The organism is Microbacterium oleivorans NBRC 103075 (genome assembly GCF_001552475.1).
GTDB classification, from domain to species: domain Bacteria; phylum Actinomycetota; class Actinomycetes; order Actinomycetales; family Microbacteriaceae; genus Microbacterium; species Microbacterium oleivorans.
On the sequence record NZ_BCRG01000002.1, the window covers coordinates 280,039 to 337,709 of the forward strand.

Annotated in this window: 47 protein-coding genes, 1 tRNA gene and 1 other RNA gene (1 of these 49 running past the window's edge); 22 read left to right on the top strand and 27 right to left on the bottom strand. The window is 68.0% G+C overall.

Annotation, left to right across the window (positions count from 1 at the left end; all coding sequences use genetic code 11):
- Together MO1_RS03965 and MO1_RS03970 are read left to right on the top strand one after the other, a co-directional pair.
- Positions 1-656, top strand: partial view of a thiolase family protein gene (locus MO1_RS03965; protein ID WP_060915259.1) — the 3' portion only. Its footprint begins 550 nt before the window's first position; 656 of the gene's 1,206 nt are visible here — the last part of the coding sequence; its start codon lies off the left edge, out of view; it ends in the stop codon at positions 654-656.
- A gap of 11 nt (positions 657-667) precedes the next feature.
- A complete protein-coding gene (locus tag MO1_RS03970; protein ID WP_060915260.1) occupies positions 668-2,809 on the top strand; it encodes a 3-hydroxyacyl-CoA dehydrogenase NAD-binding domain-containing protein in 2,142 nt (713 codons plus the stop codon).
- A 56-nt stretch (positions 2,810-2,865) separates the two neighbouring features.
- Here MO1_RS03970 and pepN read toward each other — a convergent pair whose 3' ends face one another.
- From pepN to dut, 7 genes are all read right to left on the bottom strand, one after another.
- Positions 2,866-5,388, bottom strand: coding sequence for an aminopeptidase N (pepN, locus tag MO1_RS03975; RefSeq protein WP_060915261.1), 2,523 nt, complete (start codon positions 5,386-5,388; stop codon positions 2,866-2,868).
- A gap of 46 nt (positions 5,389-5,434) precedes the next feature.
- On the bottom strand, positions 5,435-7,402 hold the full coding sequence (dxs, locus tag MO1_RS03980; RefSeq protein ID WP_060915262.1) for a 1-deoxy-D-xylulose-5-phosphate synthase: 1,968 nt from the start codon (positions 7,400-7,402) through the stop codon (positions 5,435-5,437).
- A 74-nt stretch (positions 7,403-7,476) separates the two neighbouring features.
- Positions 7,477-10,341: an aconitate hydratase gene (locus MO1_RS03985; protein ID WP_036308880.1), complete on the bottom strand. Its 2,865-nt coding sequence runs from the start codon at positions 10,339-10,341 to the stop codon at positions 7,477-7,479.
- 149 nt (positions 10,342-10,490) lie between these two features.
- A complete protein-coding gene (locus MO1_RS03990; RefSeq protein WP_060915263.1) occupies positions 10,491-11,132 on the bottom strand; it encodes an LON peptidase substrate-binding domain-containing protein in 642 nt (213 codons plus the stop codon).
- Positions 11,133-11,175: 43 nt separating this feature from the next.
- Positions 11,176-11,952: a DUF3159 domain-containing protein gene (locus tag MO1_RS03995; RefSeq protein WP_052009367.1), complete on the bottom strand. Its 777-nt coding sequence runs from the start codon at positions 11,950-11,952 to the stop codon at positions 11,176-11,178.
- Entirely contained in the window at positions 11,949-12,533 is a 585-nt protein-coding gene (locus MO1_RS04000) for a DUF3710 domain-containing protein (protein WP_036308876.1), read from the bottom strand. Before MO1_RS04000 ends, MO1_RS03995 begins: the two co-directional genes overlap by 4 nt.
- Positions 12,530-12,979 carry a dUTP diphosphatase gene (dut, locus tag MO1_RS04005; RefSeq protein WP_036308875.1) on the bottom strand — a complete coding sequence of 150 codons (450 nt, stop codon included), beginning with the start codon at positions 12,977-12,979 and terminating at the stop codon, positions 12,530-12,532. Before dut ends, MO1_RS04000 begins: the two co-directional genes overlap by 4 nt.
- A 12-nt stretch (positions 12,980-12,991) precedes the next feature.
- Between dut and MO1_RS04010 the strand changes: the two genes are divergently transcribed.
- Positions 12,992-13,465 carry a DUF3093 domain-containing protein gene (locus MO1_RS04010; RefSeq protein WP_036308874.1) on the top strand — a complete coding sequence of 158 codons (474 nt, stop codon included), beginning with the start codon at positions 12,992-12,994 and terminating at the stop codon, positions 13,463-13,465.
- Between the two features lie 31 nt (positions 13,466-13,496).
- On the opposite strand, the gene MO1_RS04015 is transcribed toward MO1_RS04010, so the two are convergent.
- Complete coding sequence (locus tag MO1_RS04015; protein WP_018186686.1) at positions 13,497-13,790, bottom strand: DUF4193 domain-containing protein; 294 nt, start codon at positions 13,788-13,790, stop codon at positions 13,497-13,499.
- Between the two features lie 217 nt (positions 13,791-14,007).
- On the opposite strand from MO1_RS04015, the gene sepH reads away from it, so the two are divergent.
- Positions 14,008-15,033, top strand: coding sequence for a septation protein SepH (gene sepH / locus MO1_RS04020; protein WP_036308871.1), 1,026 nt, complete (start codon positions 14,008-14,010; stop codon positions 15,031-15,033).
- A 3-nt stretch (positions 15,034-15,036) separates the two neighbouring features.
- Here sepH and MO1_RS04025 read toward each other — a convergent pair whose 3' ends face one another.
- Entirely contained in the window at positions 15,037-16,167 is a 1,131-nt protein-coding gene (locus MO1_RS04025; RefSeq protein ID WP_174520542.1) for an alkaline phosphatase family protein, read from the bottom strand.
- Positions 16,168-16,253: 86 nt separating this feature from the next.
- Here MO1_RS04025 and MO1_RS04030 point away from each other — a divergent pair, with 86 nt between their 5' ends.
- From MO1_RS04030 to MO1_RS04040, 3 genes are read left to right on the top strand one after another with little or no spacing between them, the layout of a single operon-like run.
- A complete protein-coding gene (locus MO1_RS04030) occupies positions 16,254-18,707 on the top strand; it encodes a DNA gyrase/topoisomerase IV subunit A (RefSeq protein ID WP_060915265.1) in 2,454 nt (817 codons plus the stop codon).
- Between the two features lie 10 nt (positions 18,708-18,717).
- The gene (locus MO1_RS04035; protein ID WP_244604210.1) at positions 18,718-19,326 is read left to right on the top strand and encodes an SRPBCC family protein; all 609 of its coding nucleotides are present in this window, start codon (positions 18,718-18,720) and stop codon (positions 19,324-19,326) included.
- The gene (locus MO1_RS04040; RefSeq protein WP_036308867.1) at positions 19,323-19,991 is read left to right on the top strand and encodes a DUF4166 domain-containing protein; all 669 of its coding nucleotides are present in this window, start codon (positions 19,323-19,325) and stop codon (positions 19,989-19,991) included. Before MO1_RS04035 ends, MO1_RS04040 begins: the two co-directional genes overlap by 4 nt.
- A 196-nt stretch (positions 19,992-20,187) precedes the next feature.
- Here MO1_RS04040 and MO1_RS04045 read toward each other — a convergent pair whose 3' ends face one another.
- A complete protein-coding gene (locus MO1_RS04045; RefSeq protein WP_060915266.1) occupies positions 20,188-22,260 on the bottom strand; it encodes a DNA gyrase/topoisomerase IV subunit B in 2,073 nt (690 codons plus the stop codon).
- Between the two features lie 193 nt (positions 22,261-22,453).
- Between MO1_RS04045 and MO1_RS04050 the strand changes: the two genes are divergently transcribed.
- Complete coding sequence (locus tag MO1_RS04050; protein WP_036308862.1) at positions 22,454-22,672, top strand: DUF7455 domain-containing protein; 219 nt, start codon at positions 22,454-22,456, stop codon at positions 22,670-22,672.
- A 69-nt stretch (positions 22,673-22,741) separates the two neighbouring features.
- Here the strand turns inward: MO1_RS04050 and MO1_RS04055 are convergent, their stop codons facing one another.
- The 5 genes from MO1_RS04055 to MO1_RS04075 form a co-directional block, all read right to left on the bottom strand.
- Complete coding sequence (locus MO1_RS04055) at positions 22,742-23,755, bottom strand: sugar-transfer associated ATP-grasp domain-containing protein (RefSeq protein WP_036308860.1); 1,014 nt, start codon at positions 23,753-23,755, stop codon at positions 22,742-22,744.
- A gap of 25 nt (positions 23,756-23,780) precedes the next feature.
- Positions 23,781-24,803 (bottom strand): sugar-transfer associated ATP-grasp domain-containing protein, encoded by a 1,023-nt coding sequence (locus MO1_RS04060; protein WP_036308858.1) that lies wholly within the window; start codon positions 24,801-24,803, stop codon positions 23,781-23,783.
- Between the two features lie 2 nt (positions 24,804-24,805).
- Positions 24,806-25,510 carry a coenzyme F420-0:L-glutamate ligase gene (locus MO1_RS04065; protein WP_036308856.1) on the bottom strand — a complete coding sequence of 235 codons (705 nt, stop codon included), beginning with the start codon at positions 25,508-25,510 and terminating at the stop codon, positions 24,806-24,808.
- A complete protein-coding gene (locus MO1_RS04070; protein WP_036308854.1) occupies positions 25,507-26,829 on the bottom strand; it encodes an RNA polymerase sigma factor in 1,323 nt (440 codons plus the stop codon). Before MO1_RS04070 ends, MO1_RS04065 begins: the two co-directional genes overlap by 4 nt.
- Before the next feature lie 224 nt (positions 26,830-27,053).
- Complete coding sequence (locus tag MO1_RS04075; RefSeq protein ID WP_036308851.1) at positions 27,054-27,983, bottom strand: proteasome assembly chaperone family protein; 930 nt, start codon at positions 27,981-27,983, stop codon at positions 27,054-27,056.
- 86 nt (positions 27,984-28,069) lie between these two features.
- On the opposite strand from MO1_RS04075, the gene MO1_RS04080 reads away from it, so the two are divergent.
- The 3 genes from MO1_RS04080 (at position 28,070) to sucB (ending at position 32,682) form a co-directional block, all read left to right on the top strand.
- On the top strand, positions 28,070-29,542 hold the full coding sequence (locus tag MO1_RS04080; RefSeq protein WP_060915267.1) for a leucyl aminopeptidase: 1,473 nt from the start codon (positions 28,070-28,072) through the stop codon (positions 29,540-29,542).
- Positions 29,539-30,909 carry a dihydrolipoyl dehydrogenase gene (lpdA, locus tag MO1_RS04085; RefSeq protein ID WP_060915268.1) on the top strand — a complete coding sequence of 457 codons (1,371 nt, stop codon included), beginning with the start codon at positions 29,539-29,541 and terminating at the stop codon, positions 30,907-30,909. Before MO1_RS04080 ends, lpdA begins: the two co-directional genes overlap by 4 nt.
- A gap of 63 nt (positions 30,910-30,972) precedes the next feature.
- Complete coding sequence (gene sucB, locus MO1_RS04090) at positions 30,973-32,682, top strand: 2-oxoglutarate dehydrogenase, E2 component, dihydrolipoamide succinyltransferase (RefSeq protein ID WP_060915269.1); 1,710 nt, start codon at positions 30,973-30,975, stop codon at positions 32,680-32,682.
- Positions 32,683-32,703: 21 nt separating this feature from the next.
- On the opposite strand, the gene MO1_RS14570 is transcribed toward sucB, so the two are convergent.
- A complete protein-coding gene (locus tag MO1_RS14570; RefSeq protein WP_060915270.1) occupies positions 32,704-33,942 on the bottom strand; it encodes a hypothetical protein in 1,239 nt (412 codons plus the stop codon).
- A 116-nt stretch (positions 33,943-34,058) separates the two neighbouring features.
- Here MO1_RS14570 and MO1_RS04100 point away from each other — a divergent pair, with 116 nt between their 5' ends.
- Positions 34,059-34,769, top strand: a complete 711-nt coding sequence (locus MO1_RS04100; RefSeq protein ID WP_036308845.1) for a DUF4191 family protein — start codon at positions 34,059-34,061, stop codon at positions 34,767-34,769.
- A 6-nt stretch (positions 34,770-34,775) separates the two neighbouring features.
- On the opposite strand, the gene MO1_RS04105 is transcribed toward MO1_RS04100, so the two are convergent.
- Positions 34,776-35,204, bottom strand: coding sequence for an RDD family protein (locus MO1_RS04105; RefSeq protein WP_036309449.1), 429 nt, complete (start codon positions 35,202-35,204; stop codon positions 34,776-34,778).
- A gap of 131 nt (positions 35,205-35,335) precedes the next feature.
- Between MO1_RS04105 and glnA (MO1_RS04110) the strand changes: the two genes are divergently transcribed.
- Positions 35,336-36,760: a type I glutamate--ammonia ligase gene (glnA, locus tag MO1_RS04110; protein WP_020097357.1), complete on the top strand. Its 1,425-nt coding sequence runs from the start codon at positions 35,336-35,338 to the stop codon at positions 36,758-36,760.
- 60 nt (positions 36,761-36,820) lie between these two features.
- Here the strand turns inward: glnA (MO1_RS04110) and glsA are convergent, their stop codons facing one another.
- From glsA to MO1_RS04140, 6 genes are all read right to left on the bottom strand, one after another.
- Positions 36,821-37,762: a glutaminase A gene (gene glsA / locus MO1_RS04115; RefSeq protein WP_060915271.1), complete on the bottom strand. Its 942-nt coding sequence runs from the start codon at positions 37,760-37,762 to the stop codon at positions 36,821-36,823.
- Positions 37,763-37,766: 4 nt separating this feature from the next.
- The gene (locus MO1_RS04120) at positions 37,767-38,030 is read right to left on the bottom strand and encodes a hypothetical protein (RefSeq protein ID WP_036308840.1); all 264 of its coding nucleotides are present in this window, start codon (positions 38,028-38,030) and stop codon (positions 37,767-37,769) included.
- A 49-nt stretch (positions 38,031-38,079) separates the two neighbouring features.
- Positions 38,080-38,988, bottom strand: coding sequence for a DUF808 domain-containing protein (locus MO1_RS04125; protein ID WP_060915272.1), 909 nt, complete (start codon positions 38,986-38,988; stop codon positions 38,080-38,082).
- Positions 38,989-39,018: 30 nt separating this feature from the next.
- Positions 39,019-42,000, bottom strand: coding sequence for a bifunctional [glutamine synthetase] adenylyltransferase/[glutamine synthetase]-adenylyl-L-tyrosine phosphorylase (locus MO1_RS04130; protein WP_060915273.1), 2,982 nt, complete (start codon positions 41,998-42,000; stop codon positions 39,019-39,021).
- Between the two features lie 4 nt (positions 42,001-42,004).
- Complete coding sequence (gene glnA / locus MO1_RS04135) at positions 42,005-43,342, bottom strand: type I glutamate--ammonia ligase (protein ID WP_036308835.1); 1,338 nt, start codon at positions 43,340-43,342, stop codon at positions 42,005-42,007.
- Between the two features lie 78 nt (positions 43,343-43,420).
- Positions 43,421-43,603 carry a hypothetical protein gene (locus MO1_RS04140; protein ID WP_036308834.1) on the bottom strand — a complete coding sequence of 61 codons (183 nt, stop codon included), beginning with the start codon at positions 43,601-43,603 and terminating at the stop codon, positions 43,421-43,423.
- Between the two features lie 92 nt (positions 43,604-43,695).
- Between MO1_RS04140 and ppgK the strand changes: the two genes are divergently transcribed.
- Positions 43,696-44,517 carry a polyphosphate--glucose phosphotransferase gene (gene ppgK, locus MO1_RS04145; RefSeq protein ID WP_036308833.1) on the top strand — a complete coding sequence of 274 codons (822 nt, stop codon included), beginning with the start codon at positions 43,696-43,698 and terminating at the stop codon, positions 44,515-44,517.
- Between the two features lie 20 nt (positions 44,518-44,537).
- Here the strand turns inward: ppgK and rnpB are convergent.
- From rnpB to MO1_RS04160, 3 genes are all read right to left on the bottom strand, one after another.
- Positions 44,538-44,898, bottom strand: an RNA gene (gene rnpB, locus MO1_RS04150) — RNase P RNA component class A.
- Between the two features lie 31 nt (positions 44,899-44,929).
- Positions 44,930-46,693: a bifunctional 3'-5' exonuclease/DNA polymerase gene (locus tag MO1_RS04155; protein ID WP_060915274.1), complete on the bottom strand. Its 1,764-nt coding sequence runs from the start codon at positions 46,691-46,693 to the stop codon at positions 44,930-44,932.
- Positions 46,651-47,382 (bottom strand): zinc ribbon domain-containing protein, encoded by a 732-nt coding sequence (locus tag MO1_RS04160; protein ID WP_060915275.1) that lies wholly within the window; start codon positions 47,380-47,382, stop codon positions 46,651-46,653. Before MO1_RS04160 ends, MO1_RS04155 begins: the two co-directional genes overlap by 43 nt.
- A 107-nt stretch (positions 47,383-47,489) precedes the next feature.
- Between MO1_RS04160 and MO1_RS04165 the strand changes: the two genes are divergently transcribed.
- From MO1_RS04165 to MO1_RS04200, 8 genes are all read left to right on the top strand, one after another.
- On the top strand, positions 47,490-48,980 hold the full coding sequence (locus tag MO1_RS04165; RefSeq protein WP_060915276.1) for an amino acid permease: 1,491 nt from the start codon (positions 47,490-47,492) through the stop codon (positions 48,978-48,980).
- Positions 48,981-49,032: 52 nt separating this feature from the next.
- Positions 49,033-49,105: transfer RNA gene (locus tag MO1_RS04170), tRNA-Val, on the top strand.
- A 162-nt stretch (positions 49,106-49,267) separates the two neighbouring features.
- Complete coding sequence (gene aceE, locus MO1_RS04175; protein ID WP_036308824.1) at positions 49,268-51,994, top strand: pyruvate dehydrogenase (acetyl-transferring), homodimeric type; 2,727 nt, start codon at positions 49,268-49,270, stop codon at positions 51,992-51,994.
- 8 nt (positions 51,995-52,002) lie between these two features.
- Positions 52,003-53,205, top strand: a complete 1,203-nt coding sequence (locus tag MO1_RS04180; protein ID WP_036308822.1) for a PucR family transcriptional regulator — start codon at positions 52,003-52,005, stop codon at positions 53,203-53,205.
- A gap of 91 nt (positions 53,206-53,296) precedes the next feature.
- Positions 53,297-54,214 carry an ACP S-malonyltransferase gene (locus MO1_RS04185; protein ID WP_060915277.1) on the top strand — a complete coding sequence of 306 codons (918 nt, stop codon included), beginning with the start codon at positions 53,297-53,299 and terminating at the stop codon, positions 54,212-54,214.
- A complete protein-coding gene (locus MO1_RS04190) occupies positions 54,211-55,212 on the top strand; it encodes a beta-ketoacyl-ACP synthase III (protein WP_036308819.1) in 1,002 nt (333 codons plus the stop codon). The genes MO1_RS04185 and MO1_RS04190 overlap by 4 nt, the downstream gene beginning before the upstream one ends.
- Before the next feature lie 70 nt (positions 55,213-55,282).
- The gene (locus tag MO1_RS04195) at positions 55,283-55,531 is read left to right on the top strand and encodes an acyl carrier protein (protein WP_036308817.1); all 249 of its coding nucleotides are present in this window, start codon (positions 55,283-55,285) and stop codon (positions 55,529-55,531) included.
- A 50-nt stretch (positions 55,532-55,581) separates the two neighbouring features.
- Positions 55,582-56,820 carry a beta-ketoacyl-[acyl-carrier-protein] synthase family protein gene (locus tag MO1_RS04200; RefSeq protein ID WP_060915278.1) on the top strand — a complete coding sequence of 413 codons (1,239 nt, stop codon included), beginning with the start codon at positions 55,582-55,584 and terminating at the stop codon, positions 56,818-56,820.
- Positions 56,821-56,992: 172 nt separating this feature from the next.
- Here the strand turns inward: MO1_RS04200 and MO1_RS04205 are convergent, their stop codons facing one another.
- The gene (locus tag MO1_RS04205) at positions 56,993-57,496 is read right to left on the bottom strand and encodes a DUF3145 domain-containing protein (RefSeq protein WP_060915279.1); all 504 of its coding nucleotides are present in this window, start codon (positions 57,494-57,496) and stop codon (positions 56,993-56,995) included.
- Positions 57,497-57,671: the final 175 nt, after the last annotated feature.

Here is a 57,671-nt window from a genome sequence, read left to right on the forward strand (position 1 = left end):
AGGCCGCCTACGAGGCCGGCAAGTTCCAGCCCGACCTCGTCTCCGTGGCCGTTAAGGATGCCGCCGGCGCGTGGGGACTCGCGACCGAGGACGAGGGGCGCCGTCCGCAGACGACGATGGCCGACCTTGCCGCTCTGAAGACCCCGTTCCGCCCGCACGGACGGGTCACGGCCGGCACCTCGTCGCCGCTCACCGATGGGGCGACGATGTCGCTGCTCGCCGGCGGCGGTGCCGTCAAGGACCTGGGGCTTGCCCCCAAGATGCGGCTCGTCTCGTTCGCGTTCGCGGGCGTGCAGCCCGAGATCATGGGCATCGGTCCGATCCCCTCGACCGAGAAGGCGTTGAAGAAGGCCGGCCTGAAGATCAGCGACATCGGCCTGTTCGAGCTGAACGAGGCGTTCGCTGTGCAGGTGATCTCGCTGCTCGACCACTTCGGCATCGCCGACGACGACCCGCGGGTCAACCCCTGGGGCGGTGCCATCGCGCTGGGCCACCCGCTCGCGGCATCCGGTGTCCGGCTCATGATCCAACTGGCGGCCCACTTCGCGGAGCACCCCGACGTGCGTTACGGCCTCACGGCCATGTGCGTGGGACTCGGTCAGGGCGGCTCCGTCATCTGGGAGAACCCGCACTACAACGGCAAGAAGAAGAAGTGAGGCCGCCGACGATGACCAACTACGACCAGATCGACTTCTCGCCCCTGCTCGCCCTCTCCGATACCGAGGTCGTGACGAACTCGCCCGTGCGTCACGTCACCCTCGCCAGCGGCAAGGTGCTCGCCCTGATCACGCTGGACAACGGCCGCGATCACACCCGTCCCAACACGCTGGGGCCCGCGACGTTGACCGCTCTGAACGCGACCCTCGACACGCTCGCCGCTCGGGCGCGGGCCGGCGAGATCCAGGCCGTCGGCATCACCGGCAAGCAGTACATCCTTGCCGCCGGCGCCGACCTCAGCGAGGTCAGCAACGTCGGCTCCATCGAGAACGCGCGACTGATCGCCCAGCTCGGTCACCACGTCCTCGGCAAGCTCTCCGACCTGGGTGTTCCGTCGTTCGCGTTCGTGAACGGTCTCGCCTTGGGCGGGGGCCTCGAGATCGCGTTGAACTCCACGTACCGGACGGTCGATTCCTCGGCCGCGGCGATCGCGCTGCCTGAGGTGTTCCTCGGCATCATCCCCGGGTGGGGCGGCGCGTATCTCCTCCCCAACCTGATCGGAATCGAGAACGCTCTCGAGGTCGTCATCTCCAACCCGCTCAAGCAGAACCGGGTGCTGAAGCCTCAGCAGGCCTTCGATCTCGGCATCATGGACGCGATCTTCCCGGCCTCGAACTACCTCGAGGCGTCGTTACGCTGGGCGGACGGCGTGCTGAGCGGTTCGGTGAAGGTCGAGCGGAAGAACGCCCCCGGCAAGATCGAGCGACTCACCAAGTGGCCGATCGCGGTCAAAATGGCCCGCGGGATGCTCGAGTCCAAGATCGGCACCGTTCCCCGCTCCCCCTACGTCGCGCTCGATCTGCTCGACAAGGCCAAGAGCGGCACGAAGGCCGAGGGGTTCGCACGCGAAGACGAGGCACTGGCCTCGCTCGTCACGGGCGACCAGTTCGCGGCATCCATGTACGCGTTCGATCTGGTGCAGAAGCGTGCGAAGCGCCCCGTCGGCGCGCCTGACAAGGCGCTCGCCAAAAAGGTGACGAAGGTCGGTGTGATCGGCGCGGGCCTCATGGCGAGCCAGTTCGCACTGCTGTTCGTGCGCCGGCTGCAGGTCCCCGTGTTGATCACGGACCTCGACCAGGCCCGTGTCGACAAGGGCGTCGCCTACATCCACGACGAGATCGGCAAGCTCGAGGCGAAGGGCCGGATTGACGGCGACTCCGCCAACAAGCTCCGCGCGCTCGTGACCGGCACGACCGACAAGTCGGCCTACGCGGAGTGCGACTTCGTGATCGAGGCCGTCTTCGAAGAAGTCGGCGTCAAGCAGTCCGTCTTCGCGGAGATCGAGGCCGTCGTCGCCGAGGACGCGATCCTCGCGACGAACACGTCGTCGCTCTCGGTCGAGGAGATCGGCGCGAAGCTCGCGCACCCCGAGCGCCTCGTCGGCTTCCACTTCTTCAACCCTGTCGCGGTCATGCCGCTCATCGAGGTCGTGAAGACGCCGAAGACATCGGATGCCGCACTGTCGACGGCCTTCGTCGTCGCCAAGGGGCTGGGCAAGAACGCGGTCCTCACCGCCGATGCCCCCGGGTTCGTCGTCAACCGTCTCCTCGCGAAGGTCATGGGCGAAGCGGCACGCGCCGTCTACGAAGGCACGCCGGTCGCCGACGTCGAGAAGGCGTTCGGCCCGCTGGGCCTTCCGATGGGGCCGTTCCAACTCATCGACCTGGTCGGCTGGAAGGTCGCGGCCCACGTGCAGGACACCATGGTCGGTGCCTTCCCCGAGCGGTTCTACGCGAACGAGAACTTCCACGAGCTCGCCGCACTGGATGAGGTCGTCGAGAAGGACAAGGGCGGCCGGGTCACAGGATTCACGAAGGCCGCCGAGAAGGTCGCGAAGAAGGCGACGGGATCGACACCGGCATCCGCCGACGAAATTCTCCGCCGTGTTCAGGACGGCCTCGCTCAGGAGATCAAGCTCATGCTCGAGGAGGGTGTCGTGCCCGAGGTCGAAGACATCGACCTCTGCCTCATCCTCGGCGCTGGATGGCCGTTCATCGACGGCGGCGCGACACCGTACCTCGACCGCGAGGGCGCGAGCGACCGTGTGTTCGGCGACACGTTCCACCACCCGCCGATCCGCGGGATCGCCTGACCGGCGACGGACACGACGACGGCCCCGGGTGATTCCCGGGGCCGTAGTCGTGTCCGTCAGAGGTCCGAGACCCCCGGCTGAGCGGCGCGGACCCGCAGGTCACGCGCGAGGTGGTCACGCTGCTCGATGACGATTCGGCGAAGCGAACCGGGGGCATCCGGGTTCGTCTCGAGCCACGAGTCGACCGCCGACGTGTCCGGCGTGGCCGGGAAGAGCCCGCGCACGAGGCGAGCAGCGATCTCGATGCTCCGTGACCGCCACACCGGGAGGATCCGGTCGAAGTAGTCGCCGTCGCGGTCCGCGATGAGGCGGCGGCTCTCCCCCGCCCGCACACCGCGGATCGTCGCGTCGAGGTGATCGTTCGTGAGGGAACTGTCGTCCCACGCCGCGAGCCACCCCTCACGACGGACGGATGCCTCGGGCCGTGCCGCGAGTGCGGCGAGGCGCGCCGTCCGGCCCGACGCCGTGGCGTCGCGTTCGGCTTCGGCCTCGATCTGATCCACACCGGCAGCGCCGGAGGCGACGAGACCGAACAACCAGCCCCACCGGAGCTCGGGGTCGAACGGAAGCCCCTCAGGGGCAGATGACGCACTGGCAAGGATCGCCGTCATCTCGGATGCCCGGTCGGCGCAGAGCTCCGCCGCACCTCCGACGGCGCGTGCCCAGATCAGCTGGGCGTCCGAGCCCGGCTCTGCCTCACTCATCGCGCTCCACGCACCTTCCAGCCACGCCGCGGCCGTCGCGACCCGCTCCGCGTCGGGGACGTAGTGACGGACGGCGAACGCCGCATGGGCCAACACGTCGGCGAGCAGGGCCGGGTGAGCCTCCCGCGGCGCGTGCCGCGCGGCGATGGCGAGGTAGGCGGATGCTGCAAGCTCACCGTCGCGGGCCGCGTTCCAGAGCGCTGCCCACACGACACCCCGCGCAACCGCATCGGGCATGGTCGAGAGCCCACCGGCCACGGCCGCGAGCGAACGGTCGTCGAGACGCACCTTCGCGTACGAGCGGTCGTCGATGTTCGGGATGATGAGGGCGACGTCCGGGAGGACCGGAGCGTCGGCGACCGTACGTTCGCCGAACAGGTCGACGACCACGTCACCCCGGGCCACGAGGCGGCCGCCTTCGTCGTCCCACAGGCCGGTGCGAACGGTGTAGGGGCGCGCGACGTCCTGGACGAGGGCGAGCGGTGCGCGTTCGGCGGTGAGCGTGGGAAGTCCCGTTGTCTCCAACCAGGCTGCACTCCAGGAGCGGAGGTCGCGGCCGGACGCCTCTTCGAGAGCCGACAGGAGGTCGGCGAGCGTCGTGTTGCCGTACGCGTGCGTCGCGAAGTACCGCTGAGCACCGCGGAAGAAGGCATCTTCGCCGACGAACCCGACGAGCTGCTTGAGGACGGATGCGCCCTTCGCATAGGTGATCCCGTCGAAGTTCAGCTTCGCCGCTTCGAGATCGGGGATGTCGGCGACGATCGGATGCGTCGTCGGGAGCTGGTCCTGAACGTAGGCCCATCCCTTGCGCCGACTCGCGAACGTGACCCAGGCATCCGGGAACAGACCGGTTGCGACGTTCGCGTGAGTCCCCATGAAGTCGGCGAATGACTCCTTGAGCCACAGGTCGTCCCACCACCGCATCGTCACGAGGTCGCCGAACCACATGTGCGCCATCTCGTGGAGGATGGTGTTCGATCGCGCCTCGCGCTGCGCGACGGTAGCCGCGCCGCGGAAGACGTACGCCTCGGTGAAGGTCACCAGGCCGGGGTTCTCCATCGCTCCGATGTTGTACTCGGGGACGAAGATCTGGTCGTACTTGCCCCAGGGGTAGTCCTGATCGAACGCCGAGGTGAAGAAATCCAGACCCCGGCGGGTGATGTCGAGAATCTCCTCGGCGTCGAGGTGTTCCGCCAGCGATGCCCGGCAAAGGACACCGAGGTCGACGGTCTGACGCGCTCCGCGCCACACGCCGTCCACCCGGTGGTACGGACCGACCGCAACGGCCGTCACATAGCTCGAGAGCAGCGGTGTCTCGGCGAACGAGACTCTCACGCCGTCGTCCACCTCCGCACGGGACGTTTCTGCCCCACCGGAGAGCACGACCCCGGCGGAGGACGCCGTGACGTGGAAGGTCCAGCGCGCCTTCAGATCGGGCTGCTCGAAGCACGGGTACACGCGTCGGCTGTCCGCGGGCTCGTACTGCGTATAGAGGTAGACGGCGCCGTCGACGGGGTCGGTGAAGCGGTGCAAGCCCTCACCCGAGCGGCTGTAGCAGCCACGAGCACGGATGCGCACGGTGTTCTGCGCGCCGAGCCCGGTGAGTCGGACTCGTGCGCCGTCCCAGTCCACAGCGTGCGGCTCGCCGTTGATCTCGACCTCGTCGACCGCGGCGCCGAGGAAGTCGACCCAGGTCTCCTCGACGCTCGATGCGAAGCGGAGGGTGCTCTGCGTCGTGAAGTCCTCACGGGAAGGATCGGATGCCGATCGTACGTCGAGGTCGACCTCGATCGTGTCGAGATCGATGGCGGACGCACGGACCGCGGCATCCTCTCGACTCAGGTTCTCGTCGCCGGAATGCTGCGGTGTCTCCATCCCTCCATGCTGTCACGCGGACAGCGAGAGGGCGGGCGGAGGCGGCTCAGTTGGAGCCGGCGTCGGACGGACCACGGAGCTCGATCTCGTGCGAAGCCCAGCCGTCGTCGTCACTGGGCTGGCGCGCGACGGGAACCCGCGTACCGAGCACCTGCGAAACGACGTCCTGGGCGATCTTCGGCGCAGTCAAGCCGGCGTCGGCGAGAATCTGCTCCCGCGTCGCGTGATCGATGAACTCGTCCGGCAGGCCCAGCTCGTCCACCGCCGTGGAGACACCCGCCTCGCGGAGGACCTGGCGCACGCGCGTACCGACGCCGCCGACACGGATCCCGTCTTCGATCGTGATCACGAGGCGATGGGATGCCGAGAGCTCGACGATCGCGGGCTGGATAGGCACCGCCCACCGGGGGTCCACGACGGTCGCGCCGATCCCCTGTGCCCGCAGCCTCTCGGCGACGTCGACCGCGAGATGGGCCATCGGGCCGATGCCCACGATCAAGACGTCCTCGGAACCGCTGCGATAGAGCACGTCGGTCCCGTCGCTGAGACGCTCGAGTGCGTCCAGCGCCGCAGGGACGGAACCTTTCGGGAAGCGCACGACGGTCGGGGCGTCCTCGACGGTCACCGCCTCATCGAAGAGCTCGCGGAGCCGCTCGCCGTCACGCGGCGCCGCGATGCGGATACCGGGGACGAGCTGCAGCATCGCGAGGTCCCAGATGCCGTGGTGGCTCGGACCGTCTGGCCCCGTCACTCCGGAGCGGTCGAGCACGAAGGTCACGCCCGCCTTGTGCAAGGCGACGTCCATCATGACCTGGTCGAACGCGCGGTTCATGAACGTCGCGTAGATCGCCACGACGGGATGGATGCCACCGAAAGCCAGACCGGCTGCCGAGGCGACGGCGTGTTGCTCGGCGATGCCGACGTCGTACACGCGGTCGGGGAATCGCTGGGCGAACGCCTGCAGACCCGTGGGGCGGAGCATCGCAGCGGTCATGGCGATGATGTCCTCTCGGCGATCGCCGGCGGCCACGAGCGCCTCCGAGAAGACATCCGTCCACGCCACGGCATCGGACGAACCGATCGGCTCCCCCGTGACGGGGTCGATCTTGCCGACCGCGTGGAACTGGTCCGCCTCATCGCGACGCGCGGGCTCGAACCCTCGGCCCTTGTCGGTGATGGCGTGCACGATGACCGGGGCACCGTAGGCCTTTGCCAGGCGGAGAGTCTCCTCCATGGCGTCGAGGTCGTGGCCGTCGACCGGACCGAGATACTTGATGTCGAGGTTCGAGTACAGCGCGACGTTGTTCGTGAACCGCGAGAGGAAGCCGTGCGTTCCGCCGCGAACCCCGCGATAGATCGCCCGCCCGATGGGACCGAAGAGCCGCGAGACGTGCGCCGAACTCTGGCGCAGGGTCTTGTAGCTGTCGGCCGTGCGCACCCGGTTGAGATAGCGCGCCATGCCGCCGATTGTCGGCGCATACGAGCGACCGTTGTCGTTGACGACGATGACGAGGTTGCGGTCGTTGTCGTCGGAGATGTTGTTGAGGGCCTCCCACGTCATCCCGCCCGTGAGCGAGCCGTCGCCGACGACCGCGACGACGTGCCGATCCTTGCGCCCGGTACGCGTCAGCGCGCGTGAGACCCCGTCTGCCCAACTCAGCGAGCTCGAGGCGTGCGACGACTCGACGACGTCGTGCGAGCTCTCGGAACGCTGCGGGTATCCGGCGAGGCCGCCGCGGGAGCGCAGCTTCGAGAAGTCCTGGCGCCCGGTCAGCAGCTTGTGGACGTACGACTGGTGACCCGTGTCGAAGATGATCGGGTCGTTCGGTGAGTCGAAGACCCGGTGGAGGGCGATCGTCATCTCCACGACGCCGAGGTTCGGTCCGAGGTGCCCGCCTGTGCGGGACACGTTCTCGACGAGGAAGGTGCGGATCTCGTCGGCCAGGATGTGGAGTTCCTCGCTCGAGAATCGATCGAGGTCGCGCGGACCGGAAATTCCCTCGAGAAGACTCATGACGAGAGTCTACGTCCCCCCAAACGAGAGGACCCCGGCTCCACGCGGGAGCCGGGGTCCTCTTGACAATCGGGTCAGACCAGCGAGCGGAGCACGTACTGCAGGATGCCGCCGTTGCGGTAGTAGTCCGCCTCACCGGGGGTGTCGATGCGGACGATCGCCTCGAACGTGATCGTCTGCTTCCCCTCGGGCGAGAACTCGCTCGGCTCGGCGACGACGGTGACCGTCTTCGGGGTGACGCCCTCGTTCAGCTGCTCGAGACCCGTGATCGAGACGATCTCGGTGCCGTCGAGGCCGAGCGATGCCCAGCTCTCACCTACGGGGAACTGGAGCGGGACGACGCCCATGCCGATCAGGTTTGAGCGGTGGATGCGCTCGAAGCTCTCGGTGATGACGGCCTTGACGCCCAGCAGGCTCGTGCCCTTGGCCGCCCAGTCGCGCGACGAACCGGAGCCGTACTCCTTGCCGCCGAACACGACGAGCGGGGTGCCCTGCGCCTGGTAGTTCTGGCTCGCGTCGTAGATGTACGACTGCGGGCCGCCGGGCTGGGTGAAGTCACGGGTGAACCCGCCCTCGACAACTTTGCCGTCGTTGACCGCGGCCACGAGCTCGTTCTTGAGTCGGATGTTCGCGAACGTGCCGCGGATCATCACCTCGTGGTTGCCGCGACGGGAGCCGTAGGAGTTGAAGTCCTTCTGCGCGACGCCGTGCTCCGTGAGGTACTGCGCGGCGGGGGTTCCGGCCTTGATGTTTCCGGCCGGGCTGATGTGGTCGGTCGTGACCGAGTCACCCAGGGTTGCCATGACCCGCGCACCGGAGATGTCGGTGACAGGCGCCGGCGAGCTCTGCATGCCGTCGAAGTACGGAGCCTTCCGGACGTAGGTCGAGTTCTCGTCCCACTCGAAGATCGGTCCCGTGGGGGTGGGCAGGTTCTGCCAGCGCTCGTCGCCGTCGAAGACGGTCGAGTACTGCTTGATGAACTGCTCACGCGAGATGGAGTAGTCGATGACCTCCTGGACCTCGTCGGGCGAGGGCCAGATGTCCTTGAGGAACACGTCGTTGCCGTCCGCGTCCTTGCCGAGCGCGTCCGTCTCGAAGTCGAAGTTCATCGACCCGGCGAGAGCGTAGGCGACGACGAGCGGCGGCGACGCGAGGTAGTTCATCTTCACGTCGGGGCTGATGCGGCCCTCGAAGTTGCGGTTGCCCGATAGGACGGCCGTGACGGCGAGGTCGTTCTCGTTGATCGCTGCCGACACCTCGTCGATGAGCGGCCCCGAGTTGCCGATGCAGATCGTGCAGCCGTAGCCGACCGTGTAGAAGTCGAGGCCCTCGAGCGCCTTGTCGAGGCCGGACTTCTCGTAGTAGTCGGTGACGACCTTCGACCCCGGGCCGAGCGTCGTCTTGACCCACGGCTTGCGCTTCAGGCCCTTGTCGACGGCCTTCTTGGCGAGCAGGCCCGCCGCGATCATGACCGACGGGTTCGACGTGTTCGTGCACGAGGTGATCGCCGCAAGAGTGACCGCACCGTGGTCGAGGAGATACGACTGTCCGTCGGGCGTTGTGACCTTGACCGGCTTGGATGCCGCGTGACGCCCACCGCTCGAGATCATCGAGGGAGCGTGCTCGTGATCGTGCTGGTGCGAGACGCCCTCGGCCGAGACCGTCTCGTGCTCGACGCCCGGGGCGGAGCCCGGGTCGGAAGCGGGGAACGTGCCCTCGATCTCGACGGAGTCTTCAGCCGTGGCATCCGCGTAGTTGAGGATGTCCTTCTCGAACTGGTTCTTCGCCTCGGAGAGGAGGATGCGGTCCTGCGGACGCTTCGGACCGGCGATCGAGGGGACGACCGTCGAGAGGTCGAGCTCCATGAACTCGCTGAAGCTGAGCTCGCGCGACGCGTCGTGCCACAGCGACTGGGCCTTGGCGTACGCCTCGACGAGGGCGACGGTCTGCTCGTCGCGGCCCGTGAGACGCAGGTAGTCGAGCGTCACGTCGTCGACGGGGAACATCGCCGCGGTCGACCCGAACTCGGGGCTCATGTTGCCGATCGTGGCACGGTTGGCCAGCGGGACCTGGGCGACGCCTTCGCCGTAGAACTCGACGAACTTGCCGACGACACCGTGCTTGCGGAGCATGTCGGTGATCGTGAGGACGACGTCGGTCGCCGTCACACCGGCGGGGATCTCGCCGGTCAGCTTGAAGCCCACGACCCGGGGGATCAGCATGGAGACCGGCTGACCGAGCATCGCAGCCTCAGCCTCGATGCCGCCGACGCCCCAGCCGAGGACGCCGAGACCGTTGACCATCGTGGTGTGCGAGTCGGTGCCGACGCAGGTGTCGGGGTAGGCGCGCAGGACACCGTCGACCGTGCGGTCGTAGATGACCTTGGCGAGGTGCTCGATGTTCACCTGGTGGACGATGCCGGTACCCGGGGGGACGACCTTGAAGTCGTCGAAGGCGGTCTGGCCCCAGCGGAGGAATTGGTACCGCTCGCCGTTGCGCTCGTACTCGATCTCGACGTTGCGCTCGAGCGCGTTCTCGGAGCCGAAGAGGTCGGCGATGACGGAGTGGTCGATGACCATCTCCGCCGGCGAGAGCGGGTTGATCTTGTTCGGGTCGCCACCGAGAGCGGTGACCGCCTCACGCATCGTGGCGAGGTCGACGATGCACGGGACGCCGGTGAAGTCCTGCATCACGACGCGTGCGGGCGTGAACTGGATCTCGGTGTTCGGCTCGGCATCGGGCTGCCAGTTCCCGAGGGCCTCGATCTGCTCCTTCGTCACGTTCGCACCGTCTTCGGTGCGAAGGAGGTTCTCGAGAAGGATCTTCAGGCTGTACGGAAGCTTCTCGTAACCGGGAACGGTGTCGATGCGGAAGATCTCGTAGTCGGTGTCGCCGACTGTGAGTGTGCTCTTGGCACCGAAGCTGTCAACTGTGGACACGTGTGCTCTCCTTCGTCGGCGGGCGCGGCATAAGCCGGCCCTCCCATCTTCGCCCCGCGAGGTCCCGGCGGCTAGTGAGGCGCGCCTTACCCTGACGGGCGAAATTTATCTTGATATCAAGATACTCTACCGCGTCGGATGCCGCTTACTCAGGCGTCGTCGTCTTCGGGGTCGACCGTGTCGGCCGCACGGGCGACCAGGACGGGTTCCTCTTCGAGGCACAGCTCCGTCAGCGTGGTCAGGAGTTCCTGAAGGTTCGCTGCTCCGAGCAGGCGGAACCTGTCGTAGTCCCCCAGGGGGGCGATGGCTGCCAGCTGCCACGCGGCTTCCACCGGATCGTCCGACACCTCCGTATCGGGGTCCCATCGGGCCTCGTCGAGGACCGACGCGAGCGTGGCGACCCGCCGCACGACGCGCTCCGCCTCTCGCCGGAGCGAGGACAACGCCTCATCCCAGACCAGCGGCGGCAACGGCGAGACATCGGCGATCGGATGAGGATCGTCGTCACGCCACCGGTCGACGGCGATCCGTTCTCCTCCGACAGCGACGACGAAGAGGTCGGCGCTGCCCGCTTCGACCTTCACGATGCGCGCCATGGTTCCGAGCGAAGCGCGTTCGTCTCCCCCACCCGATTCGAGGCCGCGTTCGATCAGGACCACACCGAACGACGGATCATCCTCGTCGAGCAGTCGCCCCACCATCGTGAGGTAGCGCGGCTCGAAGATCCGCAGCACGAGAGGAGTGTGCGGAAAGAGCACGCTCCCGAGTGGGAACATCGGAACGGCGTCCATACCGCTCAGTCAACCAGGCGCAAGGCCCCATCGGGTCGGTCGATCAGCTCTCGCCCGGCACATCTGCACGCCGCGGGTACAGGGCTCGTACGGCGAGCCAGGTGACCGCGACGAGCGGAGCGAACAGCGGCAGTCCCATGACGAGCTTGAGGGTCCCGAGCGCCGCCGTCTGATCCGTGAGGTACAGCGGCAACTGCACGGCGAGGCGGGCGAAGAACAACGCAGACCATGCGATCGTCAGCCAGAAGAACGCGCGTCGTTTGCGGCGATCCGCTCGCCACGCCGTTCCTTCGTTCATGAGGAATCCGACGGCGACGCCGATGAGAGACCACCCCACGAGGGCGGAGATCAGCAATCCCGTGCCGTACGCGGCGTTGGTGATGAGGCCCGGGACGAAGTTGTCGACTCCTCGACCGGTGAACAGTGCGAGAGCCGCGGCGACTCCGGTCGCCACGAGTCCGCCGAAGGCCGCGGCCACGGGTGAGCGCTGTATGAGACGGATGACCGTGAAGACGGCTGCGAGGCCGACGGAGGCGACGAGCGAGAGAACGAGGTCCTGCGCGGTGACCGTGAACAGCACCACGAAGACGAGACCGGGCAGGACCGATTCGGCGATGCCCCGCCATCCGCCCATCGCGCGCCAGACCACGTGGCCGGTCGTCGCGTCTTCGGCCGGATCGAGACCGGCACGCTTCGCCGCACCGCCGAGGGCCTGTCCGATCAGATCGGATGCCTTGGGTTCCTCGGGCGTCGGGGGGACGAGGTCCGAGCGCGCCGGCTGCGATGCGCCGGGCACCGGGAGGTCTTCCGACGTGCTCATGCGCTGCCGGGAGACGCCGGCATCTTGAGCGGGATGAGATCACGCGGCGGCATGGGCGTCGTCCCACGGACCACGACGATCGAACGGAACAGATCCTCGACCTGTTCGGCGGCGGCGACATCGCTTGCTGCCGCACCGCCGATCACACCGCGGAGGAACCAGCGCGGTCCGTCGACGCCGACGAATCGAGCGAGGCGCTTGCCTGCCGCACCGTCCGCGCCGGCTACCGGAACCTCGGCGAGGAGCTCCGGCCCGAGAGGACCCTCGCGCTCTTCGACGCGACCGCCCTGCTGGCGAACCTGCTCGCGGATCTGCTCGCGCGTCTCCTCCCAGAGACCGCTCGAGCGAGGCGCGGCGAACGGCTGCACCTGCAGAGTCGAGCCGGCGTAGTCGAGACCCACGGCGACGATGCGCTTCGTCTGCTCCTCGACCTCGAGCCGGAGGTTCAGCCCCTCACGCGGAAGAACCTTCACCCCGCCGAGATCGATGTACGGGCGGACGGGGTTCGCCTCCGCCTCGTCGAAGGGGCCGTTCTCGGACCGATTGATCGGTGCTGACTTGGGTGCGAGCTCGTCGCTCATGCGGGTCGTCCTGTCGTGTAGCCGGTGGATCCGAATCCGCCGTCGCCGCGCACGCTGTCGGGGAGCGCGTCGACGGGGAGGAAAGTCGCCCGCGAGACGGGCATGACGATGATTTGGGCGATGCGGTCGCCCGGGGCGACGTCGAAGGAGTGAGAGGCATCCGTGTTCAGCAACGTCACCTTGATCTCGCCCCGGTAGCCGGCATCCACCGTCCCAGGCGAGTTCACCACGGTGATGCCGTGTTTCGCGGCCAGCCCGCTGCGGGGAACCACGAAGGCGACGTACCCGTCGGGCAGCGCGATGCGCACGCCCGTGCCCACGAGCGCGCGCTGACCTGGCTCGAGCCGAACCTGCTCCGTCGAGACCAGGTCGGCACCGGCGTCCCCGGGGTGCGCGTAGACGGGCACATGAGCCGAGATAATGGGAACGTCCACGGTATCCATCACCCCCCGAGGCTAATGCACAACACCGACCGAACCGTCCCGCCGTCGTCGTACCGCGAGCGGTTGAGCCCATCACTGTGGCTGCTGGTGAGCGCCGCAGTGTGCGCCCCCATGGCGGCCGTGGTGTTCTCCCCCATCGACACGACACTCGCACTCGTGATCGGTCTCGCCGTGGGCGTCGTCCTCGTATCCTCCCTGATCATCGCCGCCCCGGTCGTCGCGGTACGCGATGGCGTCCTGCACGTGGGACGGGCTCACATCCCCGTCGCGGAGCTCGGCGATCCCGAGATCTTCACAGGTGAGGCGGCACGGTCCGCTCGTGGGGGCGAACTCCGTGGCGATGATTGGCACCTGATCCGAGGGGGGATCGATGGTGTGGTCCGGGTTCCCGTCTCAGACGACGACGACCCCACGGCGCGGTGGGTGTTCTCGTCCCGCACACCCGATCGGGTGGCGGCGATGATCACCCGCGCGCAGCGGGGGCGCTAGGTCTCGCAGCAGTCGCTGTGGTCGGCGCGGCTTACGCGGCGCACTCGGTGCAGATGGCACCGATCGAGGTCTGGTGATCGATCTGGGTCCGGTGCTTCACGAGGAAGCACTCGACGCAGGTGAACTCGTCCTCCTGCGGAGGCAGGACGACGACGTCGAGGTCGACGTCGGAGAGGTCTGCGCCGGGAAGCTCGAACCCACTCGGGTTGTCAGAGTCCTCGACGTCGACCGAGCCGGACATCTTGTCCGGGACGCGTTCCTTGAGAGCCTCGATCGACTCGCTGTCGTCTTCGGTCTTGCGGGGGGCGTCGTAATCCGTGGCCATTCGAGAACGTCTCAACTTTCGGGTGGTGCAATGGGGGCGGCCCGTTCGGGCGGCCATAGTTTGCATCACCTGTCGGTGAATCGCAAATGGGCCGTCGGGCCGTCGCTCCCTTTCGGAGGTGCCCCACCGCAAACTCGCGGCGCGCCCCGGATATTCCCGCCGGTCGCGCTACGCCGTGACAGCATGAACGCACACGCTGGATCTGGAGGACGTCCGCATGGAACAGCTCAAAGTGATCGGCACCGAGGACGGTCGCCTCATGCTCGCGACCGACGCCGGCGACCGCTTCTCGCTCGCCGTCGATGAGGCTCTGCGCACCCACTTGCGCCGCCTGCAGCGGGATGCCGAACCCCGCACGACCCGCCCGAACCCTCGCGACATCCAGGCGCACATCCGCGCCGGAATGACCGCGGAGGACGTGGCCCAGCTTCTCGGCGTCCGCGTCGAGGACGTTCAGCGCTTCGAGGGCCCGGTTCTCGCCGAGCGCGAGCACGTCGTGGGTCAAGCCCTCGCCGTCACGGTGCTGATCGGCGGCGAACTCGATCCGGGGGCACAGCCCACCTTCGGCAATGCCGTCCGCGCCAAGCTCACCGAGGCGGGCGCCACCGGTGAGCGCTGGACGAGCTGGAAGGACCAGAACGGCTGGACCGTCAAACTCGAGTTCGCCGTCGGTGACGTCGAGCACGACGCACGGTGGTCGTTCGACCCGCGCCGCTCGTCGCTCGCTCCGCAGAACTCCGACGCCACCCAGCTCTCGCGCCAGGGCTCGCTCCCCGAGGGGCTCATCCCACGCCTGCGAGCACTCGACTCCTCGCCGCAGAAGGACGCGACGCGCTTCGACAGCGGCACGTTCGGTCCCCGCTTGGTCACGGAGCCCGAGGCCGACCTCGAATCGCCCGAGCCCCGCGCGTCGTCTTCGGACGCCGTGCAGAAGGCCGCGATCAAGCGCGCGCCCGATGCCCCGGTGACCTCTGCCGAGACCGCTGACCTTCTCGAGGCTCTGCGGCGTCGACGCGGTCAGCGTGAGCCCATGCCCGGCGAGCAGACGGACGAGCGCACCTCGACCCCGGTCGCCCTCTTCGACGCCCTGGAAGCGGACGAAGAACCCGCTGCGTCGGACGCGGAGACCGCAGAGCCCGAGAAGGGCTCGGACCCTGCCCCGGACCAGGGACGCCGACGCGGTCGCACCTCGATGCCGTCCTGGGACGAGATCGTCTTCGGTGCGCGCACCGAAGACGGCTGACACTCAGCCGAACGCTCCGAGCCGCACCAGGGGCACGACGCGCTCCTGATCGGTGAGCGAGCCATGCTGGCCGATCATGTTCTGCGGCTTCTTGTCGGGTTCTCTGTCGTCGTAGTAGGCGACCGTGGTCCGTGCGGCGACGAGGACGTCACCGATGCGCAGGAGCACGTCCGAGTCGGGCGACGGCCCGAACAGACCGGCGCTCACCGCCTCGTCTCGTGACATCACCCACGCACGGGAGGACTCGGCATCCTGCCATCGGCGAAGAACGTCGTCGGCACGTCCGTCCTCCGCGTAGAGGTGCAGCATGCGCGGCTCTCCTCCGACGATCCGGACACCCTCGACGAGGTCGTCCCCGCCCTGCAGCAGGATGTGGCGGTGCCGCGGGACGTCGACGATGCCGTGATCCGCAGTGACGATCGCGCCGGCGTGGGAGCCGATCGCGGCGTCCAAGCTCCGTGCTGCTCCGTCGACGAGCTCCAATCCCGCCGCCCACTCGTCACTCTCCCAGCCGCGGGCGTGAGCGATCGTGTCCAGTTCGGGCACGTAGGCGTAGACGAGTGCACCAGGATGCCGCAGCGCAAGGTCCGCGGCACGCTCCACCCGCTCGGCGACGGTCGATGCGCCGATGAACTCCGCGCCGCGCTGGAGCGCCCGGGTGAACCCCGTCGCGGCGTACCGCGGCTGGGAGACAACGAAGCAGGGACGACCCGCAGCAGCCTCCCGCTCGAGGAGCGGAATGCTCCGCTGCCATGTGAGCGGGTCAAGGCCGTCGCTCTCCCACCCCTTCAGTTGGTTGGGAGCGACGTCGGTTCCCGGCACCCGCACCCGATAACCCACGAGACCGTGTTGCCCCGGCATCTCACCCGTGAGGAGACTCGCGAGGGCGACCGCTGTCGTGGAGGGGAAGACGGTGCGCGCGGCATCCTTCTTCGTCATCCGCCCCGTGAGGAAGCGGGCGTAACCGGACCGTGCCGTCAGGTTCGCCCGACCCAGCCCGTCGACGAGGAGAACGACCGCGGAACGGGCGCCCGGGAACCAGTCTCCCCGACCCTCCAGCGACGCCAAGATCTGCGGTACGACATCGGTGAGGCTCCGGGCCGACGGCGGGTCCACGGGTAGGCTGAGAGTCATCCGGGTCAGTCTTCCACACGGTGCTCCGCCGCCGATCTGGCCCCTCGCAGCATCACCGCAGCATCACCCGAAGACCGATCGAGGCCATGGCATCGCGCACTCCCCCTCCCCCGCCCGCCGTTGAACGCATCGAGGACGTCGACCTCGCCGATGAGATGCAGGGCTCGTTCCTGGAGTACGCGTACTCGGTCATCTACTCCCGTGCGCTCCCCGATGCTCGCGATGGCCTGAAGCCGGTCCAGCGCCGCATCCTGTTCCAGATGTCGGAAATGGGGCTCCGCCCCGACCGCGGTCACGTCAAGAGCGCGCGCGTCGTCGGCGACGTGATGGGAAAGCTGCACCCCCACGGCGACTCTGCGATCTACGACGCTCTCGTCCGCCTTGCGCAGGAGTTCGCGCTCCGCGTGCCGCTCGTCGACGGTCACGGAAACTTCGGTTCGCTCGACGACGGGCCCGCCGCGGCTCGATACACCGAGGCTCGACTCGCGGCATCCGCTCTGGCTCTCACGGAGAACCTCGACGAGGACGTCGTCGACTTCATCCCGAACTACGACGGCCAGTTCCAGCAGCCCGAAGTGCTCTCGGCGGCCTTCCCCAACCTGCTCGTCAACGGCGCGACGGGCATCGCCGTCGGTATGGCGACCAACATGGCGCCGCACAATCTCATCGAGGTCGTATCCGCCGCCATTCACCTGCTGGAGAACCCGGGGGCGACCCTCGAGGAGCTCATGGAGTTCGTCCCGGGGCCGGACCTCCCCGGCGGCGGCGTGATCGTCGGACTCGATGGCATCAAAGAGGCCTACGAGACCGGGCGCGGGTCATTCCGTACCCGCGCGAAAACCTCCATCGAATCCCTCGGGCCGCGCCGAACGGGCATCGTCGTCACGGAGCTCCCGTACATGGTGGGTCCCGAACGCGTCATGGAGAAGATCCGCGACGCCGTCTCGGCGAAGAAGCTGACCGGCATCTCGGACCTCACCGACCTGACCGATCGCAACCATGGGCTTCGGCTCGTGATCGGCATCAAGACCGGCTTCGACCCGAACGCCGTGCTCGAGCAGCTCTATCGGCTGACTCCCCTCGAGGACTCGTTCGGCATCAACAACGTCGCCCTCGTGGGCGGCCAGCCTCAGACGCTGGGCCTCAAGGAGCTGCTGCGGGTCTACCTCGACCACCGCGTTCAGGTCGTCACGCGTCGCAGCCGGTACCGCCTCGCGCGAAAGCAGGAGCGCCTGCACCTCGTCGAGGGTCTGCTCATCGCGATCCTCGACATCGACGAGGTCATCCAGGTCATCCGCACCTCGGACGACGGCGAGCAGGCGCGCGCCCGACTGATGGACGTGTTCGACCTCTCCCAACCGCAAGCCGAGTACATCCTCGAGCTTCGCCTCCGGCGCCTGACGAAGTTCTCCCGCGTCGAGCTCGAGAGCGAACGCGACACCCTGAAGGCCGACATCGCGTCGCTCGAGGAGCTCCTCGGCAGCGCTGTCCTTCTCCGTCGTCAAGTGGCGACCGAGCTGGATGCTGCCGCAGAAGCGTTCGGCACACCACGGCGCACTCTGCTCATGAACGGCGGGCCCGTCGCTCCCCGGGGTCGCGCTGCCGCTCCTGCGGATCTTCAGATCGCCGACGCCCCCTGCCGCGTCTACCTGTCGGCGACCGGACGGATGGTCCGCGCGGAGCTCATCGCCGACGCTCCTGGAGGCGGAGTCGTTCCCCCGGCACGCCGATCGAAGCACGACGCCATCCGCTCCTGGGTGAACGGCACCACTCGCGGCGACCTCGGCGCGGTGACCACCCTCGGCCGCCTCGTCCGCTTCACGCCCGTCGACCTGCCCTCCGTGCCGGCGAACTCCGTGCAACTCGCCGCCGGTACCCGCGCAGACCAGTACCTGGGGCTCGGCGTCAACGAGCACGTCGTCGCGATCGTCCCCCTCAGCGCAGACGCGCCGATCGCCCTCGGCACCACGCAGGGTGTCGTGAAGCGCGTGGCCGCGACCGAGCTGCCGCCGGGCAAGCCCGACGTCGAGGTCATCTCCCTGAAGCCGGGCGACGCGGTGGTGGGCGCTGCCCTCGCTGCTGACGGCGCGGAGCTCGTCTTCGTGACGAGCGACGCGCAGCTGCTTCGCTTCGACGCGTCCGCCGTTCGGCCGCAGGGCCGCTCCGCGGGCGGAATGGCCGGTATCCGACTCTCGGACGACGCGCGAGTCATCGCGTTCACCGCTCTCACGGCGACCGACGGCACGGTCGTGGCGACGATCGCCGGATCGACGGCAGCCCTCCCCGGAACGGATGCCGGATCAGGCAAGGTCTCACTGTTCACCGAGTTCCCCGCGAAGGGCCGGGCGACCGGTGGCGTGCGCGCGCAGCGTTTCCTCCGCGGCGAGGACGCGCTGGCATTGGCTTGGGTGGGCGATGAGCCTCGCGCCGTCGGCTCGGACGGCGCCGTGCGCCAGCTCCCTGAAGCGGGGGCCAAGCGGGATGCATCCGGACAGCCCCTCGATGCGGTGATCGGCGCCATCGGCACCGTGGTGGCCTGAGGCGGCGGACGTGGCTCGGCGCGGCATTCACGTGGAGATCGACATCGCCGCGTCGATGGAGCGGGTGTGGTCCCTGACGCAGAATCCCGCCTCTCACCCGCGCTGGGATCTTCGCTTCTCGGCGATCACACCGGCAGAGCCGGCCCCCGATGCCGTCCAACGCTTCACGTACGAACGCTCCGTTCTCTTCCACACCGTCGAAGGAACAGGCGTCAGCCTCGGGGAGCTGATCAGACCCGACGGTACCCGGACTTCCGCGCTCCGTTTCTCGACGACCGACCGGCTGTCGCCCCTGCGAAGCGGTCGCGGCTACTGGCGCTACACGCCGCTGCCGAACGGCGGCATCCGTTTCGTCACCGGGTACGACTACGACCCCGGCTGGGGACCGATCGACGTCATCGTCCGCCCGATGATCGGATGGGCGACTGCGTGGAGTTTCGACCGTCTGCGCATCTGGGCCGAGACCGGGATTCCGCCGGAGAGGTGGCCACTGAGTTCCGTCTTGGCGTGCTGGCGCACAGACCGGCCACGAGCCGCCCGGTGCAGACGACGGCCCCCGACACGGCACGCCCTCGACAGCGCACCCGCGACCCTCGCATCCCTGGAGGAACCCTCGTGACCTCGCTCTTCCGCGCTGCCATGGGCGCCGACTTCGACAAGCTGCACCCTCAACTGCAACGCCGATTCGACGTCGGTCTCGACACCGGCACCGCGTGCGTCGGCCGCGGGACCATGTCCGAGATCCGACGCGGCCCCTGGTGGACCGTTCCGTTCCTGCAGATCGGACGGCTCCGGAACATCCTCATCCCCGACGTCGGCACTGATGTGCCTTTCACGATCGCCAACTATCCCTACCGTGATCCGCACGGCCGTGAAACGGTCACCTTCGTCCGGGAGTACCGGATGGGCGGTCGACAGCGTCGCTTCGACGCGACCATGGTCGCCGGCCGCGGAGGAATCGTCGACTACCTCGGGACGCACCAGCATCTCGCCGTCGACCTGGACGTGCGCGCCGAATCAGACGGTTCGCTGGTCCTGCGCAGCGGTGCGCAACGGTTCCACGAAGGACCCCTCTCGTTCCGCTTCCCGATGATCTTCAGCGGGTCCGCCACCCTCCGCGAACGGTACGACGAATCGGACGGCCGATTCCACGTCGACTTGCGCGTGGAGAACACCCGACTCGGCTTCCTCTTCGGATATCGCGGCAGCTTCACGTGCGAATGGATCCCGGCATCCGACTCCCCAGAGAGCTACAAGCCCCGCCGACACGAGAGACGACTCTGAGTCAGGACTCGAGCTTCGCCTTGACGTAGGCGACGATCGCGTTCGCGTGATGTCGAGCCAATGCTGCATCGGTTGCCCGTAGGTCTTCTCGATGCTCGGGAAGTACGACGCGGGACCGCGGTGCTTCTCCCCGGCGGCGATGACAGGGGCGACGACGCGGTGCGGGCTCATGTCCGCAGGCTACCGCGCGGTCGCATCACGCGTCGATGCGCTCGCGGTCGAGGCGCTCGCTGGACGTGACGATGAAGTCGCGACGCGGGGCGACCTCGGAGCCCATCAAGAGCTCGAAGACCGACGACGCGGCTTCGGCGTGCTGCACCCGAACTCGGCGAAGCGTGCGGCCCGCGCGGTCCATCGTCGTCGTGGCGAGCTGGTCGGCATCCATCTCACCGAGACCCTTGTAGCGCTGCACCGGTTCTTGCCACCGCTTGCCGGACTTGGTGAGCTTCGCGAGGAGCGTGTGCAGCTCCTGCTCGCTGTAGGTGTAGACGGTCTCGTTCGGCTTCGTGCCCGGATTCATGACGACGACACGGTGAAGGGGCGGAACCGCCGCATACACCCGACCTGCCTCGATGAGCGGGCGCATGTACCGGAAGAAGAGGGTCAGCAACAGCGTACGGATATGGGCGCCGTCGACATCGGCGTCGCTCATGAGGATGATCTTCCCGTAGCGGGCCGACTCGAGGTCGAACGACCGACCCGAGCCGGCGCCGATCACCTGGATGATCGCCGCGCACTCGGCGTTCGACAGCATGTCGCTGACCGAGGCCTTCTGCACGTTCAGGATCTTGCCGCGGATCGGCAGCAGCGCCTGGTACTCGCTGTTGCGGGCGAGCTTCGCCGTGCCGAGTGCTGAATCACCCTCGACGATGAACAGTTCCGACTGCTCGACGTCGTTCGTGCGGCAATCCGCGAGCTTGGTCGGCAGCGACGACGACTCGAGGGCGTTCTTCCGGCGCTGGGTCTCCTTGTGCGTGCGCGCAGAGATGCGCGCCTTCATCTCCGAGACGACCTTCTCGAGCACGAGCGCCGTCTGCGCCTTGTCGTCCCGCTTCGAGGACGCGAACTTCGCGGCCAACTCCTTCGAGACCACGGATGCCACGATGTTGCGGACCGCGGGCGTTCCCAGGATCTCCTTGGTCTGCCCCTCGAACTGCGGCTCGGGAAGACGCACGGTGAGCACCGTCGAAAGCCCCGCGAGAATGTCGTCTTTCTCGATTTTCTCGTTCGCGCCGACCTTCAGCTTGCGGGCGTTCGTCTCGATCTGTCCGCGGATCGTCTTCATGAGGCCCTGCTCGAAGCCCTGCTGGTGCGTACCGCCCTTGGGCGTCGAGATGATGTTGACGAACGAGCGAGCGACGGTCTCGTAGCCGGTCCCCCAGCGCAGCGCGATGTCGACCTCGCACTCGCGCTCCACCTCGGTGGGGACCATCGCGCCGGTCGGCTGGAGGACCGGCACCGTTTCGGTGAAGGTTCCCGTCCCCGTCAGACGCCAGGTGTCCGTGATCGGCGCGTCGGGCGCGAGGAAGTCGGCGAACTCGGAGATGCCACCGTCGAACCGGTAGCTCGTCTCGATCGGCTCTTCGCCGCGCTGATCGACGATCACGATCTCGAGTCCCGGCACGAGGAACGCGGTCTGTCGAGCGCGCTGCTCGAGCTCACCGAGGTCGAAGGCGGCGTCCTTCGTGAAGATCTGCCGGTCCGCCCAGTAGCGGATGCGGCTTCCCGTCACTCCTCGGGGGGCTTTGCCGACGACCGTGAGTTCGCTGGACTTCTCGAACGGCCGGAACTGGGACGACGGGCCGTCTCCGTCGAACGTTCCCGGCTCGCCGCGGTGGAACGACATCGCATAGGTCTTGCCGCCGCGGTCGACCTCGACATCCAACCGCTCGGACAGCGCGTTGACGACGGACGCACCGACACCGTGAAGACCGCCGGATGCCGCATAGGAGCCGCCGCCGAACTTTCCACCGGCGTGCAGTTTCGTGAAGACGACCTCGACGCCCGAGAGCCCGGTGCGAGGTTCGATGTCGACCGGGATGCCGCGAGCACGATCGCGGACTTCGACGCTCCCGTCGGCGTGCAGCACGACGTCGATACGGTCTCCGTATCCGCCGAGCGCCTCGTCGACCGAGTTGTCGATGATCTCCCAGAGGCAGTGCATGAGGCCGCGGGAGTCGGTCGAGCCGATGTACATGCCGGGCCGTTTGCGAACGGCTTCGAGCCCTTCCAGGACCTGGAGATGATGGGCGGAATACTCGGCTGTCACGATCTCCCATCGTATTCGGCCCCGCCGTCACCGGACCGACCGACACACTCGCCGGGGCCAGGTCCGCGCTCGGGCAGGCGCATACCGTACGCGCACAGCGAAATGTCACGCAATGGCGGCATACCCACAACATCCGCGTGGTTGTATGACATGACAGTTCACCCGTCTTGAGCAGTACGAGGAGGCACCTGACATGAGCACGTCGACCACCACCGAGCCAGCCGTCCTCGAACACCGCCTGACGGCGATGGATCGCTGCGACTCCTGCGGAGCCCAGGCCTACATCGCCGCCGAGGTCAACGGGAGCGAGTTGCTCTTCTGCGCCCACCACGGTCGCAAGTACGAGGAGAAGCTCCGCTCCATCGCAACGTCTTGGCACGACGAGACCGCGCGCCTGACCGAATCGGTCTGAGCCGCAGCGTCTCGATCCACGACGAAGGCCCCCTGCTTCTGCAGGGGGCCTTCGCGTGTGTCAGACGACTCAGAAGCCGACTGCCGCCTGGTAGACGGGCAACAGTCCCGTACGGACCCCCGACGCGGACGGCTTCGGCTGGAAGACGCTCGAGTTGTGGTTGCCCTCGATCACGACGGGACCGTTCGCGGTGATCGCGATGTCCCACCCCACGTACGGGGCTTCCGGCGTCCGCCGTGCAAGTGACGCGACCAGATCGAGTACGCGGTCGTACTGCGGCACCTGGAACCCCACGATGGGCGTTCCGGTCACGGGGTGCTCCCGGTAGACATTGCTGTTCTTGTCGACGCCCGGGTACAGGGCGACGCCGTCGTCGTCGAGCATGGTAAACATCCCGCCCGACGCGAAGTTGTCGATGACGTCGCCGTTGCCGATGCGCAGGACCGACGCGAGCAGGTGCACGCGATCCTCACCGTCGAGGAACGTGATCAGGCGGATCGTGTTGACCGCGTCCGGGTACATCGCCGACATCTCGGGATGCTGCACGATGAACTCGTCGAGGACCGTCTGCCCCTTCGCGGTCACGTCAGCGCGGAATGCCGACGCGTCGACATCCGATCCGACCTCGTGGAGGTCGATTCCGCCACCACCGTGCCCCTCGTTGGGCTTCGCGAGAACGCGGGGGTGCCGGGCGAGGAACGCAGCGAGCTCCGTGTCGTCGACGTCGCGGAGATCGATCGTCTCCCGACCGAGCAGGTCCGCGTACTCCCGGGAGAACCGGCGCTTGTCCTCGAGCTTGGAGCGCCCCTCCGGGGTGTTGTACATCTTCGTGATCCGGAACGACTTGGGGTGGGTCATCCAGGTCTTCCGCTCCCGCGCGTTGAGCAGACGGATGTCCCACACCGCGTAGTCGCGGAATGCCATGTCGTAGCGCAGCGAGCACCACAGCATGTCGACGATGATCACCGGCACGGGCGCCTTCGAAACCCGCTGGACGGTGCGGGCGAATTCGACCAGGTTGCCGGGCCGGATCTTGCGTGCACGTCGGAGGAGGTACTGCAGGCGGACGCGGATGCGACGCATGGCGGTCCCTTCGGATTCGAGTCGGTCAGAAACGCATGGCAGCGCGGTACCGCGGCAGAAGGCCACGGCGGATGCCGGAGACCGACGGCTTCGACTGGAACACGCCGGAGTTGTGGTTGCCCTCGATCACGACGGGTCCCTGGGGCGTGATCGCGATGTCCCACCCGATGTACGGGAAGGCCGGCACGCGGCGAGCGAGGCGGTCGACGAGCGCGAGCACCTCGTCGTAGAGGGGAACCTGGAAGCCGGTGATGGGCGTACCCGTGGCCGGGTGCTCCGCGAACGGTCGCCCTTCCTCGTCGCTGGCCGCGTGGATGGCGCGTCCCCGCTCGTCGAGCATGGTGTACATGCCGCCGTTGCTGAAGTTGTCGATGACTCCGCCGTTGCCGATCTTCAAGACGCCTGCGAGCACGTGCACCTCACCGTCGGGGTCGAGGTACGACACCATGCGGAGAGAGTTGACGCTCCCCGGGTAGAGGGCTGCCATGTCGGGATGCTGAACCAGCACCTGCTCGACGAGGGTCTGCCGATCGGCGAGCAGCCGCCCGCGGAACGCGGCGGCGTCATCGATCTCCACGGAGTCGACCAGCGTGATGCCATTACCGCCGACACCGCCGGGGTTCTTAGCGATGATGCGCGCGTGGCGTCCGACGAAGTCGGTGAACTCCGCCGCATCCGTCTTGTCCAGGTCGATCCACTCGCGCCCGAGTTCGGGGCCGAAACGGGTCGCGAACTGCAGCTTGTCGTCGAAGATGGCCCGTTGCGCGTCGTCATTGAGGCGGCGCGACAGGTGGAACGACTTCGGGTCGGTCATGTAGGTCTTGCGCTCGCGTCCCTTGAGGATGCGGAAATCCCACTCCGAGTAATTCTCGAACGTCGTCTCGTAGCGGACGGAGCACCAGACCATGTCGGCGACGACCCACCACAGCGGCGCCTTCGATAACCGCGCAGACTGTCGAGCGAACTGCAGGACGCGCTCGCTGTCGAAGTTGACGACACGCCGAACGAAGAAGCGGGCGCGTCGGTAGAGCCTGTTGACGGCGCTCATGGTCAGACCTTCGATGGACGGATGATGCCGAGCGGAGTGGACTGGTGGCCCTGACCGAGCGGGTTGTCCGAGAGGATGCGGACCAGCCGCTGCTCCCCCGCCTTGTCGAGCGTCGACCCGAGAATGTTGCCGCCGATGTCGTTGATGTCGACGACGGCGACCTCGTTGGTGCCGCCCAGCTTCTGCTTCAGACCAGACGCGACCCCGGCGGGGTCCTTCGGTCCGAGCACGACCGCCTTGTTGTACGGCGGGATCGTGTGCGGTGTCGGCCCGTCGATGGAGCGCGCCTTATCGCCGGCGATCCGGTAGAAGTCTCCGCGGCGACCGAAGAGCTTCGTCACCGCAGCGACGCCGGCAGCGAACACGATGCGGGGCGTCCCGCATTCGCGCAGAGCCATCTCCATCGTCTCGGGCATGCCAAGGCCGATGCCGTATCTCGTCTTCACGACGTAGCGCGACAGGAAACGGGCAAGCGGGCGCGGCGTGATGTCCTCGACCAGGTACGACCGTCCCTGCGTGATCGCGACGATCTTCTCCGTCACGAACAGCAGGTCACCCGGCTGAAGCTCGGCGGCCGCGTAGGTCGCGACGATCTCGTCGATGTCCTCGCCCGGCATGACGACGTGCGTCCGGATCGGAATCCGGGCGTACGTCGCCCCGTCGACCGCTCGCGTGAGCTCCTTGCCCTCGTTCGCGGCGTCGCTCATTCGAGGTAGTCCCGGAGCGACTGCGACCGCGACGGGTGCCGCAGCTTCGCCATCGTCTTGGACTCGATCTGACGGATCCGCTCGCGCGTCACGCCGAACGTGTCGCCGATCTGGTCCAGCGTCTTGGGCTGGCCGTCCCCGAGACCGAATCGCATCCGGATGACGCCCGCCTCACGCTCGCTGAGCGAGTCGAGGAGCGACTCCAGCTGCCGCTGCAGCATCGTGAAGCCGACGGCGTCGGCCGGGACGACCGCCTCAGTGTCCTCGATGAGGTCGCCGAACTCGCTGTCGCCGTCTTCGCCGAGCGGGGTGTGCAGGGAGATGGGCTCGCGGCCGTACTTCTGGACCTCGATGACTTTCTCAGGCGTCATGTCCAGCTCGCGGCTGAGCTCTTCGGGAGTGGGCTCGCGACCCAGGTCCTGGAGCATCTGCCGCTGCACACGGGCGAGCTTGTTGATGACCTCGACCATGTGGACCGGGATGCGGATCGTGCGCGCCTGGTCGGCCATGGCACGCGTGATCGCCTGACGGATCCACCAGGTGGCGTACGTCGAGAACTTGAAGCCCTTGGTGTAGTCGAACTTCTCGACGGCGCGGATGAGGCCGAGGTTGCCCTCCTGGATGAGGTCCAGGAACTGCATGCCGCGGCCGGTGTAGCGCTTGGCGAGCGACACGACGAGGCGGAGGTTCGCGCCCAGCAGGTGGCTCTTGGCGCGCTGACCGTCGCGGGCGACCCACTGCAGGTCGAGACCCAGCTGAGCCGACTTCTCGGCAGCAGTCATGTGCGAGAGCTTCTCTTCGGCGAACAGACCCGCCTCGATACGCATCGCAAGCTCGACCTCTTCGGCCGCGTTCAGCAGCGGCACCTTGCCGATCTGCTTCAGGTAATCCTTGACCGGGTCGGCCGTCGCACCCGTGATCTGGGTGGAGTAGACGGGGACCTCGTCGTCGTCGGACGACGAGATGACGATCGCGCCGGTCGGGAGGGGCTCGCTGAAGGCGGGCTTCGCCGGCTCGTCCTCATCGTCTCCGTCCGCCTTCTCGGCATCCTTCTTGGTGTCGTCGTCGGACGCGTCGTCCGTGGCTTCGGCGTCGATCTCGGTCTCATCGACCTCGCCGTCTTCCTCGTCGTCGTCCGTTGCCTTCTTGGCGGCGCGGGCCTTGGCTGGGGAAGCCTTCGCGGCGGCCGGCTTCTTCGCCGCGGCCTTCCGAGCGGGCGCCTTCTTGGCGGGGGCGGCGACTGCCGCGGGCTCGACGGTTTCGGCCTCGTCGACCGTGTCGGCCGCTCGTGTACGGGTGGTCCTCGTGCTCGAAGTCACGTCTCGCCTTTCACCGACGGCACTCCGCCGGGTTTCGGACACTAGTAAGACCCTTGTCAAGTCCCGCGGAGTCGCTCACCGGCAATCCCTCGGACCAGACAACGGGTCATTTCGTCCATTCTCTCACACGTGTCGGATGCATGAAGGACGTACCCGTGTCAACACCGAAAACGGTATGCGCATTCCCTCGAGGAGGGCGATAAGAGCAGTGATCGAACGGCGTGTCAGCCGAGCCCCGGACGCCGGTCGTCGTCGCCCGAGGGCCGGTTCGCAAGGAACCGCTCCAATTCGGCCGCCAGTTCGTCCGCAGACGGAAGATCACCCGTATGGATGATCGGCTGCGCGTTCGTCGAACCGGCCATGTAGGCGTCGTACCGCGCCTCGAGGTTGTGCAGCATCGTGGTCAGCTCTTCGCTCCCCGAGACCTGACCGTCCACCTTCTCGAGGTACTCGCGGTTCTCCTCCCGCAGCGTGTCGCTGTCGAAGACGAGCCCCGTCGCGATCGAGACGCTGTCGAGGGCGGCGATCGCCGCCGCCGGGAAATCGGTCTCGGCGAGGTAGTGCGGAATGAGAAGGGCGAAGCCGGAGACCGAGACCCCGGCATCCGACAGGCGGTATTCGAGAAGGTGACCCGCGGTCGCGGGGATCTGCGTGCGCGGCTTCCACACCGAATGCGCCTCCGCGAGGTCCGCGCGGTTGCCGCTGACGGTCGTCCCGAGCGGTCGGGTGTGCGGAACGGGCATGGGGATCGCGTGGACCCACGTCACCGACCGGACCTGCAGCCCCTCGGCGAGACCGACAACCGTGTCGACGAACGCCTCCCAGGCGAAGTCGGGCTCATATCCCGAGAGCAGAACGAAGGGCTGGCCGAGCGTGTCGTGCACCAGCGCGAGATCGAGCCGAGGCGCCTGGTAGTCGGTCAGGTGATCGCCGTCGAAAGTTATGACAGGCCGACGGGCGCGGTAGTCGAAGAGAACATCCGGGTTGAAGGTCACGACGGGTGCCGGGTCGTGCTCGGCGAGCAGGTGGTCGACGACACGCGTCACGGCGGACCCGGCGTCCGTGAAACCGGTCAACGCGACGACGAGGGGAAGGCCCGCCGGAACGGGCGGCGCGGTCGTGATGCGCTCGTAGAGGGGACCAGACAGGGGCATGGTTCCACTGTAGAAGCAGCGTCAGAGGGCTCGGCGCGCCAACCGTCCCGCTCTGAGCGAACGCCACTCTCCATAGGATGGAGACCATGCCGTACCCCGAGCTGACCGTGTCCACCTCTCCTGCACGCGACGGCGGCGCCGACGCGATCGTCCTGGCCCTTCCGCCTCTCGACGAAGCGACGACGGTGCTCACGCAGTGGCCCGGGGTCGAGGACGTCCTCCGCGGTGTCGGATTCACCGGCTCGGCGGGCACCTCGGTCCGCGTGTTCGCCCCCGCATCCACCGACCTCCCCCTCTTCGTTGTCGGAACCGGTGCGTCGCCGACGGCGACCGCGATCCGGGATGCCGTCGGCGCCGCCGTGCGCACCACGACCGGCTTCGCACACCTCGCCGTCGCCGTGCCCCATGCAGAGGAGCACTGGCGTGCGGCCGCGGAGGGCGCGGTGCTCGGCGGGTACCGCTTCGAGGGGTACAAGACAGGTGAGCCCACCAAGAACCGCGCGTCGACGGTGACCCTCCACGTGGCGACGGATGTCGATGCTCAGGACCTGAAGGCCGTGCATGTCGCAGGGTCGGCCGTCGCCCTCGTGAAGGACCTCGTCAACATCCCCGCGGAGTGGCTCGGCCCCGCAGATCTCGCCGAGCGCGCGATCGAGGCGGTGGCAGGCCTTCCGGTCGACGTCGAGGTCCTCGACGAGACCGAGCTCGAAGCCCAGGGCTACGGCGGCATCCTCGGCGTCGGCAAGGGCTCGGACCGCCCTCCGCGCCTCGTGCGACTCACCTACTCCCCCGTCGACGCCTCACGGCGCATCGCCGTCGTCGGCAAGGGCATCACGTTCGACACCGGCGGGCTGTCACTGAAGCCCCCGGCATCCATGATCGGGATGAAGTTCGACATGGCCGGCGCCGCGACGGCCCTCGCGGTCGTCCGCGCCGCGGCTCAGCGCGAACTGCCCGTCGCCGTCACCGCCTGGCTCTGCATCGCCGACAACATGCCATCCGGGCGCGCGACCCGCCCGGGTGACGTGCTCCGGATGCTCGACGGCACGAGCGTCGAGGTCCTCAACACGGATGCCGAGGGTCGCCTCGTCCTGGCCGACGGCCTCGTCGCGGCGAGCCGCACCCGCCCTGACGTGATCGTCGACGTCGCGACACTGACGGGCGCCGTCATCGTCGCCCTCGGCAACCGCCACACGGGTGTCATGGGTGACGACGCCACCGTCGCGCGGTACCTGGATGCTGCGGCATCCGTCGGCGAAGCCGCCTGGCAGTTGCCGCTCCCCGACCACATGGAGGACGAACTCGACTCCCCCATCGCCGATCTCCGCAACGCCAAGGTCGGCGATCCCGCTGGCGGCACGATGTTCGCCGGTCTGTTCCTCCGGCGCTTCGTCGGACGGACGACGGAGGATGCCGACGCCCCCCGTATTCCCTGGGTCCATCTCGATATCGCCGGAAGCGGCGAGAACAAGGCGTCGCCGTTCGGCCCGACCGACAAGGGCCCGACGGCGGCCGCCGTGCGCTCCCTCCTCGCCTTCCTCGAGGCGGAGTCGCGATGACCCGCCACGAATTCGATGTCGTCGTCCTGGGCGGCGGCAGCGGCGGATACGCCGCAGCGATCCGGGCCACGGAGCTCGGCAAGACGGTCGCCCTCATCGAGAAGGACAAGGTCGGCGGCACGTGTCTGCACCGCGGATGCGTCCCGACGAAGGCGCTCCTCCACACGGCGGAGATCGCCGATCACGTGCGGGAGGCCGCATCCGTCGGTGTCGATGCGGCGCTGTCGGGCTTCGACACCGCGCGCATGGCCGCCTACCGCGAAGGAATCGTGGCGAAGAAGTACCGCGGGCTGCAGAGCCTCCTCTCGACACGAGGCATCACCGTCGTCGGAGGCGCAGGCCGCTTGGGTACGGATCGGACCGTGCTCGTGGGCGAGGACGAGTACGTCGGAGCCGATGTCATCCTGGCCACCGGCTCCCAGACGCGCGTGCTCCCCGGGATCGAAACGGGGCCGCGAGTCCTCACGAGCGAAACGGCCCTGACGCTCGACGTCATCCCGTCGTCGGTCGTCGTCCTCGGCGGCGGCGTGATCGGAGTCGAGTTCGCCAGCGCATGGCGTTCACTCGGCAGCGACGTCCTCATCGTCGAGGCGCTGGATCGCCTCCTCCCCGCAGAGGATGCTGCGTCGAGCAAGGCTCTCGAGCGGGCGTACCGCAAGCGCGGCATCCAATCGGCGCTTTCGACACGGTGCGAGGGGGTCGCCGAACGCGAGGACGGCGTGAGCGTCAGCCTGTCGGACGGTCGCACCGTCGAGGCCGACTTCGTCCTCGTCGCGGTCGGTCGAGGACCCGTCACCGAGGGGCTGGGCTTCGACGAGGCCGGGGTCACGAGAGACCGCGGCTTCGTGGTCGTCGACGCCGACCTGCAGACCAGTGCGCCCCACGTCTGGGCCGTTGGCGACATCGTGCCCGGACTCCAGCTCGCGCATCGGAGCTTCCAGCAGGGCATCTTCGTCGCTGAGCGGATCGCCGGCCTGTCGCCCATCCCCGTGCCGGAGTCCACGATCCCCCGGGTGTCCTACTCGCACCCCGAGGTGGCCTCCGTCGGACTTACCGAGGCCCAGGCGCGCGAAGCCCACGGCGAACGCGTCGTGTCCTTCGAGTTCAACCTGGCGGGCAACGCCAAGAGCGAGATCCTCGGAACCGCGGGCTTCGCCAAGATCGTGCGGATCGCTGACGGCCCTGTCGTGGGCGTTCACCTCGTCGGTGACCGAGTCGGCGAACTGATCACCGAAGGACAGCTCGCCATCGGGTGGGAAGCCCACCCCGAGGACATCGCACCGTTCGTGCATGCCCACCCGACGCAGAGCGAAGCTCTGGGCGAGGCATTCCTCGCCCTCGCGAGCAAGCCCCTCCATACCATCTGACCGCGTCGCAGTCGCGACACTAAGCTAGACAGCACATCGCTTTTTCTTGAAGGAGACACAGTCATGAGCACATCCGTGGTCCTCCCCGCGCTCGGTGAGAGCGTCACCGAGGGAACGGTCACCCGCTGGCTCAAGAAGGTCGGTGATTCGGTCCAGGCCGACGAAGGTCTCCTCGAGATCTCGACCGACAAGGTCGACACGGAGATCCCCTCGCCCGTCAGCGGCGTCATCGAAGAGATCCTCGTGGACGAGGACGAGACCGTCGAGATCGGCGCCGTCCTGGCGAAGATCGGTGACGGATCGTCCGCCCCCGCCGAAGAGCCGGCCGCCGAAGAGCCTGCCGCTGAAGAGTCGGCCGCCGACGAGCCTGCCGCCGACGAGCCTGCCCAGCAGGAGGCACCGGCCGCGTCGGCGTCCGCAGCACCTGCGGCATCCGGTGACGCGAAGGACGTCGTCCTCCCCGAGCTCGGTGAGAGCGTCACCGAAGGCACCGTCACGCGGTGGCTGAAGCAGGTCGGTGACGACGTCGCCGTCGACGAGCCGCTCCTCGAGATCTCGACCGACAAGGTCGACACCGAGATCCCGTCGCCCATCGCCGGCACGCTGACCGAGATCCTCGTCCAGGAGGACGAAACCGTCGAGGTCGGCGCCGTCCTGGCCCGCGTGGGCTCCGGAGCCCCTGCCGCGCCGGCAGAGCCGGCCCCCGCCGCACCCGCCGAGGAGAAGGCACCTGAGCCCGAGGCCCCGAAGGCCGAGGAGCCCAAGGCCGAGGAACCCACGCCCGCTCCCGCCGAGGCCCCGAAGGCCGAGGAGCCGAAGCCGGCCGCGACCCAGGCTGCCGAGGCCGCACCGGTCGAAGACGGCGTGACGTACGTCACCCCGCTCGTTCGCAAGCTCGCGCAGCAGCACAACGTCGACCTGTCGACGATCACGGGAAGTGGCGTCGGCGGTCGGATCCGTAAGGAAGACGTCCTCAAGGCAGCCGAGGCGCCGAAGGCAGAGGCCGCTCCGGCCGCTGCAACAGCGGCTCCCGCGCCGGCCGCCGTCGAGGTCTCGCCGCTGCGCGGCACGACGCAGCCGATGTCGCGCCTGCGCAAGGTGCTGGCGAGCCGGGCCGTCGAGTCGATGCAGCAGACCGCTCAGCTGACGACGGTCGTCGAAGTCGATGTCACGAAGCTCGCGAACTACCGCGACGCCGTGAAGGCATCCTTCCTCGAGAAGACCGGCGACAAGCTGTCCTTCCTGCCGTTCTTCGCGCTGGCTGCCGCTGAGGCACTCAAGACGTTCCCCGTCATCAACTCGACCGTCGACGGCGACAAGATCGTCTACCCGGCGAGCGAGAACCTGTCTATCGCGGTCGACACCGAGCGTGGACTTCTCACGCCCGTGCTCCGTGACGCGGGTGACAAGAACATCGCGCAGATCGCACACGAGATCGCCGATCTCGCCGACCGGACTCGCAACAACAAGCTGAAGCCCGATGAGCTTGCCGGCGGCACGTTCACGCTGACCAACACCGGTTCGCGTGGCGCACTGTTCGACACGCCCGTCGTGTTCCTGCCCCAGTCCGCGATCCTCGGAACCGGCGTCGTCGTCAAGCGGCCCGGCGTCGTATCGGTCGACGGGAAGGACGCCATCAGCGTCCGCTCCTACGTCTACCTCGCCCTGTCGTACGACCACCGCGTCGTCGACGGCGCCGACGCCGCGCGGTTCCTCAGTGCGATGAAGGCTCGTCTCGAGGCTGCGCAGTTCGAGGGCCAGCTCGGGGCCTGATGCAGTAACCGGCACCACCGGTCATGGCTGGTCTGCGAGGTCGTACACCTCGCGGACCAGCCATCGCTCTTTCACCCGAACCATGACCATCACCTGCGTGAGGTCCGTGCCGACGACGCGGACCGCAGCCGCGCCGCCGTACTCGTCCACGACTTCGACCCCGTAATCGCCAGAGGCCGCCGAAAGCTCCCCCGCTGTGGCCGGATCCTCCCAGAGTTCGCCGCGGCAGGTCTCACCTGTGCACTCCCCCATGGCGTCGACAAGGTGACGCGCCGCCGCGACGATGTCTGCGGGGCCCTGGTCCCCGAGCGCCGCGGACGCCGTCGGAGCGACTTGCTTCGTGTCGGTCGGAGCGGATGTGGCGGACCTGGCACCCTCCACCGCCACTGCGGGCCTGTCCGCATCCTCCGCGGGCCACAACGCGCCGACAAGGATGACCGCGGTCGCCGCCCCTGCGGCCACGAGGACGATCCGTCGCCGATTCGTCGTCGTTTTCCGGGCACGCTGCTTCTTCACTCTCGAACGCGGCAACACGGCGATGATCCCACTGACGCGATCTGCGATCCCGATGTCTACGAGGCGCCCGATCAGATCTCTGACCGTGCCTGCGAATCCCGCGCGGGCGGCCTGACCACCCGCTGTCCGTGCACGCACGGGGACGATGGAGCTCGCATCGTGGCGCTCCGTGGGCAGCGGCTCGGGATCGGCGGCCGCGAACAGCGCGCTCTCGATCTCCTCCGTCTCCCGGAGAAGGCGCCGAGGATCGTCGACTGCGTCCGCGGCGCGATGGAGTGCGTCACGCAGTGCGGAGTTCGTGCTGGTTAGCTCCCGCAGCAGCCCGACGGTGCCCTGCCGCCAGTCCGGTGACCCCGTGAGAGCGAGGACGGGCCGCCCCTCGGCCGTCACCCACCAGGAGCCCGACTGCGCGCCGAGGCGATCCGCTTCGGCCGCGCCACGAAGCGCGCTCACCACCACCGTGACGAGGGCTCCGGGCGAGAGGGCGGGGTCCCGGACGACATCCTCCAGCCGAATGGGGCAATGCGGGAGGAGGATCTGGGGCCCATCCGGGGTCCCGGCGGCGTCGACCGGCGCGAGGATGTGTTCCACGCCGACAGCCGACCATGCGGGAGAGGCAGTGAAGTCTGCGGCATCCACCCAGACGGTGAGAGGTTCGCCGGCGCGAAGGACGCCGGCGAACGGTGCCTCCGTAAGGGTGAGCTCGCGAAGGGCGGGCGGTAGCTCCAGAGTGACGGGGTCCATGCCTCCAGGCTCGGGGCCGCGCACTCCCCGACAGGTTCTCTCTGCACGCCGGTGGACAGGCGGCATCCCCGCAACCATGTGAAGAAGTCTGCGACCCGCAAAGGTAGGCTGATCCCATGGCAACCCGCAGTCCCGCACCTGAGAAGCGCCCCGGATTCTTCTCGCAGATCCGCTCGCTCTACACGTTCACGAAGAGCGAGTTCCGGTGGCTGCCGTGGGCGCTTATCGGCGCCCTCCTCGTCGGCATCGGTGTAGGCATCGGCATCGGCTTCCTCGTGCCGCCCGTTCAGGCGTGGAGTGTCATCCTCTGGGGTGTGAGCGGTCTGCTCATGGGCTTCCTCCTTGCGATGATCCTGCTCACGCGCTTGTCGACGCGCGTGATGTACAAGAAGCTCGATGGAACGCCGGGCGCTGTCGGCCATGTGCTGTCGACCGGTCTGGGGCGCAGCTGGGTCACCTCCGAAATGCCCGTCGGCGTCAACCCGCGCACACAAGATGCGGTTTACCGCGCCGTGGGTCGTGGTGGCGTCGTCATCATCGGCGAGGGTGCCCGGGGACGCCTGACGCGTCTCATCAGCGACGAGCGCAAAAAGGTCTCCCGGGTCGCCTCCGGTATCAACGTCGAGGTCCTCTACGTCGGTGACGCCGAGGGCGACATCCACATCTCGAAACTCGCGAAGACGATCAAGGCGTTGCCGAAAACGGTGGATCGCACCACGCTGGCCGCCGTCGTCAAGCGCATCGAATCGGTGTCGCAGTCGGTCACGTCGCTCCCGATCCCCAAGGGCATCGACCCGGCACGCGCGCGGGCGCAGCGTCCTCGCTGAGCTGACTCAGCTGCGGACGAGGACCGTACCCGCTGCTTTGTCGTGGATGCCGCGCTGGTCTGCGTCCCAGATGACGGCGGGCAGAACGACCAGAAGCAGGGCCGTCCGGACGACCGGCCGCCAGAGGCCCGGCCATCCGCCACGCACGAGCTCGACCCGCATCCCGAGGATGCGGTGCCCGGGGCTCCCCCCGATGGTCGGAATGAAGAGCACCTGCAAGACCGCGAAGATGATCATCGGTGCGAAGAGCGTCCCACCGGCCTTCTCGGGCAGCGCGAACTGGTCGTATCCGAAGAACGCCGTCGCCAAGATGGTCGCGGCGGCGTAATCGATGAACAAGGCACCGATACGACGACCAGGCCTGCCGATGCTGCCGCGGCCGGTGGCGGGGCGACCGAGTCGCTCGCCGGGATAGTCGTACAGGGGCGAAGTCACCTCCTCAGCGTAATCCGGGTCGCGTAACATCCCCGAAACATCGGGGACACTGCCGAGCAACTGCGTTTCGATAGGTTCGAGGGGCGCCTGATCCGACGGGCGTCGACATCGCACCCGATCTTGGAGACTCCATGTTCAAAGATTCTTCCGAGGTGCTGGCGTTCATCAAGGACGAGGACGTCAAGTTCCTCGACATCCGTTTCACGGATCTCCCTGGTGTGCAGCAGCACTTCAACATCCCGGCCTCGACCGTTGACGAGGAGTTCTTCACGGTCGGCCAGCTCTTCGACGGCTCCTCGATCCGCGGCTTCGCGAACATCCACGAGTCGGACATGCAGCTGATCCCCGACGTCACGACGGCGTACCTGGACCAGTTCCGCGAGGCGAAGACGCTCGTCATGATCTTCGACATCTATAACCCGCGCACGGGTGAGATCTACCACAAGGACCCGCGCCAGGTCGCCAAGAAGGCGGAGAAGTACCTCGCGTCCACCGGCATCGCCGACACCGCGTTCTTCGCCCCCGAGGCAGAGTTCTACATCTTCGACGACGTCCGCTACGAGGTGAAGCAGAACTCCAGCTTCTACTCCGTCGACTCCGAAGAGGGCGCCTGGAACACCGGTCGCGTCGAAGAGGGCGGCAACCTCGCCAACAAGACGCCGTACAAGGGCGGGTACTTCCCGGTCAGCCCGGTCGACAAGACCGCCGACCTGCGCGACGACATCACGCTCAAGCTGATCGAGGCCGGCTTCGTCCTCGAGCGCTCGCACCACGAGGTGGGCACGGGCGGCCAGCAGGAGATCAACTACCGCTTCGACACCATGGTGCACTCGGCGGACGACATCCTGAAGTTCAAGTACATCGTCAAGAACACCTGCGAGGAGTGGGGCAAGGTCGCGACCTTCATGCCCAAGCCCCTCTTCGGCGACAACGGCTCGGGAATGCACACGCACCAGTCGCTGTGGCTCGACGGCAAGCCCCTCTTCTACGACGAGAAGGGCTACGGCGGCCTGTCCGACACCGCTCGTTGGTACATCGGCGGCCTGCTCGCGCACGCTCCCGCGGTCCTCGCCTTCACAAACCCGACGATCAACTCGTACAAGCGCCTGGTCAAGGGCTACGAGGCTCCCGTCAACCTGGTGTACTCGGCCGGAAACCGCTCAGCGGCGATCCGCATCCCGATCACCGGCTCGAACCCGAAGGCAAAGCGCATCGAGTTCCGCGCTCCGGATGCCTCCGGTAACCCGTACCTTGCCTTCGCGGCGCAGATGATGGCCGGCCTCGACGGCATCATCAACCGCATCGAGCCGCACGAGCCGGTCGACAAGGACCTGTACGAGCTGCCCCCCGAGGAAGCGAAGAACATCCCGCAGGTGCCCAACTCGCTGCTCGACTCGCTCGAGGCACTCCGTGCCGACCACGAGTTCCTGACGCGGGGCAACGTGTTCACGCCCGAGCTCATCGAGACGTGGATCGAGTACAAGATCGAGAATGAGATCAAGCCGATCGCTGCGCGTCCGCACCCGTTCGAGTACGAGCTGTACTTCGGGGTCTGATCCCTGCACGATCGCGAAAGGCCCGTCGGCGTCTGCCGGCGGGCCTTTCCGCGTCAGCGGTCAGGTCAGGCGACCGAACGCGTGGAGATCCAGCTCCGCACTGAGGATGTCCGCAGCGGCATGACCACGCACGCTCGTCCCCCGCTCGTCGAGCGGCGGACTGAACATCGCCGCTCCCAGGATGCCGGGCACGGAGAGAACGAGAGCACCCGAGACGCTGGACTTGGCCGGGATGCCGACGCTCCGCATCCATCTGCCGGAGCCGTCGTACACACCGCATGTCGCCATCACCGAGACGACATCCCTGGCAACGTCCGCCGATACGACGCGCTGTCCGGTCACGGGGTTCCGACCGCCGGCGGCGAGCGTCGCACCCATGACCGCCAGCGCCTCGACGTCGACCAGGACGGCACACGCCCGCGCATAGACGGCAACCGCGTCGTCGGCGGTGACCTCGAGAGTGCCCTCGGAACGCATCAGGTGCGCGAGCGCGTGGTTGCGATCCCCCATGAGGTGCTCGTCCCGGGCGATCTCTTCGTCAACGGTCAACTGGCGACCGGCGAAGGCCGAGAGGCCGCGAAGGATCCGCTCATCACGAGCTTGGACATCATCGCCGTCGACCAGCGCCGCTGTGAGGAGAGCGCCCGCGTTCACCATCGGGTTCGGCGGCCGACCGGTCCCGCTCTCGAGCTTGATGGCATCGAAAGACTCCCCCGTCGGCTCGATGCCGACCCGGTCGAGTGCACCACCGCCAGTGTCGGCGAGGGCGAGCGCGAACAAGAACGGCTTCACCGCTGACTGAAGGCTGAAGAGCACGTCCTCGTCGCCGGCCGATGCGACCGCGCCGTCGACTCCGACGAGCGCCACCGCGAACACGTCCGGGTCCGCCGATGCAAGCGCTGGCACGCTCCGGTCGACCTCGCCACCGTCATGCTCGCGCGCTCGCTCGACAACCGACTCGAGGGCGTAGGACGAGACCTCGCCCTGGCGGCTGGGCGCCATGGAGTCAGAAACCAGGAAGGTTGATGTCCTTCGGGTCGACGTCGATCTCACCGACGTCATCCGGTCCGCCCGTGCCCGGAGCCACCTGAACCTGCGACTCATCGATGTCGCTGTCGACGTCGTCGGAGACGCGCTCGTCCTGCTTCTGCTGCGTTTCGGTTTCACTGCCGGGACTGTATGCCGTGTCGTGATCGACGTGATCGCTCTGGGAGTGAGCGGTGTCCGTTGCCGCGGTCGGCTCGTCTGCGTCGTGCTGATGGCTCGTCATGCTCGGACGCTACGCGTCGAGCTCGGGAACCCTGGCCCCCTTGACAGGCTCAGCGAGTCGGGGCGGACGTCGCGTCGGCGTGGCCTCGATTCTTGCCCCGGATGCGACCGATGAGCAGGATCACCCCGACGATGACGAGCCCGAGGATCAGTCCGGCGACGGCGGACACGAGGGTCTCGCCGAACCACACGATCACGGGGCCGGCGGCCTCGAGCAGGTGCTCGACGCCGTGCAGAAGATCCGTCGTCCAGTGCCAGCCGACCTTGCCGACGTTCTCGAGCACCAGGTGACCGCCGACCCAGAGCATGGCAACAGTGCCGAGGATGCTGATGGCTCGGAAGACGGCCGGCATCGAGCGCACGATGCGAGCGCCGTTGTGGCGGACGCGCTTGATCGAGCTCTTCGCCATCTTCAATCCGATGTCGTCGATCTTGACCAGGAGCGCGACCGCACCGTAGACGAGCAAGGTCATCATCAGCGCGATGACGGCGAGGATCGCGAGGGTCTGCCAGACGCCCATGTCCTCTTCGAGGCTGTCGAGCGCGATGAGCATGATCTCGCTCGACAGGATGAGGTCGGTGCGTACGGCGCCGAGGACCAGCTTCTTCTCGTCGCGCTCCGCCTCCTCCTCCGCGTGCATGTGGAATCCGAACCACTCCAGCACCTTCTCCGCGCCCTCGAAGCAGAGGAACGCACCGCCGAGGATGAGCAGGAATGGCAGGACACCCGGGGCGAAGGCTGTCAGCACGAGCGCGATCGGGATGATGATGAGGAATTTGTTGACGAGCGAGCCGAGGGCGATCTTCCCGACGATGGGAAGTTCGCGCGCGGGCGTGACCCCCTGCACGTACTGAGGTGTCACGGCAGCGTCGTCGATCACGACACCCGCCGTCTTCGAGGAGGCTTTCAGGGCAGCGCTCAGGATGTCGTCGACGACGGCCAGGAGTCCAACGGACATAGGGGTGGTGCCTTTCGGTCTGGTCGGCGATCAGCCGTAGAAGAGAGTGTCGAAGGCGCGGCGTGCCCGACGCGCGGTGCGGAGCCAATCCTCCTCCACTTGTGTGGCGGAGCGCGGCTCGTACTCCAGGAGCCGTCCGATCCCGTCGAGTTTCCCACGATCGCTGGGCAGGACATCGCTCGTCTGCCCGGACAGCAGGGTGTTCGCGGAGCGGAGTCTGCTCGCGAGCCACCATGCCTCTGCCAAGCGCTCCGCCGCGTCATCCGGAATCAGCCCGGCGCCGCGCGCAGCTTCGAGGGCTGCCGTCGTCGAGGTCGTCCGCAGCCCCTCGACCTGGGCCGCGTGCTGGAGCTGAAGGAGCTGCACGAGCCACTCGACGTCGCTCAGACCGCCGGGGCCGAGCTTGAGATGGCGCGAGCGGTCCACGCCCTGCGGCAGTCGCTCGTTCTCGACCCTCGCCTTGATGCGCTTGATTTCGCGGAGGCCCTGAGCGTCGGGGTCGAGCGGGTACCGAAGGTCGTCCGCCAACGCCATGAACCGCGCGATGAGCTTCACGCTCCCCGCCACCCCGCGAGCCCGGAGCAGCGCCTGCGCCTCCCAGGAGAGCGACCAACGCCGGTAGTACTCGGCGTACGACTCGAGGGAACGCGCCATCGGTCCGTTGCGCCCTTCCGGACGGAGCCCGGCATCGAGGTCGAACGGTGCGCGCTGGTCCTCGGAGTGTGCTCGGAGTCCTTGCACGATCTTCACCGCAAGCTCCTGCGCGCGCTGCGGGGGGACACCGTTGGCCTCGTAGACGTACATGACGTCGGCGTCCGATCCGAAACCGAGCTCCGCGCCGCCGAAACGACCCATCGCGATCACTGCGAAATCGAGTGCGTCGTCCTCCGGCGGCACGACCTCACGCCACACGGCGCGGAGGGTCGCCTGGATCGTCACCTCACTGATCGACGTCAGCCCCCGCGAGAGCTCGGCGATCGTCAGCTCGCCCAGCAGTCCGCCTAGGGCGAGGCGGAGGAGTTCACGGCGGCGGAGCGCTCGCACGGAGCGCATCGCGTCGCTGATGGATGCGTGGCGAGCCTGGATCGCACGCGCCTCCTGCTGAAGTGCGAACCCTGACCGGGGACGCAGCTGTTCTGACGAGTCCAGCCACGCCACAGCCTCCGGGATCCACTCCATGAGATCCGCTGCATAGCGGGAGCCCGAGAGCACCCGGGTGAGCCGTTCCGCTGCGCCCGACGAGTCTCGGAGCATCCGCAGGAACCACGGGGTGTCGCCGAGTCGCTCGCTGATGCGTCGGAACGACACCATCCCGTAATCGGGGTCCACGCCGTCGGCGAACCAGCGGATCATGACGGGCATGAGGTGGCGCTGGATGGTGGCCTTACGGCTCAGCCCACTCGTCAGCGCACCGATGTGGCGAAGGGTCCCGGCCGGATCGCGGAACCCGATGGCCGCGAGCCGGTCGTGTGCCTGGGCAGACGACAGCACGCCTTGCTCCTCAGCGGGCAGGGCCGCGACGGCGGACAGCAGCGGGCGATAGAAGAGGCGGATGTGGATCTCGCGCACCTGCAGCTTCACGCGTTCCCAGACCGCTCCGATGCCCGCGGCGTTCGTCGCGAGACCGGACGCGCGCGCGAGGACGCGCAGCTCGTCGTCCGTCGTGGGCATGAGGTGGGTGCGCTGCAGGCGCCGAAGCTGAAGTCGGTGCTCCATCACCCGGAGCGTGCGGTAGTGCTGGCCGAAGGCCGCGGCATCCGTCCGTCCGATGTAGCCCTCCCCGACGAGCGCCACGAGCGCACCGAGGGTGCTCTGCTGCCGGATCCCCTCGTCGGACAGGCCGTGGACGAGTTGCAGCAGCTGCACCGTGAACTCGATGTCCCGGATGCCACCGGGCCCGAGCTTCAGCTGCCGCGCCACTTCGTCACCCGGGATGTGGTCGGTCACCCGCTCGCGCATCCGCTGCACGCTGTCGACGAAGTTCTCCCGCGCGCTGCTCGTCCACACCAGCGGCTGCACGGCGGAGCAGTACTGCTCCCCGAGTGCGAGGTCACCCGCGAGAGGACGCGCCTTGAGGAGAGCCTGGAACTCCCAGCTCTTCGCCCACCGCCCGTAGTACGACAGGTGCGAATCGAGCGTCCGGACGAGAGCGCCCTGCTTGCCCTCGGGACGGAGGTTCGGGTCGACCTCCCAGAGCGGAGGTTCGACCTCGACATCCGAGATGCCCCGCATCGTGAGCGTCGCGAGACGGGTCGCGATGTCCACCGCACGCCCCTCGGTGAGGTCGGCGCCTCCCGCTACGCCCGCCACGAAGATGACGTCGACGTCACTGACGTAGTTCAACTCGCGAGCGCCGGTCTTGCCCATCCCGATGATGGAGAGACAGGTCGCCGCGACCTCGCTGCGCGGGAACATCGCGGCCGCCGCGCGGGCGCGCGCGGCGCACAGGGAGGCGTCGAGGGCCGCACCGGCGGCATCCGCGAGGGCGGCCGCCACTTCAGGCAGCACCTCGGTGGCGTCGTCGGCGGCGAGGTCGTACGCCGCGATGAGAGCGACGATGCGGCGGTAGCGGACGCGAAGAGCGACCCACGCGGACTCATCGGATGCCGCGGCGAAGCCCTCGGCATCCGCTCCGACCGACTCGAGCAGACTCTCCCGCATCGCGCGGGCCGAGGGCAGCATGCGGCCGGCGCCGACCAGGTGGACAAGCTCGTCCGGATGGCGGAGGAAGAAGTCCGCGAAACCAGACGACGCGCCGAGGAGCGACCACACGACATCGCTCGCGTCGGTCAGCGCTCGTTGCAGCGCGGACGCGTTGCGTCTCGCGATCCGGACGCACGACATCACGGCGCCGTCCGGGTCGGCCGCCCGCTGAGCAGCGACGACGAGCTCGCTTCGCCCGATTCCCGTCAGGGACGCGAGCTCGTCGAGCGCATCGGACGACTCGGCGAGGTCCGAGAAACCCGCGCGGGCGAGGTCGGTGAGTGCTGCCCGTCGCTCGATCGAGGCCATGGCCTCAGAGCATCTCGAGGTTCTTCTGCAGCTCGAACGGGGTGACCTGCGCCCGGTACTCCTGCCACTCGCGACGCTTGTTCAGCAGCACGTAGTTGAAGACCGTTTCACCGAGAGTCTCGGCGACGAGCTCCGACTCCTCCATGAGCTCCAGAGCGTGGTCGAGGCTCGACGGCAGCTGACCGTAGCCGAGCGCGCGACGCTCGGCATCCGTCAACGACCAGACGTTGTCCTCGGCCTCGGGAGGGAGCTCGTACTCCTCTTCGATGCCCTTCAGGCCCGCCGCCAGCATGAGCGCGTAAGCGAGGTAGGGGTTCGCGGCGGAGTCCAGTGCGCGGTACTCGACACGAGTCGACTGGCCCTTGTTGGGCTTGTACATCGGCACGCGGACGAGCGCGGAGCGGTTGTTGTGACCCCAGCAGATGAAGCTCGGTGCCTCGTCGCCGCCCCAGAGACGCTTGTACGAGTTCACGAACTGGTTCGTGACGGCCGAGATTTCGTTCGCGTGACGCAGCAGACCCGCGATGAACTGCCGACCGGTCTTGGAGAGCTGGTACTGGGCGCCCTCTTCGTAGAAGGCGTTCATGTCGCCTTCGAAAAGCGACATGTGCGTGTGCATGCCGCTGCCGGGCTTGCCGCTGAGGGGCTTCGGCATGAACGTCGCGTAGACGCCCTGCTCGATCGCGACCTCTTTGACGACGGTTCGGAAGGTCATGATGTTGTCGGCGGTCGCGAGAGCGTCGGCGTACCGGAGGTCGATCTCGTTCTGGCCGGGGCCACCCTCGTGGTGGCTGAACTCTACCGAGATGCCGAGGTCCTCGAGCATGCGCACCGAGCGACGACGGAAGTCGTGGGCCGTGCCGCCGGGGACGTTGTCGAAGTAGCCCGCCGAATCCACCGGTTCCGGTCCCTCGGGACCGAACGTCGACGACTTCAGGAGGTAGAACTCGATCTCGGGGTGCGTGTAGAACGTGAACCCCGCGTCACCGGCCTTCGCCAGCGCGCGCTTCAAGACGTTACGCGGGTCCGCCACGGCAGGCTGCCCGTCGGGCGTCGTGATGTCGCAGAACATGCGCGCCGTCGGGTCGATCTCGCCGCGCCACGGCAGGATCTGGAACGTCGACGGGTCCGGGTGCGCCAGGAGGTCGGACTCGTAGGAGCGAGTCAGGCCCTCGATCGCGGAACCGTCGAACCCGAGGCCCTCCGCGAACGCGCCCTCGACCTCAGCGGGTGCGATCGCGACCGACTTGAGGGTTCCCGTCACATCGGTGAACCACAGCCGGATGAACTTGACCCCCCGTTCCTCGATCGTCCTCAGAACGAAGTCACGCTGCTTGTCCATCGCATCCTTCCCGGTGCCGAGCCGACTGCCAGACTAGCGGTCCGAAGCGACGACCGAGTCACGCGACGCGGCGCCTCATCAGTCGTCTTCTGCCGCTTCCTCCGCGGCCCAGGCACGCGAGCGCTCGCGCATGATCTCCGGCGCCCGCGCCGCGTCCTCCGCGGTGTCGAACGGTCCGGCGCGGTCGACGGCCGGGGACTCGAACCCCTGCTGGACCTCGCCCGTCTTCAGGTTGTACCAGTACTTGTCGGCGTCGCTCATGGGGTCCTCCTCGGCCTCGTGCGGTTCATCCTACGGAGGGGGCGCCCTGAGACCTACGGCCGGCATGCCGGGCTCCGACTAGGCTCGGAATCATGACTGGTACCGCCACCACCGCCGTCGGCATCGACATCGGAGGGACGGGCATCAAAGGTGCGCTCGTCGACCTCTCGCAGGGAAAGCTCCTCACCGACCGGATCAAGGTCCCGACACCGAAAGGTGCCGAGCCTGACGACGTCTTGAAGGCCGTCACCGAGGTGCTCGAGAAGCTCGAGGTCACGGACGCCGACGTGCCGCTGGGCGTCGCGTTCCCCGCGATCGTCAAGAACGGCCGGACGCTGTCGGCCGCCAACGTCGCCGACACCTGGATCGGCTTCGAGGCGGAGGCGTTCTTCGAGAAGGGGCTCGGCCGTCAGATCCACTTCGCGAACGACGCTGACGTCGCCGGCGTCGCCGAGATGCGCTACGGCGCTGCGAAGGACCGCGATGGCCTCGTCCTCCTGACGACGCTCGGCACCGGAATCGGCACGGCGATGATCTACAAGGGCGTGCTCGTCCCCAACAGCGAGCTCGGCCACCTTCACCGCCCCGGCCACAAGAAGGACTTCGAGCACTACGCGGCCTACTCCGCCATGGAGCGCGAAGAGCTCGAGTGGGATGCCTGGGCTGAGCGCCTGCAGCAGTACTACAGCCACCTCGAGTTCCTCTTCACTCCCGACCTGTTCGTCGTCGGCGGCGGCGTCTCGAAGCACGCGGACAAGTTCCTGCCGCTCCTCGACCTGGAAACCGAGATCGTGCCCGCCGTGCACCGCAACAACGCGGGCATCATCGGGGCGGCCGCGCTGGCACTCGCCGGCGAAGACTCGGGCGTCTCGGTCGGCGAGGGCGAAGACCTCGCGGGGACGACCGCGCGCTGACGACGGCGGTCGGTCGAGGGCGAATGGGCCGGCCTGTACGCCGGGTTCTGTCCGGGGGCCTAAGCCCCGTGGACGGTCATCTCTCTCGGCGACACGTTGCCGTGCCGCTCCAGCGGTCTACCCGGGGACTCAGCGGGCCGCGTCGGCATCCCCTGTCTGACCTTGCTCCGGGCGAGGTTTACCGTGCGGGTCGTGTCACCACGACCCCGGTGGTCTCTTACACCACCCTTTCACCCTTACCCCGGTCGGAACCGGGGCGGTCTGCTCTCTGTGGCACTGTCTCGCGGATCACTCCGGGTGGGTGTTACCCACCGCCCTGCCCTGTGGAGCCCGGACGTTCCTCGGTGCGCTTTCGCGCCACGCGACCGTCCAGCCGACCCATTCGCGGGGTCGAGTCTATCGGTCCGGTGGGTCAGCCCTTCGCCGCGTCCACTCGCACCTGAAGGTCGAGGCGGAAGTCCAACGGGATGTCTCCGAACAGCAGCCGCGTCGCGGCCTCTGCGGCGAGGACGACAGCGTCCGCCGCCTGCTGCGCCTGCGCGACGGGCGAATGGACGATGACCTCGTCATGGAGGAAGAAGGCGAGATGCGCCTGGCGGGCGTGGAGTGCGCCGGATCGAGGGGCGGCATCCGCTTCGTCGACGTGCGGAAGTGCGGCCAGTCGAGCCCGCAGATCACCGAGCCACGCGAGCGCCCATTCGGCGGCGGTGCCCTGCACGACGAAGTTGCGGGTGAAACGTCCGCGGTCTCTCGCGGCGCGGCGGGCCTGTCCTCGGTCGATCTCGGTCGCGTCGGGGTCTCCGGCGTGTCCTTGCAGAGCCCGCCAACCGGGCGACGGGGTCGGGCTCGATCGGCCGAGCCACGTCGAGACGACGCTGCCTTCCTCGCCGACGCGCGCGGCATCGTCCACGAGGCCCATCGCCCGCGGGTACGCGCGCCGGAGCGCGGGGACCAGGCGACCGCTGTCCCCGGTCGTTGCACCGTACATCGCTCCCAGCAGCGCGAACTTCGCCTCGGAGCGGGTACTCACGACCCCTCGTGACACGATGCCCTCGTAAAGGTCGGTGTCGCGGGCGCTGTCGGCGAGGGCGGCATCCCGCGACATCGCGGCGAGAACACGCGGTTCGAGCTGCGCGACGTCGGCGACCACGAGCGTCCAGCCCGGGTCGGCGCGAACGGCGGGTCGGAGCTGCCGCGGCATCTGGAGCGCTCCCCCGCCCGACGACGCCCAGCGGCCCGTCACCACGCCACCCGGGACGTACACCGGGCGGAATCGTCCTTCGGGCGCCCACTCATCGCGCCATGCCCAGCCGTTCGCGGTGAACAGCCGCATGAGCCGCTTGTATTCGAGCAGCGGAGCGATGACAGGGTGTTCGTACTCGCTCAGCTCCCACTTGCTCGTGGACGTCGCCGCCACTCCCACACGGTGGAGGGAACGCAGCAGCTTGGGTTGCGAATCGATGCTGGCCGCGGGGTCGCCGAGGAGGCCCCGGATGTCTCCGGCCAGGGATTCGATGCGGGCGGGTAGTCCGTTCCCCAGCTCTCGCTCCCCCAGCATCCCGGTCAGGATTTCGTCGTGGACGTCGCCGTCCCAGGGAACGCCCGCCGCGTGCATCTCCGCCGCCACGAGTGCCCCGACCGATTCCGCCGCGACCAGCAGACGGAGGCCGGCGGCGCTGGCCGAGATCACCGCCCGCTGACGGGCGAACTCCGCAAGGGCGGCATCGATGTCGTGCGGGACCTCGCGAGCGCCCGGATCGAGGTCGAAGAGCGCGCTCGGACCGTCGTCGGCAACGGATGCCGCGGCATCCCACTCGACCGCAGCGCGAAGCGCATCGGCCCCGACCGACCGGGCGCTGTCGCGGAGGATCGCGTGCGCCAGCCTCAGGTCATGACAGCGGGACACCCGGACGCCCTCCGCGATGACCGCCGGGTACCAGGAGGAGGTGTCGCTCCAGACCCACCGCGTCGCGGCATCCGTCCGTGCCGCCTCGCGCGCGAGGGCGCTGCGCTCGATCAAGAGACGCTCGCCCGCCGTACCGTCTGCGGCGATGGGGACGAGGGCAAGGCCGCCCCCGGCATTCCCGACCACGATCCAGGGAGCGATGCTCCCCGCGGTCGTGCCCGGATCGGTCAGAGCCCGGAGTCCTCGCCGCGCACCAGGATGCAACCGCATTCGGGGCACATCACGACGTCGTCCTCGGCAGCTGCGCGCACGACGTTGAGGTCGGTCCCGGAGAGGACCATGTGGCAACCGCCGCAGGTACGGCGGTGCAGTAGCCCGGCTCCGTTTCCGCGGGCGGCGAGCGTGTCGTACAGGGCGACGAGATCGGCGGGCAAGGAGGACGCGATAGCGGCGCGATCGCGGGTGGCCGCTTCGTGGCGCGAGGTCGCATCGGCGACGGCCGCCTTGGCTTCGGCGCTCAATCGAGCACCCTCTTCGTTCACTGAGGCGATGAGCGCCTCCTGCTCGGCGACAGCGGCTTCGGCGGTCTCGAGGCGCTCCATGACGTCGAGCTCGGAGTCCTCGAGGTCGGACTTGCGCCGGGCGAGAGACGCGATCTCGTGCTCGAGGCCCTGCGCGTCCTTGACGCTCGACGTCGAGGCGAGGCGGTCGTTGTCGCGCTGGGTGCGGGCGACGACCACGGCGACATCCGACTGGATGCGGGAGAGCTCGGTCTTCGCATCATCGCGGGTGCCGAGTCGGCGTGTCAGCTCGGCGGAGTGGGTCGCGCGCTCGGCCAGCAGCTGCTTCACCCGGGCCGCCTGTTCGGGGTTCCGACGCGCGTGATCGGCCTGACGGACGGCGAGGTCGGCGTCGACGAGATCAAGGAGGCGGCGCTGGTCGGTAAAGCTGGCTTTCACGCTCCCCAACCTACCCCGCGCCGGACGCATCGTCGGGGCGGCCCCTTCGCTCAGGATGCCGCAACGCACTAACATGACGTGCCGGAAACGCGCGGGAGGAGACCAGCATGAGCATGCTGCGCACCAAATCGGTCGAACAGTCGATCGCGGACACCGAAGATCCGGAGTTCACCCTCAAGAAGTCACTCTCAGCGCTCGATCTCACCGTGTTCGGGGTGGGCGTCGTCATCGGCGCGGGCATCTTCACCCTCACCGGGCGCGCCGCGCACGACGTCGCGGGGCCGGCGATCGTCATCAGCTTCATCGTGGCGGCGATCGCCTGCGGCCTCGCGGCCATGTGCTACGCCGAGTTCGCCTCCACCGTCCCGGTCTCGGGATCGGCGTACACCTTCTCCTACGCCTCCCTCGGCGAGCTGTTCGCGTGGATCATCGGGTGGGACCTCATCCTCGAGATGTTCCTCGGTGCGAGCGTCGTCGCGCAGGGCTGGAGCGCCTACCTCGGATCCCTCATGGAGCAGCTCGGCGCCCCGATCCCCGCAGCGATCGGATACGGCGGGACCGTCGATCTCATGGCGGTGCTGCTCGTGATCGTGCTCGGTGTGTTGATCACCGTCGGCATCCGCGAGTCCATGCGGGTCAACCTGGTCCTCGTCGCCGTGAAGCTCTTCATCGTGCTCTTCGTCATCATCGCGGGCCTTCTCTTCGTCAACCCGGCGAACTACTCGCCGTTCGTTCCGGATGCCGCCCCTCGCGACAACGGGTCCGGCCTCACGCAGCCGCTCCTTCAGTTCTTCTCCGGGATCGAGCCGACGGCGTTCGGTGTCGGGGGGATCTTCGCGGGAGCCGCCCTCGTGTTCTTCGCCTACATCGGCTTCGACGTCGTGGCCACCACCGCCGAGGAGACGAAGCGCCCGCAGCGCGACCTTCCGATCGGCATCATCGCCTCGCTCATCATCTGCACGATTCTCTACGGCGCCGTCGCCCTCGTCGTGACCGGCATGGTGCCCTACGACAAGCTCGACCCCGCCGCCGCCCTCGCCAACGCGTTCGCGTTCCACGGCCAGACCTGGATGGCCACGGTCATCTCGGCGGGCGCCGTCGCAGGACTCACGACAGTCGTGCTTACCCTCATGATCGGTGCGACCCGCATCATCTTCGCGATGTCGCGCGACGCCCTCCTGCCGCGCCGGCTGGCGAAGGTGCACCCCCGATTCCGCACCCCGTGGGTCATCTCGCTCATCGTCACCGTGGTCGTCGCCCTCGTCGCCGGCCTCACGCCCGTCGGTGTGCTCGAGGAGATGGTCAACATCGGCACCCTGTCGGCGTTCGTGCTCGTCTCGGTCGGCGTCATCGTCCTGCGCCGCCGTCGGCCGGACCTCGAGCGCGGGTTCCGCGTGCCGCTCAGCCCCTGGCTCCCCGCGGTATCGGCGGCCGTCTGCATCTACCTGATGCTGAACCTCACGGTCGAGACGTGGCTCCGCTTCCTCATCTGGCTCGCCATCGGCTTCGTGATCTACTTCGCCTACTCCCGGCGGCACTCGCGTCTCGCGAAGGGCGGCGACCTGTACACGGCTCCGGCGGGGACAAGCCGGAGCTGACACCGCGCACTGAGTCGTCAGGTCCCCGCCGGACCGTAGACTCGATGCGTCAGGGCCTTTAGCTCAGCTGGTAGAGCGCCACGTTTACACCGTGGATGTCGTCGGTTCGATCCCGGCAGGGCCCACTTCAAGCATCCGCCGTCGGCGACCTGCCGTCGGTCAGCGCGGCGTCCAGTGCCGAGCCGTATGGGTAGGCTGAGGACAAGCGAGTTGTGTGCGACGAACAAGCGCGCCCTCGCTCGATCCCTCCTTCCTGGCACGATCTGCCAGGCGACGAAAGGCCTCTTGTGACTGTCAACGATCAGGATCCGTACTCGCAGGGCCCGCAGGACAGCGACCCGGAAGAGACGTCGGAGTGGCAGGATTCCCTGCGTCAACTCGTCGACGCTCGCGGTGCGAGCCGCGGCCGCGAGATCATGCTGAGCCTCCTTCAGAGCTCGCGCGAACTCCACCTGAATGTCCCGCAGGTCCCCACCACGGACTACATCAACACGATCCCCGCCGACAGCGAGCCGGAGTTCCCCGGTGACGAAGAGGTCGAGCGCCGCTACCGCCGCTGGATCCGCTGGAACGCGGCCCTTACGGTGCACCGCGCTCAGCGTCCCGGCATCGGGGTCGGCGGTCACATCTCGACCTACGCGTCGTCCGCAGCCCTCTACGAAGTCGGTTTCAACCACTTCTTCCGCGGTCCCGACCACTCCGGTGGCGGCGACCAGGTCTTCTTCCAGGGGCACGCCTCCCCCGGCATGTACGCCCGTTCCTTCCTCGAAGGAGGCCTGACGACTCAGCAGCTCGACGGCTTCCGTCAGGAGGCGTCCGCGGCTCCCCACGGTCTGCCCTCGTACCCGCACCCGCGGCTCATGCCGGACTACTGGCAGTTCCCGACCGTCTCGATGGGCCTCGGTCCGATCAACGCCATCTACCAGGCGATGACGAACAAGTACCTCACCAACCGTGGCATCAAGGACCTCACCGACTCGCACGTCTGGGCTTTCCTCGGCGACGGTGAAATGGATGAGGTCGAAAGCCGCGGCCAGCTGCAGGTCGCCGCGAACGAGGGCCTCGACAACCTGACCTTCGTCGTCAACTGCAACCTCCAGCGCCTCGACGGTCCCGTCCGCGGCAATGGCAAGATCGTCCAGGAGCTCGAGAGCTTCTTCCGCGGGGCCGGCTGGAACGTCATCAAGGTCGTCTGGGGCCGTGAGTGGGACGACCTGCTCGCCCGCGACAACGAGGGCGCGCTGCTGAACCTCATGAACAGCACCCCCGACGGTGACTTCCAGACGTACAAGGCCGAGAACGGCGCGTACGTCCGCGAGCACTTCTTCGGTCGCGACGAGCGCGCTGCCGCCCTGGTCAAGGACTACTCGGACGAGCAGATCTGGAACCTCAAGCGCGGCGGTCACGACTACCGCAAGGTCTTCGCGGCGTACAAGGCGGCCATGGAGCACAAGGGCCAGCCGACCGTCATCCTCGCCAAGACCGTCAAGGGTTACGGCCTGGGTCCGCACTTCGAGGGGCGCAACGCGACGCACCAGATGAAGAAGATGACCCTCGACGACCTCAAGATGTTCCGCGACGAGATGCACATCCCGCTCACGGACGCTCAGCTCGAGGAGAACCCCTACGAGCCCCCGTACTACCACCCGGGCGCCGAGGACGAGACCATCAAGTACATGGTCGAGCGTCGCCGGAACCTCGGTGGCACGCTGCCGCAGCGCCGGAGCACCTACACGTCCCTCACCCTCCCCGACGACAGCGTCTACGCGCTGCCCAAGAAGGGTTCGGGAACGCAGGAGGTCGCCACGACGATGGCGTTCGTGCGCCTGCTGAAGGACCTGCTGCGCACGAAGGACTTCGGCCACCGCATCGTGCCGATCATCCCCGACGAGGCGCGCACGTTCGGTATGGACGCGTACTTCCCGACCGCGAAGATCTACAACCCCAACGGCCAGAACTACACGTCGGTCGACCGCGAGCTGCTCCTTGCCTACAAGGAGAGTCCGCAGGGCCAGATCATGCACGTCGGCATCAACGAGGCCGGCGCGGTCGCCGCGTTCACGAACGTCGGCACGTCGTACGCGACACACGGCGAGCCGCTCATCCCGGTCTACGTCTTCTACTCGATGTTCGGCTTCCAGCGCACGGGCGACGCTCAGTGGGCTGCCGGCGACCAGATGGCGCGCGGCTTCATCATCGGTGCGACCGCCGGGCGCACCACCCTGACGGGTGAGGGCCTGCAGCACGCCGACGGACACTCGCACCTGCTCGCCTCGACGAATCCTGCGACGGTCTCCTACGACCCCGCGTACGGCTACGAGATCGCGCACATCGTGCAGTCGGGCCTGGAGCGCATGTACGGCGGGGAGCACTCCGACCCGAACGTCATGTACTACATCACCGTCTACAACGAGCCCATCGTCCAGCCCAAGGAGCCGGAGGACGTCGACGTGGATGGCATCATCCGCGGCATCCACCGTGTCTCGGCCGGCGAGGGTGAGGGTCACCGCGCCCAGATCCTCGCCTCGGGCGTCGGCCTGGCCTGGGCTCACGAGGCGCAGAAGCTCCTCAAGGACGACTGGGGCGTCGTGGCCGACGTGTGGTCGGTGACCAGCTGGACGGAGCTCCGTCGTGACGGCCTCGCCGCCGACGAGCACAACTTCCTGCACCCGACCGACGAGCCGAAGACCGCGTACATCACCGAGAAGCTCCGCGACTCGGAGGGCCCGGTCGTCGCCGTCAGCGACTTCATGCACGCCGTTCAGGACCAGATCCGCCAGTGGGTCCCCCGTCGGTATGCGACGCTCGGCGCCGACGGCTTCGGCTTCTCGGACACCCGTGCGGCAGCACGACGTCAGTTCAAGATCGACGGTCCGTCGATCGTCGTCCGCACCCTCCAGGCGCTGGCCGAGGACGGCGTCATCGACCGCGGGCTGTCCGCGCAGGCGATCGAGAAGTACCGTCTGCACGACGTCAACTCCGGCACGTCCGGCAACGCGGGCGGCGAAGCCTGACCCGCGAGATGGGCGAACGGCCGACCGCCCAGGAGAAGGCGGAGACACTTGCGTGGCTCCGCCGGATCTCGGGTGATCTCGCGACCACGACGCTCCGGAGGCTCGAGGAGTACCTGCCCTGGTACGCCGAGATGCCTCCGGGGCGCCGGTCGGCCGTGGGGCTGGTCGCTCAGTCGGGCATCTCGTCGTTCATCGACTGGTATGACGACCCGAACTCCACGCCGTGGATCGCGGCGGACATCTTCGCGTCCGCACCCCGCGAGCTTCTGCGGAGCATCAGCCTCACTCAGACGCTCCAGCTGATCCGCGTCACCGTCGAGACGACGGAGGAACGCGTCGCGGGGCGTGGGAACGGGCTCCGCGAAAGCATCCTGCTCTACTCCCGCGAGGTAGCCTTCGCCGCCGCCGACGTCTATGCACGTGCGGCTGAGGCTCGCGGGCTGTGGGATGCCCGACTCGAAGCGCTCGTCGTCGACTCGATCCTCACCGGCGAAGCCGACGAAGAACTCCCGAGCCGGATCGCCGCCCTCGGGTGGCACGGACACGGAGAGGTCGCCGTCCTGGTCGGCACGACTCCCCCGCAGCTCGACGTCGACCAGGTCCGCCGCACCGCCCGAAAGCTCGGCGTCGACGTGCTCATCGGCGTGCAGGGCTCCCGGCTGGTGCTGGTCATCGGACGGGCGGACCAGAGCGGGCGCGAGGATGCCGAGGAACTCCCGTTCTCGGAGATCGCGACACGTCTCGAGCCGGGGTTCGGAAGCGGACACCTCGTCCTGGGGCCGACGGCATCCGCACTTCTGGACGCCGGGCTCAGCGCGCGCGCCGCTCTGGCGGGGTTCGCGGTCGCGAAATCGTGGCGGAACGCGCCGCGTCCCGTCGATGCCGATGATCTGCTGCCCGAGCGGGCCCTCGCGGGCGACCCGCTCGCCAAGTCGACGCTCATCGAACGCATCTACCGACCGCTGCAGGCCCACTCGACCGACCTCGTGACGACGCTGTGGAGCTACCTCGACAACGGGCGCTCGCTCGAGGCGACGGCGCGTGAATTGTTCGTGCACCCGAATACGGTCCGCTACCGGCTCAAGCGCGTGTCGGATGTGATCGGCTGGGATGCTACCGGCCCCCGTGAGGCGCTCATCCTGCAGACCGCGCTCATCCTCGGTTCCATCGGCGCCGACGTGACACGCCGTCGCCCCGCGCGTCGATCCTGACCGCAGTCCTGTACGACTCGAACAAACGATCCGCGCTTTGTTGTGCGCTGACCGACAGCATGACCGACCCGAACTTGCAAGGATGGAAACTGTGATCATTGCCGTCTTCCCGGGCCAGGGTTCTCAGACCCCCGGGTTCCTCGCCCCGTGGCTCGAGACCGAAGGCGCGCGCGAGTTGCTCGAGCAGTACTCCGCCTACGCAGAGGTCGACCTGGTCGCCGCAGGGACCGAGTGGGATGCCGACCGCATCCGTGACACCAAGGTCGCCCAGCCCCTCATCGTCGCGGCCAGCCTCCTCTCCTGGCGTGCGCTCGTCGACGCCGGCCACCGGCCCGACGGCGTCGCGGGTCACTCCGTGGGCGAAATCGCCGCGCTCGTCGCCGCATGTGTCCTCACGGACGAGGACGGCATGCGCCTCGTCGGCATCCGCGGTCGTGCGATGGCCGAGGCCGCCGCCCTCGAGACGACCGGCATGAGCGCCGTCGTCGGAGGAGACGAGGCCACCGTCCTCGCGCGCCTCGACGAACTCGATCTCACTCCCGCCAACTACAACGGCGGCGGACAGATCGTCGCCGCCGGCGCGCTCCCGGCGCTAGCCGAGCTCGGTTCCGACACTCCGCGTGGGAGCCGCGTGATCCCCCTGCAGGTGGCGGGCGCATTCCACACGCGCTACATGGCACCGGCGGTCGAGACCCTCCGCGCCGCAGCGGCCGAGGTCGCGGCATCCGATCCGTCCCTCACCCTCTGGAGCAACCGCGACGGCGGCACCGTCACCGACGGCCGTGCAGCCCTCGACCTGCTGGTCGCGCAGGTGGCGAACCCCGTCCGCTGGGACCTCTGCATGGCATCGTTCGCGGAGAACGGTGTCGCCGGCATCATCGAGCTCGCACCGGCGGGCACCCTCGTCGGACTCGCGAAGCGCGGGCTGCGCGGCGTACCGTCTGTTGCGGTGAAGACGCCCGAGGACCTCGCCGCCGCGAACGCCCTCCTGACCGGAGAGAACGCATGACCCCCCAGCTGACCCAGGCCACCGGTGCTGCGCACACCCGCATCTACTCGTACGGAGCTGCGCGCGGCGAGAACGCCGTCCCGAACGAAGACCTGATCGAGCCGATCAACTCCAGCGACGAGTGGATTCGCCAACGCACCGGCATCATCACCCGCGTCCGGGCGGATGCCGGCACCACAGCCATCGATCTCGCCTCTGACGCCGCCGCCGAGGCCATCGAGCGCTCCGGCATCCCGGCCGACAAGATCGACGCCGTCATCGTCGCGACGATCTCAAACCCGAAGCAGACGCCTTCGGTCTCCGCGATCGTCGCGGACCGCGTCGGCGCGAACCCTGCGGCCGCCTACGACTTGAACGCCGCCTGCGCGGGCTTCGCCTACGGCGTCGCGCAGGCCGACGCGCTCATCCGAGCCGGCGCCGCCCACTACGCCGTCGTCATCGGCACCGAAAAGCTCAGCGACGTCGTCGACCCGACCGACCGCTCGATCTCCTTCCTCTTGGGCGACGGAGCGGGCGCGGTCGTCATCGGACCCAGCGACACCCCCGGCATCGGCCCGACCATCTGGGGATCCGACGGCTCGAAGGCCGATGCGGTGGGCATGAGCCACACGCTGACCGAGTTCCGCGATGGTCTGGCTCCGTGGCCGACTCTCCGCCAAGAGGGCCCCACCGTCTTCCGGTGGGCTGTCTGGGAGATGGTCAAGGTCGCCCGTCAGGCGATCGAGGCCGCCGGGATCACGGCAGACGACCTCGCCGCCTTCGTGCCTCACCAGGCCAACATGCGCATCATCGACGAGTTCGCGAAGCAGCTGAAGCTTCCCGACACCGTCGTGATCGGTCGCGACATCGAGACGACGGGCAACACGTCGGCGGCATCCATTCCGCTGGCGACACACCGCCTTCTCGAAGAGCACCCCGAGCTCAGCGGCGGACTCGCCCTGCAGATCGGTTTCGGCGCCGGACTCGTGTTCGGCGCACAGGTCGTCGTCCTCCCGTGACGATGCCCGTCCCCCACCTAAACTGACTACCGGCCCGGCTGGGCCCGACCACCACAAAAGGAGAAATCCCATGGCATTCACCAACGACGAGGTCCTCGCCGGCCTGGCCGAGCTCATCACCGACGAGACCGGCATCTCTTCCGACGAGGTCGCCCTCGAGAAGTCCTTCACGGACGACCTCGACATCGACTCGATCTCGATGATGACGATCGTCGTCAACGCCGAGGAGAAGTTCGGCGTCACGATCCCCGACGACGAGGTCAAGAACCTCAAGACCGTCGGCGACGCCGTCACGTACATCTCGTCCAACCAGGCCTGATCCGCGCGTCCGGTGGGGGTTCGCCCCCACCGGAGCAGCACGAGGGAATCATGAGCAACACGCGAATCTTCGTCACCGGCATCGGTGCGACCTCCCCCATCGGCGGCACCGCGAGCGAAAGCTGGGCGGCGCTCCTCGACGGCGCGTCCGGCACGCGCACGCTCGAGCACGACTGGGTCGAGCAGTACCAACTGCCCGTCACGTTCGCCGCCGAGGCGAAGGTGCGCCCTGAGACGGTTCTCGACCGTCCCATCGCCAAGCGCCTCGACCCGTCATCGCAGCTCGCGATGGTGGCCGCGAAGGAGGCCTGGGCGGACGCGGGTGCTCCCGAGGTCGACCCGGAGCGTCTCGGCGTCGAGTTCGCCACCGGCATCGGCGGCGTCTGGACGCTGCTCGATGCCTGGGACACCCTGCGCGAGAAGGGCCCGCGTCGCGTCATGCCGATGACGGTCCCCATGCTCATGCCCAACGCCGCAGCCGGCAACCTGTCACTGCACTTCGGCGCCCGCGCCTACGCCCGCACCTTCGCGAGCGCCTGCGCGTCGAGCACGGAGTCGATCGTCAACGCGCTCGAGCACATGCGCGCCGGTCTCGCCGATGTCGTCATCGCCGGTGGGACGGAATCGGCGATCCACCCGATCACGATCGCATCGTTCGCATCGATGCAGGCGCTCTCGCGTCGCAACGACTCCCCCGAGACCGCGTCGCGGCCCGGCAGCATCGACCGCGACGGTTTCGTCATGGGTGAAGGCGCTGCCGTTCTGATCCTCGAGACCGAAGCGCACGCGAAGGCACGCGGCGCGAAGATCTACGCGGAGCTCGTGGGCGGCGGCGTGACCGCCGATTCGTACCACATCACTGCCAACGACCCCGAGGGCACCGGCGCCGCGCGCGCCGTCCGCCTCGCGCTGGACATGGCGGATGCCGCTCCTGACGAGGTCACCCACGTCAACGCGCACGCCACCTCGACGCCCGTCGGCGACCCGAACGAGTACGTCGCCCTGAAGACCGTGTTCGGCGATCGGGTGGACGAGATGCCCGTGTCGGCGACGAAGGCGTCCACGGGCCACCTACTGGGCGGGACGGGGGCACTCGAGGCCATGTTCACGGTGCTCGCGCTCCGTGACCGCGTCGCTCCCCCGACCATCAACATCACCGAGCCCGACCCGGCCGTGCCCTTCCGGCTATCGGGCGATGCCGTCCCCCTCGGCGACGGAGATCAGCTGGCGATCAGCAACTCGTTCGGCTTCGGCGGACACAACGCCGTCGTCGCATTCCGTTCGGTCTGACGCTTCACACAACGACATACGCCCCCGGGAAGCCACCGGGGGCGTATGTCGTTCAGATCAGGCGGGGCGGCAACCGCCCCGGTCTCCGGGAAGCCATCCGAAGCCGGTCGAGGCCCGCTCACCCCGCCTGAAAACCTTGTCGTCCTGGAGTGTCCGCTCGCGCGGAGCCGTCTCAGCCGACCTTGTGGAGCCAGACGACGGGTGCGTCGTCGCTCGCGTGGCGGAACGGTTCGAGCTCCTCGTCCCACGACGCTCCGAGCGCGACGTTCAGTTCGCGCTGAAGCTCGCTCATGTCGCCGGCAGCGATCTCCATCGCGTAGCGGATGCGATCCTCGCCCACGACGACGTTTCCTGCGGCATCGGTCTGTGCGTAATGGATGCCGAGGCTCGGCGTGTGAAGCCAGCGACCACCGTCGCTGCGAGGCGTCGGATCTTCCGTCACCTCGTAGCGCAGGTGCTCCCACCCGCGCATGGCGGTCGCGAGAGCGGCGCCGCTACCCGCGGGACCCTCCCAGTAGAACTCCGCGCGACGGCTGCCCGGCTGGACAGGCTGGTCAGCCCAGTCGAAGCTGACGGCGTGCCCGAGGGCGCGACCAGCAGCCCACTCGAGGTGGGGACACAGCGCGCGTGGCGCTGAGTGAATGAAGATCACTCCGCGCACGTGAGGTGTAGCCATCGATCTCTCCGTTTCGTTCAGGTACGTCTTCCCCTACGACCTGATGGAGAGTGCTGGCCGGATATCCGGTTGTGCCGCCATTATCGCCCATTAGCCGCAGAAACCACAACCGTGTCATTCGGCGGCACCGAAGGCGGATCGCGCTCCCGTCAACCCCATAGGTGGAGCGGGGCGA

What these genes read in the sequence shown, in the direction of transcription:
- MO1_RS03970 (WP_060915260.1), top strand. Translation starts at nt 668, where the DNA reads ATGACCAACTACGACCAGATCGACTTCTCGCCCCTGCTCGCCCTCTCC.
- pepN (WP_060915261.1), bottom strand. Translation starts at nt 5,388, where the DNA reads ATGGAGACACCGCAGCATTCCGGCGACGAGAACCTGAGTCGAGAGGAT.
- dxs (WP_060915262.1), bottom strand. Translation starts at nt 7,402, where the DNA reads ATGAGTCTTCTCGAGGGAATTTCCGGTCCGCGCGACCTCGATCGATTC.
- MO1_RS03990 (WP_060915263.1), bottom strand. Translation starts at nt 11,132, where the DNA reads ATGGACGCCGTTCCGATGTTCCCACTCGGGAGCGTGCTCTTTCCGCAC.
- MO1_RS03995 (WP_052009367.1), bottom strand. Translation starts at nt 11,952, where the DNA reads ATGAGCACGTCGGAAGACCTCCCGGTGCCCGGCGCATCGCAGCCGGCG.
- MO1_RS04000 (WP_036308876.1), bottom strand. Translation starts at nt 12,533, where the DNA reads ATGAGCGACGAGCTCGCACCCAAGTCAGCACCGATCAATCGGTCCGAG.
- MO1_RS04010 (WP_036308874.1), top strand. Translation starts at nt 12,992, where the DNA reads ATGCACAACACCGACCGAACCGTCCCGCCGTCGTCGTACCGCGAGCGG.
- MO1_RS04015 (WP_018186686.1), bottom strand. Translation starts at nt 13,790, where the DNA reads ATGGCCACGGATTACGACGCCCCCCGCAAGACCGAAGACGACAGCGAG.
- sepH (WP_036308871.1), top strand. Translation starts at nt 14,008, where the DNA reads ATGGAACAGCTCAAAGTGATCGGCACCGAGGACGGTCGCCTCATGCTC.
- MO1_RS04025 (WP_174520542.1), bottom strand. Translation starts at nt 16,167, where the DNA reads ATGACTCTCAGCCTACCCGTGGACCCGCCGTCGGCCCGGAGCCTCACC.
- MO1_RS04030 (WP_060915265.1), top strand. Translation starts at nt 16,254, where the DNA reads ATGGCATCGCGCACTCCCCCTCCCCCGCCCGCCGTTGAACGCATCGAG.
- MO1_RS04050 (WP_036308862.1), top strand. Translation starts at nt 22,454, where the DNA reads ATGAGCACGTCGACCACCACCGAGCCAGCCGTCCTCGAACACCGCCTG.
- MO1_RS04055 (WP_036308860.1), bottom strand. Translation starts at nt 23,755, where the DNA reads ATGCGTCGCATCCGCGTCCGCCTGCAGTACCTCCTCCGACGTGCACGC.
- MO1_RS04060 (WP_036308858.1), bottom strand. Translation starts at nt 24,803, where the DNA reads ATGAGCGCCGTCAACAGGCTCTACCGACGCGCCCGCTTCTTCGTTCGG.
- MO1_RS04065 (WP_036308856.1), bottom strand. Translation starts at nt 25,510, where the DNA reads ATGAGCGACGCCGCGAACGAGGGCAAGGAGCTCACGCGAGCGGTCGAC.
- MO1_RS04075 (WP_036308851.1), bottom strand. Translation starts at nt 27,983, where the DNA reads ATGCCCCTGTCTGGTCCCCTCTACGAGCGCATCACGACCGCGCCGCCC.
- MO1_RS04080 (WP_060915267.1), top strand. Translation starts at nt 28,070, where the DNA reads ATGCCGTACCCCGAGCTGACCGTGTCCACCTCTCCTGCACGCGACGGC.
- lpdA (WP_060915268.1), top strand. Translation starts at nt 29,539, where the DNA reads ATGACCCGCCACGAATTCGATGTCGTCGTCCTGGGCGGCGGCAGCGGC.
- sucB (WP_060915269.1), top strand. Translation starts at nt 30,973, where the DNA reads ATGAGCACATCCGTGGTCCTCCCCGCGCTCGGTGAGAGCGTCACCGAG.
- MO1_RS14570 (WP_060915270.1), bottom strand. Translation starts at nt 33,942, where the DNA reads ATGGACCCCGTCACTCTGGAGCTACCGCCCGCCCTTCGCGAGCTCACC.
- MO1_RS04100 (WP_036308845.1), top strand. Translation starts at nt 34,059, where the DNA reads ATGGCAACCCGCAGTCCCGCACCTGAGAAGCGCCCCGGATTCTTCTCG.
- glnA (WP_020097357.1), top strand. Translation starts at nt 35,336, where the DNA reads ATGTTCAAAGATTCTTCCGAGGTGCTGGCGTTCATCAAGGACGAGGAC.
- glsA (WP_060915271.1), bottom strand. Translation starts at nt 37,762, where the DNA reads ATGGCGCCCAGCCGCCAGGGCGAGGTCTCGTCCTACGCCCTCGAGTCG.
- MO1_RS04120 (WP_036308840.1), bottom strand. Translation starts at nt 38,030, where the DNA reads ATGACGAGCCATCAGCACGACGCAGACGAGCCGACCGCGGCAACGGAC.
- MO1_RS04125 (WP_060915272.1), bottom strand. Translation starts at nt 38,988, where the DNA reads ATGTCCGTTGGACTCCTGGCCGTCGTCGACGACATCCTGAGCGCTGCC.
- MO1_RS04130 (WP_060915273.1), bottom strand. Translation starts at nt 42,000, where the DNA reads ATGGCCTCGATCGAGCGACGGGCAGCACTCACCGACCTCGCCCGCGCG.
- glnA (WP_036308835.1), bottom strand. Translation starts at nt 43,342, where the DNA reads ATGGACAAGCAGCGTGACTTCGTTCTGAGGACGATCGAGGAACGGGGG.
- MO1_RS04140 (WP_036308834.1), bottom strand. Translation starts at nt 43,603, where the DNA reads ATGAGCGACGCCGACAAGTACTGGTACAACCTGAAGACGGGCGAGGTC.
- ppgK (WP_036308833.1), top strand. Translation starts at nt 43,696, where the DNA reads ATGACTGGTACCGCCACCACCGCCGTCGGCATCGACATCGGAGGGACG.
- MO1_RS04155 (WP_060915274.1), bottom strand. Translation starts at nt 46,693, where the DNA reads ATGCGGTTGCATCCTGGTGCGCGGCGAGGACTCCGGGCTCTGACCGAT.
- MO1_RS04165 (WP_060915276.1), top strand. Translation starts at nt 47,490, where the DNA reads ATGAGCATGCTGCGCACCAAATCGGTCGAACAGTCGATCGCGGACACC.
- MO1_RS04180 (WP_036308822.1), top strand. Translation starts at nt 52,003, where the DNA reads ATGGGCGAACGGCCGACCGCCCAGGAGAAGGCGGAGACACTTGCGTGG.
- MO1_RS04190 (WP_036308819.1), top strand. Translation starts at nt 54,211, where the DNA reads ATGACCCCCCAGCTGACCCAGGCCACCGGTGCTGCGCACACCCGCATC.
- MO1_RS04195 (WP_036308817.1), top strand. Translation starts at nt 55,283, where the DNA reads ATGGCATTCACCAACGACGAGGTCCTCGCCGGCCTGGCCGAGCTCATC.
- MO1_RS04200 (WP_060915278.1), top strand. Translation starts at nt 55,582, where the DNA reads ATGAGCAACACGCGAATCTTCGTCACCGGCATCGGTGCGACCTCCCCC.
- MO1_RS04205 (WP_060915279.1), bottom strand. Translation starts at nt 57,496, where the DNA reads ATGGCTACACCTCACGTGCGCGGAGTGATCTTCATTCACTCAGCGCCA.